The sequence below is a fragment of the Actinomadura formosensis NBRC 14204 genome, assembly GCF_001552155.1.
Lineage (GTDB): Bacteria > Actinomycetota > Actinomycetes > Streptosporangiales > Streptosporangiaceae > Spirillospora > Spirillospora formosensis.
Window position 1 is genome coordinate 1 of the sequence record NZ_BCQQ01000038.1, and the last position, 53,132, is coordinate 53,132.

Annotated in this window: 61 protein-coding genes, 1 tRNA gene and 2 riboswitches; of the genes, 35 read left to right on the plus strand and 27 right to left on the minus strand. The window is 70.3% G+C overall.

All coding sequences use genetic code 11. The features are described from left to right. The coding region (locus AF1_RS12675; protein ID WP_255218799.1) for an ATP-binding cassette domain-containing protein at positions 1–711 on the minus strand (711 nt) is incomplete at its 3' end. A gap of 415 nt (positions 712–1,126) precedes the next feature. Between AF1_RS12675 and AF1_RS12680 the strand changes: the two genes are divergently transcribed. Beyond that, a complete protein-coding gene (locus tag AF1_RS12680; RefSeq protein ID WP_165488410.1) occupies positions 1,127–2,077 on the plus strand; it encodes a tetratricopeptide repeat protein in 951 nt (316 codons plus the stop codon). A 384-nt stretch (positions 2,078–2,461) separates the two neighbouring features. After that, positions 2,462–3,865 (plus strand): NAD-dependent malic enzyme, encoded by a 1,404-nt coding sequence (locus tag AF1_RS12685; protein WP_067797113.1) that lies wholly within the window; start codon positions 2,462–2,464, stop codon positions 3,863–3,865. Positions 3,866–3,931: 66 nt separating this feature from the next. Here AF1_RS12685 and AF1_RS12690 read toward each other — a convergent pair whose 3' ends face one another. After that, entirely contained in the window at positions 3,932–4,564 is a 633-nt protein-coding gene (locus AF1_RS12690) for a hypothetical protein (RefSeq protein ID WP_067797116.1), read from the minus strand. 160 nt (positions 4,565–4,724) lie between these two features. Between AF1_RS12690 and AF1_RS12695 the strand changes: the two genes are divergently transcribed. The 3 genes from AF1_RS12695 to AF1_RS12705 all read left to right on the plus strand — a co-directional run bounded on the left by AF1_RS12695 (position 4,725) and on the right by AF1_RS12705 (position 7,577). Next, complete coding sequence (locus AF1_RS12695) at positions 4,725–5,300, plus strand: YqgE/AlgH family protein (RefSeq protein WP_067797243.1); 576 nt, start codon at positions 4,725–4,727, stop codon at positions 5,298–5,300. Between the two features lie 10 nt (positions 5,301–5,310). Beyond that, positions 5,311–5,571, plus strand: coding sequence for a DUF3039 domain-containing protein (locus AF1_RS12700; RefSeq protein ID WP_174548848.1), 261 nt, complete (start codon positions 5,311–5,313; stop codon positions 5,569–5,571). A gap of 263 nt (positions 5,572–5,834) precedes the next feature. Beyond that, the gene (locus AF1_RS12705) at positions 5,835–7,577 is read left to right on the plus strand and encodes a DEAD/DEAH box helicase (RefSeq protein ID WP_067797245.1); all 1,743 of its coding nucleotides are present in this window, start codon (positions 5,835–5,837) and stop codon (positions 7,575–7,577) included. Here AF1_RS12705 and AF1_RS12710 read toward each other — a convergent pair. Beyond that, complete coding sequence (locus AF1_RS12710) at positions 7,574–7,834, minus strand: hypothetical protein (protein ID WP_067797123.1); 261 nt, start codon at positions 7,832–7,834, stop codon at positions 7,574–7,576. The genes AF1_RS12705 and AF1_RS12710 overlap by 4 nt on opposite strands. A 288-nt stretch (positions 7,835–8,122) precedes the next feature. Then, positions 8,123–8,566, minus strand: coding sequence for an ATP-binding protein (locus AF1_RS12715; protein WP_131732760.1), 444 nt, complete (start codon positions 8,564–8,566; stop codon positions 8,123–8,125). 278 nt (positions 8,567–8,844) lie between these two features. On the opposite strand from AF1_RS12715, the gene AF1_RS12720 reads away from it, so the two are divergent. From AF1_RS12720 to AF1_RS12740, 6 genes are all read left to right on the plus strand, one after another. Next, the gene (locus tag AF1_RS12720; protein ID WP_067797130.1) at positions 8,845–9,717 is read left to right on the plus strand and encodes a helix-turn-helix domain-containing protein; all 873 of its coding nucleotides are present in this window, start codon (positions 8,845–8,847) and stop codon (positions 9,715–9,717) included. A 22-nt stretch (positions 9,718–9,739) separates the two neighbouring features. Continuing rightward, positions 9,740–9,949: a DUF397 domain-containing protein gene (locus AF1_RS12725; protein ID WP_067797133.1), complete on the plus strand. Its 210-nt coding sequence runs from the start codon at positions 9,740–9,742 to the stop codon at positions 9,947–9,949. A 188-nt stretch (positions 9,950–10,137) separates the two neighbouring features. After that, a complete protein-coding gene (locus AF1_RS12730) occupies positions 10,138–10,311 on the plus strand; it encodes an albusnodin family lasso peptide (RefSeq protein ID WP_131732759.1) in 174 nt (57 codons plus the stop codon). Positions 10,312–10,385: 74 nt separating this feature from the next. Beyond that, positions 10,386–12,212, plus strand: a complete 1,827-nt coding sequence (locus tag AF1_RS12735; protein WP_067797138.1) for an albusnodin/ikarugamycin family macrolactam cyclase — start codon at positions 10,386–10,388, stop codon at positions 12,210–12,212. Then, positions 12,209–12,979: a lasso peptide biosynthesis B2 protein gene (locus AF1_RS36805; RefSeq protein ID WP_207394107.1), complete on the plus strand. Its 771-nt coding sequence runs from the start codon at positions 12,209–12,211 to the stop codon at positions 12,977–12,979. The genes AF1_RS12735 and AF1_RS36805 overlap by 4 nt, the downstream gene beginning before the upstream one ends. Then, positions 12,927–13,547 (plus strand): GNAT family N-acetyltransferase, encoded by a 621-nt coding sequence (locus tag AF1_RS12740; protein WP_207394108.1) that lies wholly within the window; start codon positions 12,927–12,929, stop codon positions 13,545–13,547. Before AF1_RS36805 ends, AF1_RS12740 begins: the two co-directional genes overlap by 53 nt. Positions 13,548–13,833: 286 nt before the next feature. On the opposite strand, the gene AF1_RS12745 is transcribed toward AF1_RS12740, so the two are convergent. The 4 genes from AF1_RS12745 to AF1_RS12760 form a co-directional block, all read right to left on the minus strand. Then, positions 13,834–14,373, minus strand: coding sequence for a DUF6879 family protein (locus AF1_RS12745; protein ID WP_067797141.1), 540 nt, complete (start codon positions 14,371–14,373; stop codon positions 13,834–13,836). 2 nt (positions 14,374–14,375) lie between these two features. After that, positions 14,376–14,933 carry a gluconokinase gene (locus AF1_RS12750; RefSeq protein ID WP_207394106.1) on the minus strand — a complete coding sequence of 186 codons (558 nt, stop codon included), beginning with the start codon at positions 14,931–14,933 and terminating at the stop codon, positions 14,376–14,378. A gap of 2 nt (positions 14,934–14,935) precedes the next feature. Then, positions 14,936–15,517, minus strand: a complete 582-nt coding sequence (locus AF1_RS12755) for an isochorismatase family protein (protein ID WP_067797147.1) — start codon at positions 15,515–15,517, stop codon at positions 14,936–14,938. A 71-nt stretch (positions 15,518–15,588) separates the two neighbouring features. Beyond that, entirely contained in the window at positions 15,589–16,941 is a 1,353-nt protein-coding gene (locus AF1_RS12760) for a nicotinate phosphoribosyltransferase (protein ID WP_067797151.1), read from the minus strand. Between the two features lie 106 nt (positions 16,942–17,047). Here AF1_RS12760 and clpS point away from each other — a divergent pair, with 106 nt between their 5' ends. From clpS to rdgB, 11 genes are all read left to right on the plus strand, one after another. Continuing rightward, positions 17,048–17,344: an ATP-dependent Clp protease adapter ClpS gene (gene clpS / locus AF1_RS12765; RefSeq protein WP_067797156.1), complete on the plus strand. Its 297-nt coding sequence runs from the start codon at positions 17,048–17,050 to the stop codon at positions 17,342–17,344. A 3-nt stretch (positions 17,345–17,347) separates the two neighbouring features. After that, positions 17,348–17,875 (plus strand): DUF2017 domain-containing protein, encoded by a 528-nt coding sequence (locus AF1_RS12770; protein ID WP_067797164.1) that lies wholly within the window; start codon positions 17,348–17,350, stop codon positions 17,873–17,875. A gap of 20 nt (positions 17,876–17,895) precedes the next feature. Next, the gene (locus tag AF1_RS12775; protein ID WP_067797169.1) at positions 17,896–18,315 is read left to right on the plus strand and encodes a M67 family metallopeptidase; all 420 of its coding nucleotides are present in this window, start codon (positions 17,896–17,898) and stop codon (positions 18,313–18,315) included. Between the two features lie 16 nt (positions 18,316–18,331). Further along, positions 18,332–18,481: a hypothetical protein gene (locus tag AF1_RS34290; RefSeq protein WP_157419178.1), complete on the plus strand. Its 150-nt coding sequence runs from the start codon at positions 18,332–18,334 to the stop codon at positions 18,479–18,481. Between the two features lie 95 nt (positions 18,482–18,576). Beyond that, complete coding sequence (locus AF1_RS12780) at positions 18,577–18,849, plus strand: MoaD/ThiS family protein (RefSeq protein WP_067797170.1); 273 nt, start codon at positions 18,577–18,579, stop codon at positions 18,847–18,849. A gap of 21 nt (positions 18,850–18,870) precedes the next feature. Continuing rightward, on the plus strand, positions 18,871–19,818 hold the full coding sequence (locus AF1_RS12785; protein ID WP_067797171.1) for a PLP-dependent cysteine synthase family protein: 948 nt from the start codon (positions 18,871–18,873) through the stop codon (positions 19,816–19,818). 130 nt (positions 19,819–19,948) lie between these two features. Then, positions 19,949–20,743, plus strand: a complete 795-nt coding sequence (locus AF1_RS12790) for a thioesterase family protein (RefSeq protein WP_067797172.1) — start codon at positions 19,949–19,951, stop codon at positions 20,741–20,743. Between the two features lie 196 nt (positions 20,744–20,939). Further along, complete coding sequence (murI, locus tag AF1_RS12795) at positions 20,940–21,779, plus strand: glutamate racemase (RefSeq protein WP_067797249.1); 840 nt, start codon at positions 20,940–20,942, stop codon at positions 21,777–21,779. A 46-nt stretch (positions 21,780–21,825) separates the two neighbouring features. After that, positions 21,826–22,575, plus strand: a complete 750-nt coding sequence (locus AF1_RS12800; protein ID WP_067797251.1) for an MBL fold metallo-hydrolase — start codon at positions 21,826–21,828, stop codon at positions 22,573–22,575. A gap of 52 nt (positions 22,576–22,627) precedes the next feature. Further along, entirely contained in the window at positions 22,628–23,347 is a 720-nt protein-coding gene (rph, locus tag AF1_RS12805) for a ribonuclease PH (RefSeq protein ID WP_067797178.1), read from the plus strand. Further along, positions 23,344–23,946 carry an RdgB/HAM1 family non-canonical purine NTP pyrophosphatase gene (gene rdgB, locus AF1_RS12810; protein WP_067797180.1) on the plus strand — a complete coding sequence of 201 codons (603 nt, stop codon included), beginning with the start codon at positions 23,344–23,346 and terminating at the stop codon, positions 23,944–23,946. The genes rph and rdgB overlap by 4 nt, the downstream gene beginning before the upstream one ends. A gap of 48 nt (positions 23,947–23,994) precedes the next feature. Here rdgB and AF1_RS12815 read toward each other — a convergent pair whose 3' ends face one another. From AF1_RS12815 to AF1_RS12825, 3 genes are all read right to left on the minus strand, one after another. Beyond that, the gene (locus AF1_RS12815) at positions 23,995–24,891 is read right to left on the minus strand and encodes an MEDS domain-containing protein (RefSeq protein ID WP_067797183.1); all 897 of its coding nucleotides are present in this window, start codon (positions 24,889–24,891) and stop codon (positions 23,995–23,997) included. Between the two features lie 31 nt (positions 24,892–24,922). Beyond that, positions 24,923–25,954 (minus strand): sensor histidine kinase, encoded by a 1,032-nt coding sequence (locus tag AF1_RS12820; protein WP_084262836.1) that lies wholly within the window; start codon positions 25,952–25,954, stop codon positions 24,923–24,925. A 160-nt stretch (positions 25,955–26,114) separates the two neighbouring features. Beyond that, positions 26,115–26,732: a TetR/AcrR family transcriptional regulator gene (locus AF1_RS12825; RefSeq protein ID WP_067797186.1), complete on the minus strand. Its 618-nt coding sequence runs from the start codon at positions 26,730–26,732 to the stop codon at positions 26,115–26,117. A 41-nt stretch (positions 26,733–26,773) separates the two neighbouring features. On the opposite strand from AF1_RS12825, the gene AF1_RS12830 reads away from it, so the two are divergent. Both AF1_RS12830 and AF1_RS12835 read left to right on the plus strand, forming a co-directional pair. Then, the gene (locus tag AF1_RS12830) at positions 26,774–28,366 is read left to right on the plus strand and encodes an MFS transporter (RefSeq protein ID WP_084262837.1); all 1,593 of its coding nucleotides are present in this window, start codon (positions 26,774–26,776) and stop codon (positions 28,364–28,366) included. After that, positions 28,329–28,413: transfer RNA gene (locus AF1_RS12835), tRNA-Leu, on the plus strand. Before AF1_RS12830 ends, AF1_RS12835 begins: the two co-directional genes overlap by 38 nt. 34 nt (positions 28,414–28,447) lie before the next feature. Here the strand turns inward: AF1_RS12835 and bcp are convergent. Further along, positions 28,448–28,915, minus strand: a complete 468-nt coding sequence (gene bcp, locus AF1_RS12840) for a thioredoxin-dependent thiol peroxidase (RefSeq protein ID WP_067797189.1) — start codon at positions 28,913–28,915, stop codon at positions 28,448–28,450. Positions 28,916–29,066: 151 nt separating this feature from the next. Here bcp and AF1_RS12845 point away from each other — a divergent pair, with 151 nt between their 5' ends. Beyond that, the gene (locus AF1_RS12845; protein WP_067797197.1) at positions 29,067–29,378 is read left to right on the plus strand and encodes a DUF3618 domain-containing protein; all 312 of its coding nucleotides are present in this window, start codon (positions 29,067–29,069) and stop codon (positions 29,376–29,378) included. Here the strand turns inward: AF1_RS12845 and AF1_RS34295 are convergent. From AF1_RS34295 to AF1_RS12865, 5 genes are read right to left on the minus strand one after another with little or no spacing between them, the layout of a single operon-like run. Continuing rightward, a complete protein-coding gene (locus AF1_RS34295) occupies positions 29,329–29,616 on the minus strand; it encodes an anti-sigma factor family protein (protein ID WP_131732758.1) in 288 nt (95 codons plus the stop codon). The genes AF1_RS12845 and AF1_RS34295 overlap by 50 nt on opposite strands. Before the next feature lie 44 nt (positions 29,617–29,660). Next, on the minus strand, positions 29,661–30,935 hold the full coding sequence (locus tag AF1_RS12850; RefSeq protein WP_067797201.1) for a family 4 glycosyl hydrolase: 1,275 nt from the start codon (positions 30,933–30,935) through the stop codon (positions 29,661–29,663). After that, positions 30,932–31,603 carry an SIMPL domain-containing protein gene (locus AF1_RS12855; RefSeq protein WP_067797204.1) on the minus strand — a complete coding sequence of 224 codons (672 nt, stop codon included), beginning with the start codon at positions 31,601–31,603 and terminating at the stop codon, positions 30,932–30,934. Before AF1_RS12855 ends, AF1_RS12850 begins: the two co-directional genes overlap by 4 nt. A 16-nt stretch (positions 31,604–31,619) precedes the next feature. Then, on the minus strand, positions 31,620–32,804 hold the full coding sequence (locus AF1_RS12860) for an amino acid deaminase/aldolase (protein ID WP_067797254.1): 1,185 nt from the start codon (positions 32,802–32,804) through the stop codon (positions 31,620–31,622). Positions 32,805–32,845: 41 nt separating this feature from the next. Further along, complete coding sequence (locus AF1_RS12865) at positions 32,846–33,769, minus strand: CE1 family esterase (RefSeq protein ID WP_067797207.1); 924 nt, start codon at positions 33,767–33,769, stop codon at positions 32,846–32,848. 171 nt (positions 33,770–33,940) lie between these two features. Between AF1_RS12865 and purU the strand changes: the two genes are divergently transcribed. Next, entirely contained in the window at positions 33,941–34,789 is an 849-nt protein-coding gene (gene purU / locus AF1_RS12870; protein ID WP_067797208.1) for a formyltetrahydrofolate deformylase, read from the plus strand. Between the two features lie 48 nt (positions 34,790–34,837). Here the strand turns inward: purU and AF1_RS12875 are convergent, their stop codons facing one another. Further along, the gene (locus AF1_RS12875) at positions 34,838–36,211 is read right to left on the minus strand and encodes a cation:dicarboxylate symporter family transporter (RefSeq protein WP_084262838.1); all 1,374 of its coding nucleotides are present in this window, start codon (positions 36,209–36,211) and stop codon (positions 34,838–34,840) included. Between the two features lie 296 nt (positions 36,212–36,507). Between AF1_RS12875 and AF1_RS12880 the strand changes: the two genes are divergently transcribed. From AF1_RS12880 to AF1_RS12890, 4 genes are all read left to right on the plus strand, one after another. Next, entirely contained in the window at positions 36,508–38,109 is a 1,602-nt protein-coding gene (locus tag AF1_RS12880) for a sensor histidine kinase (protein WP_067797210.1), read from the plus strand. Then, positions 38,106–38,777 carry a response regulator gene (locus AF1_RS12885; RefSeq protein WP_067797214.1) on the plus strand — a complete coding sequence of 224 codons (672 nt, stop codon included), beginning with the start codon at positions 38,106–38,108 and terminating at the stop codon, positions 38,775–38,777. Before AF1_RS12880 ends, AF1_RS12885 begins: the two co-directional genes overlap by 4 nt. 46 nt (positions 38,778–38,823) lie before the next feature. Continuing rightward, positions 38,824–38,982, plus strand: coding sequence for a hypothetical protein (locus AF1_RS34300; RefSeq protein ID WP_157419180.1), 159 nt, complete (start codon positions 38,824–38,826; stop codon positions 38,980–38,982). 152 nt (positions 38,983–39,134) lie between these two features. Then, entirely contained in the window at positions 39,135–40,298 is a 1,164-nt protein-coding gene (locus AF1_RS12890) for a thiolase family protein (RefSeq protein ID WP_067797219.1), read from the plus strand. Between the two features lie 11 nt (positions 40,299–40,309). Here the strand turns inward: AF1_RS12890 and AF1_RS12895 are convergent, their stop codons facing one another. After that, complete coding sequence (locus AF1_RS12895; RefSeq protein ID WP_067797221.1) at positions 40,310–40,879, minus strand: TetR/AcrR family transcriptional regulator; 570 nt, start codon at positions 40,877–40,879, stop codon at positions 40,310–40,312. 88 nt (positions 40,880–40,967) lie between these two features. Here AF1_RS12895 and AF1_RS12900 point away from each other — a divergent pair, with 88 nt between their 5' ends. Both AF1_RS12900 and AF1_RS35650 read left to right on the plus strand, forming a co-directional pair. Further along, positions 40,968–41,429 (plus strand): nuclear transport factor 2 family protein, encoded by a 462-nt coding sequence (locus AF1_RS12900; protein ID WP_067797224.1) that lies wholly within the window; start codon positions 40,968–40,970, stop codon positions 41,427–41,429. 471 nt (positions 41,430–41,900) lie between these two features. Beyond that, positions 41,901–43,274: an XRE family transcriptional regulator gene (locus AF1_RS35650; protein WP_174548849.1), complete on the plus strand. Its 1,374-nt coding sequence runs from the start codon at positions 41,901–41,903 to the stop codon at positions 43,272–43,274. A gap of 13 nt (positions 43,275–43,287) precedes the next feature. On the opposite strand, the gene AF1_RS37020 is transcribed toward AF1_RS35650, so the two are convergent. From AF1_RS37020 to AF1_RS12910, 3 genes are read right to left on the minus strand one after another with little or no spacing between them, the layout of a single operon-like run. Continuing rightward, a complete protein-coding gene (locus AF1_RS37020; protein ID WP_084262839.1) occupies positions 43,288–43,593 on the minus strand; it encodes a helix-turn-helix domain-containing protein in 306 nt (101 codons plus the stop codon). Positions 43,594–43,598: 5 nt separating this feature from the next. Beyond that, the gene (locus AF1_RS12905) at positions 43,599–44,117 is read right to left on the minus strand and encodes a DUF6879 family protein (RefSeq protein ID WP_067797228.1); all 519 of its coding nucleotides are present in this window, start codon (positions 44,115–44,117) and stop codon (positions 43,599–43,601) included. Continuing rightward, positions 44,118–44,354, minus strand: a complete 237-nt coding sequence (locus AF1_RS12910; RefSeq protein WP_242608896.1) for a hypothetical protein — start codon at positions 44,352–44,354, stop codon at positions 44,118–44,120. It abuts the gene before it with no gap. Between the two features lie 346 nt (positions 44,355–44,700). Between AF1_RS12910 and AF1_RS12915 the strand changes: the two genes are divergently transcribed. After that, on the plus strand, positions 44,701–45,072 hold the full coding sequence (locus AF1_RS12915) for a VOC family protein (RefSeq protein WP_067797263.1): 372 nt from the start codon (positions 44,701–44,703) through the stop codon (positions 45,070–45,072). A gap of 110 nt (positions 45,073–45,182) precedes the next feature. Here the strand turns inward: AF1_RS12915 and AF1_RS12920 are convergent, their stop codons facing one another. The 4 genes from AF1_RS12920 to gcvT are packed head-to-tail and all read right to left on the minus strand — an operon-like array spanning position 45,183 to position 49,373. Next, positions 45,183–46,553 (minus strand): L-serine ammonia-lyase, encoded by a 1,371-nt coding sequence (locus AF1_RS12920; protein WP_067797230.1) that lies wholly within the window; start codon positions 46,551–46,553, stop codon positions 45,183–45,185. A gap of 58 nt (positions 46,554–46,611) precedes the next feature. After that, positions 46,612–47,868 (minus strand): serine hydroxymethyltransferase, encoded by a 1,257-nt coding sequence (locus AF1_RS12925; protein ID WP_067797232.1) that lies wholly within the window; start codon positions 47,866–47,868, stop codon positions 46,612–46,614. Beyond that, the gene (gene gcvH / locus AF1_RS12930; RefSeq protein WP_067797234.1) at positions 47,865–48,254 is read right to left on the minus strand and encodes a glycine cleavage system protein GcvH; all 390 of its coding nucleotides are present in this window, start codon (positions 48,252–48,254) and stop codon (positions 47,865–47,867) included. Before gcvH ends, AF1_RS12925 begins: the two co-directional genes overlap by 4 nt. 15 nt (positions 48,255–48,269) lie before the next feature. Beyond that, positions 48,270–49,373, minus strand: a complete 1,104-nt coding sequence (gcvT, locus tag AF1_RS12935) for a glycine cleavage system aminomethyltransferase GcvT (protein ID WP_067797236.1) — start codon at positions 49,371–49,373, stop codon at positions 48,270–48,272. Between the two features lie 73 nt (positions 49,374–49,446). After that, positions 49,447–49,536: riboswitch (glycine riboswitch) on the minus strand. 4 nt (positions 49,537–49,540) lie between these two features. Continuing rightward, positions 49,541–49,636: riboswitch (glycine riboswitch) on the minus strand. Between the two features lie 175 nt (positions 49,637–49,811). Between gcvT and AF1_RS12940 the strand changes: the two genes are divergently transcribed. Next, positions 49,812–51,110: a M50 family metallopeptidase gene (locus AF1_RS12940; protein ID WP_067797238.1), complete on the plus strand. Its 1,299-nt coding sequence runs from the start codon at positions 49,812–49,814 to the stop codon at positions 51,108–51,110. Here the strand turns inward: AF1_RS12940 and cds1 are convergent. Next, positions 51,100–52,197 carry an L-cysteine desulfhydrase Cds1 gene (gene cds1 / locus AF1_RS12945; protein ID WP_067797241.1) on the minus strand — a complete coding sequence of 366 codons (1,098 nt, stop codon included), beginning with the start codon at positions 52,195–52,197 and terminating at the stop codon, positions 51,100–51,102. The genes AF1_RS12940 and cds1 overlap by 11 nt on opposite strands. A gap of 87 nt (positions 52,198–52,284) precedes the next feature. On the opposite strand from cds1, the gene AF1_RS12950 reads away from it, so the two are divergent. Then, a partial coding sequence (locus AF1_RS12950) for a hypothetical protein (protein ID WP_242608895.1) occupies positions 52,285–53,132 on the plus strand: 848 nt, incomplete at its 3' end.

Consider the following 53,132-nt stretch of genomic DNA (forward strand, 5'->3'; position numbering starts at 1 on the left):
GCCGCGCCGGTCGGCGGCGGACCGGCCGCGCCGCGCGCCGGCCGAGTGCGTGGGCTGCTCGCTCAGCCTGCCGCGGGCCAGCGTGAACAGGCGGTCGCACCAGCCGGTGAGCGTGTCGGTGGCGTCGGCGGTGACGACCACCGCCGGCGCCAGCGAGCGCAGCACCGGGATCAGCTCCGCCATGGCGGCCGTGAGCGCGCCCCGGCCGGGACCGGCGGCGCCGGTGGGCCACGGCTCGGCGGCGGCGCACAGCTCGCCGAACGGGTCGTCCAGGAGCAGCAGGTCGGGCTCGTGGACGCACGCGGCGGCGAGCCCGGCGCGCAGCCGGACGTCCGGCGGCAGCAGCGCCAGCTCCGTCCCGGCGGCGTCGGCGAGGTCGAGCCGCTTCACCATGGAGCGGGCGGCGGACGCGCTCGTCCGCTTGTAGTACGCCGCGTACGCGACGAACTCGCCGGCCGTCATGTTCTCCGTCCGGGAGAACCGGGCGGGCAGGTAGCCGATCCCGGCCCGCGCGGCGCGCAGCCCGGCGGCGTTCGATATGTCATGTCCGAGAATGTGCAGCAGGCCGGTATTCGGTCTGCGCAAGGTCGCGAACGTGGCCAGCAGAGTGGATTTACCGGCACCAGGTGGACCGGCCAGGCCGACCACGCCTTCGGATACGCCGAAGGTCACCGGGCGCAGGAGCCACCGCCCCCCGCGGCGGACACCCATTCCTCGGGCCACGATCACGGAATGCTCCGCGATCACAAGTGTTCCCCCCGTTGCTCGTCATGCGGCCGCGGCGCCGGCCTGGACGTTCCGGTGGCTCCGGGTCCCCCAACCCGCCACACGGTGACTGCGCGCCGGGCCGCCGTTCGGCGGGCACCGGCCGCTTTTGCCGAGCCGCGATGCATCGACATCATGACTATAACCGGGCTTGGTGATGGCTGTCAGCAATCTTATTGCCTTTACGGCAGGACGCCTGGATTCTTTGCCTACCGCGTTGAAGGTGAGAATTCGTAAAAGGCGGACAGTTGCCGATTTATAGCCATGGAGCGGGGTGGGGCGGACGGCCGGCCCCGGCGGCGCGCTCCGCTGGGAGCGTACGGGCGTACGGCCGGGTGCGGTCATGGGGCAGGATGGACCTATGCCTTCTCGGGACTTTTCGTTGCACGGGGCCATCGACCTGGGGGCGCGCCAGGCGGCCACAAGGAAGCAGCAGGAACGCCGGGCCCAGGGCGGCGGTGCGCCGTCGGGGGCGGGCGGGGCCACGGGCCAGTACGTCGTGGACGTCACCGACCAGACTTTCAACACCGAGGTCGTGGAGCGGTCGCAGTCCGTTCCCATCCTCGTGGACTTCTGGGCCGACTGGTGTGGACCGTGCAAACAGCTCGGCCCCATCCTGGAGAAGCTCGCCGCCGAGGCCGCCGGCAAGTGGATCCTGGCGAAGGTCGACATCGACGCCAACCCGCAGCTCGCGGCGTACATGCAGCAGATGGGCGTGCGCGGCATCCCGTTCGTGGCGGCGGTCGTCGCCGGGCAGCTGCTGCCGTTCCTGAACGGCGCGGCGCCCGAGCCGCAGGTGCGCCAGGCCATCGACCAGCTCTTCGAGGCGCTGCACAAGGAGGGCATCCTGCCGGACGTCCCGCCGGGCGAGGAGCCCGCCGCCGGGGCCGCGCCCGCCGTCGACCCCGTGTACGCCGAGGCCGAGGACGCCCTGCAGCGCGGCGACCTGCCCGCCGCCAAGGCGTCCTTCGAGCGCATCCTCGCCGGCGACCCGAGGGACGCCCAGGCCAAGCAGGGCCTCGTGCTCGTCGAGCTGAGCCTGCGCGTCGGCTCGCTGGACCCCGAGCGCGCCCTCCAGGAGGCGAACGAGAAGCCCGGCGACGTCCAGGCGCAGATCAGCGCGGCCGACGTGGAGATGGTGTCCGGCCGCATCGACGCGGCGTTCGACCGGCTGCTGGCCGCGGTGCGCGGCAGCGCGGGCGACGACCGCGACGCGGCCCGCAAGCACCTGCTGTCGCTGTTCGAGCTGCTGCCGCCGGACGACCCGCGCGTCGGCAAGGCCCGCCGCGCCCTGCAGTCCGCCCTGTTCTGAGCCGTCCGCCCTGGTCGGGAGCGTCCCGGCCCCGCGCGGCCGGGGATGAGACGGAAGTGGCGCGCGGTGACTCCGGCAAGCGGAGCAAGCCTGGGCAATCGGGGCACCCGGCCGCGATGTTGCGCGTATGCTCAATGCAATGACCGTGCCCGGACGGCCTACGTGCAGCATTTCCACGGGGTCGCCCCCGCCGATCCGCGGCTCTGCCGCCTCGTGACCGACACCACGAGGTCACCCGGGCCCGCGACCGTCGAACCGACCGTCGTCGCGGCGTGGGCTCACCGGGCCGCGGCACGCGTCCGGGCCGCGGCCCCCGGACGCGCAGTCCCCCCGGGAACGGCGCGCGCGGGACGGAAACAACGCGGAACATAGGGAGCAGTCGTCGTGGCGAGCGTGCCGAGCGTGTCGTACTCCATCACCGTCCGGCTGGAGGTCCCGGCCGGCGGCAAGGCCGTCAGCCAGATCACCCATGTGGTCGAGAACGCCGGCGGCATCGTCACGGCCCTCGACGTCAACACCGCGGGCCACGAGACGCTGCGCATCGACGTCACGATCGCGACCCGCGACACCCAGCACGCCCAGGCGATCGCGGGCGCGCTGGAGCGGATCGAGGCCGTCAAGATCCACAAGGTCAGCGACCGGACCTTCCTGATGCACCTCGGCGGCAAGATCGAGATGCAGTCGAAGGTGCCGCTGCGCAACCGCGACGAGCTGTCCATGGCCTACACGCCCGGCGTCGCCCGGGTGTCGCTCGCGATCGCCCGCAACCCCGAGGACGTCCGGCGGCTGACGATCAAACGCAACAGCGTCGCCGTCGTCACCGACGGGTCGGCGGTGCTCGGCCTGGGCAACATCGGCCCGGAGGCCGCGCTGCCCGTCATGGAGGGCAAGGCCGCGCTGTTCAAGCGGTTCGCCGGGATCGACGCGTGGCCGATCTGCCTCGACACGCAGGACACCGACAAGATCGTCGAGACCGTCCAGATCATCGCGCCCGCGTTCGGCGGCATCAACCTGGAGGACATCTCCGCGCCGCGCTGCTTCGAGGTCGAGGCCAGGCTGCGCAAGCTGCTCGACATCCCCGTGTTCCACGACGACCAGCACGGCACGGCGATCTGCGTGCTGGCCGCGCTGACCAACGCGCTGCGCGTCGTCGGCAAGGAGATCGGGTCCGTCCGCATCACGATGGCGGGCGCGGGCGCCGCCGGCACCGCGATCCTGAAGCTGCTGATGCACGCGGGCGCCCGCGACCTCGTCGTGTGCGACTACCGGGGCGCCGTCCACAAGGGCCGCGACGACCTGGACGACTCGCTCCGCTGGATCGCCGACCACACCAACGCGGCCGGCTACGCGGGCGATCTGCGCGGCGCCGTCAAGGACGCCGACGTGTTCATCGGCGTGTCCGCGCCCGGCATCCTGACCGGTGACGACATCGCCACGATGAACGACGGCGCGATCGTGTTCGCGCTCGCCAACCCCGAGCCCGAGGTGTCCCCGGACGAGGCCCGCGAGCACGCCGCCGTCGTCGCCACCGGCCGCAGCGACTACCCCAACCAGATCAACAACGTGCTGGCGTTCCCCGGTGTCTTCCGCGGCCTGCTGGACGCCCAGGCCGACGGTGTCACCCTCGACATGCTCGCCGCCGCCGCCACGGCCTTGGCCGAGGTCGTCACGCCGGGCGAGCTGGGGCCGAACTACATCGTCCCGAGCGTCTTCCACCCGGAGGTGGCGACCCGCGTCGCCGGTGCCGTCCGCGAAGCCGCCGGTGGCCGCCCCCGCACCGAAGCCTGAGTCACCGCGGGGGCACCCCCGGATAGGGCGCGGTTCGTGTGGGGGACGACCCCCGAAAGGCGGGGGTCAGTCCTTCTTGTCCGCGAACATCCGCTCGCGGCGGCGAGGCCAGATCCCGCCGTACCAGAAGATGATCGCGCCGGTGAGGACGATTGCGGCGCCGGTCGCGGCCCGCGCCCACAGGACGGTGTCCGGGCCGGTGTGCGGCAGCTTGGCCGGCGGCGTCTCGGACGGCGCCGCGCCCGCCTTCTTGCAGTTCGCCTTCACCGCCTGCGACTCGATGCGCTTGTTGGCCCAGGTGACGGTGAGGGCGGTGCGGCGGTCCTCGCGCAGCCTGACCGGGACCGTCCGGGTGTTGTTCGGACGGATCTGGCCGGGGATCGCGGCGCCGCCGTCGTCCCGCTCGATCGAGAAGTCCTCGGTCTGCGTCCCGGTGTTGCGGATCTTGACGTTCACGGTGCGCTCGGGGCAGGAGACCGCGCCGATGCTCGCGGTCACCGGCTGCTCGGGCGTCCCCGGCCGGGTCGGCTTGGTCGAGGTCGGCGCCGGCGACGTCCCGGACGCGCTGGGACTCGCCGAGGCCGAGGCCGAGGCGGAGGCCGGCGCCGCGTTCCCGTTCGACTTGAACAGCGCCTGGATCCCGAACAACGCTGCGATCACGACGAACACGGCGGCGATGACGACCCTGGGCAACTGCATCGCTGTCCTCCCGGCGCGCACCAAACGGGTGCCCGATGTTCCTAGATCATTCTTAACCTAGGTTCTTGTGGTGCCGATATCCCCATCGATAGGAATGCGTAACAGGCTAACGAGCCGGGAGACGTGCCGCCGGAGGTCCGCGCAACGCATGATGGAACCCATGGAAGACGGCATCAGAGTGGGGCTCCTGCTGGTGGCGACCCCCCAACTGGAGGATCCGAATTTCCGCCGGAGCGTCGTCCTGCTGGTCGAGCACGAGACCGGCGGAGGCACGCTGGGGGTTGTCCTCAACCGGCCGACCGACGTTCCCGTGGACCGCGTCCTGCCGCCGTGGGCCGAACTCGTCACCGGGCCGGCGGTCGTCTTCCAGGGCGGTCCGGTGGCGCTGGAGCAGGCGCTGGCCCTGGCCCGCCTCCCCGGCGAGGAGGAGCCGCTCGGCTGGCGCGCCCTGGACGGCGGCACCGAGGTCGCCCGGGTGGGAGTGGTCGACCTGGAGGCCCCGCCCGGCCTGCTGGCCGCCGAACTGCTGCAGTTGCGGGTGTTCGCCGGATACGCCGGATGGTCGGCGGGACAACTGCGCGGGGAGATCGAGGAGGGCTCGTGGTACCTGGTGCCGGCCGAGGCCGGGGACGTGTTCGCCGCCGCCCCGGATCGGCTGTGGCGGGACGTTCTGCGCAGGCAGGGGGGCGATCTGGCGTTCGTTTCCACTTTTCCCGACGATCCCACGCTGAACTAAGGTGGACGACGTGAGTACGAAGATCCTTCCTGACAGCGACACCCAGAGCGATGTCCGGCCAGACCTCTCGCACGGTGACGGCGACCACGAGCGGTTCGCCCACTACGTGAAGAAGGCCAAGATCACCGAGAGCGCGGTGACCGGCACGCCGGTGATCGCGCTGTGCGGCAAGGTGTGGGTGCCGAACCGGGACCCGAAGAAGTACCCGGTCTGCCCGGAGTGCAAGGAGATCTACGAATCCATGAAGCCGGGCCGCGAGGGCGACGAGTGACCCGCCGCTGAGACGCGGCGTTCCGGCGCGCCGCCGTGCCCGGCCGCGCGCCTCCAGGTCCCGCGGTGGCGGATACCGCGGGGCCGCGGCCCCGTGACACACGGGTGCGCAACATCATGAACTACACCTGTCCGCGCGCCTTTTCCGCAGGTCAGGGCCGTCTCATCCGGTCGTGCCCGTCCCGCGGAGGCGGTGCCGCGGTGCGATCTGTCGGCGGGGCTCGGTAGCCTTCGATGACCGTGAGCACCTTCGCCGCATCGAGCATGCCCCCCGCATTCCCCGAGCGGGCCGCCTGGGGGACCGCGTCGTCCCTGCGTGCCTGGCAGCAGCAGGCGCTGGAGGCTTACTTCGGCACGGACGGCTCCGAGCCGGGCCCGCGCGACTTCCTCACCGTCGCGACCCCGGGCGCCGGCAAGACGACGTTCGCGCTGCGCCTCGCCCGCGAGCTGATGGAGCGCCGCGCCGTGCAGGCGATCACGATCGTGTGCCCGACCGAGCACCTCAAGCGGCAGTGGGCCGAATCCGCGGCCCGTGTCGGCATCAGGATCGACCCCGAGTACCAGAACGGGCAGGGGCCCGTCGGCAAGGACTTCCACGGCGTCGCCGTCACCTACGCGACCGTCGCCGCGCGCCCGGCCCTGCACCGCAACCGCACGGAGGCGCGCAAGTCGCTGGTCGTCTTCGACGAGGTGCACCACGCGGGCGACGGCCTGTCCTGGGGCGACGCGGTCCGGGAGGCGTTCGAGCCCGCGACGCGGCGCCTCGCCCTCTCCGGCACGCCGTTCCGCACCGACATCAACCCGATCCCGTTCGTCCGGTACGAGGAGGGGCCGGACGGCATCCGCCGCAGCAGCGCCGACTACACCTACGGCTACGGCCCCGCCCTCGCCGACGGCGTCGTCCGCCCGGTGATCTTCCTGGCGTACGCGGGGGAGATGCGCTGGCGCACCCGGGCCGGCGACGAGATCACCGCCACCCTGGGCGAGCCGCTCACCCAGGACCAGACCGCCCAGGCGTGGCGCGCCGCGCTCGACCCGAAGGGCGACTGGATCAAGCAGGTCATCACCGCCGCCGACCGGCGGCTCACCGAACTGCGCCGCGTCATCCCCGACGCCGGCGGCCTGGTCATCGCCACCGACCACGAGACCGCCCGCGCCTATGCCGGGATGCTGCGCGCGGTCACCGGGCAGAGCGCCACGATCGTGCTGTCGGACGACCCGTCCGCGTCCAAGAAGATCAAGCAGTTCGGCGGCACCGACGACCGCTGGATGGTCGCGGTCCGCATGGTGTCCGAGGGCGTCGACATCCCGCGGCTCTGCGTCGGCGTCTACGCGACGTCCACGAGCACGCCGCTGTTCTTCGCGCAGGCCATCGGCCGTTTCGTCCGCGCCCGCAAGCGCGGTGAGACGGCGTCGGTCTTCCTGCCGTCGGTCCCCACCCTGATGGGCCACGCCGCCGAACTGGAAGAGGAACGCGACCACGTCCTCGACCGTCCCGTCCGCGAGGACGGCCTGGACGACGAACTCCTCGCCGAGGCCAACCGCAAGCAGGACACCCCCGACGTGGGCGAGGAACTGCCGTTCGAGACCGTCGAGGCGTCCGCGACGTTCGACCGCGTCCTGTACGACGGCGGCGAGTTCGGCATGCACGCCGAGCCCGGCTCCGCCGAGGAGGAGGAGTTCCTCGGCATCCCCGGCCTGCTGGAACCCGACCAGGTGTCGGCCCTGCTCCGCAAAAGACAGGCCGACCAGCTCGCCAACGAACGCAGGCGCAAGACCGGCGACCCCCGCGCCGACCGCACCGCCGCCGAGGACCTGGCGTCCCTGCGCCGCGAGCTGAACGGCCTCGTCAACGCCTGGAACCACCGCACCGGCCAGCCGCAGGGCGTCATCCACAACGAACTGCGCCGCTCCTGCGGCGGCCCGCCCGTCCCCCAGGCCACCGCCACCGAAATCCGCGAACGCATCGCCAAGATCCGAGAATGGGCCGCCAAACGCCGCCACTAACGCCTCCCGGCGAAGCCGCGGCACCCCCAGCCATCCCGCAGGACGTCGTCAAGGACGGCCGCCACCCGCTGCACGGCATCGCACGGGTACAGCATCGACCGCGAAACCCGGTAGAACCAGCGCCCGCCGAGCCTCTCCGCACTGACGCTCAATGCGCGGTCTTCGGCGTCCTCGGAAAGGACCCACAGCACCGGCGGCGACTCGATGTAGACCTTGACGTGCGACCAGCCATGGGCACGCACCGCATCTGCGAGCACATCGAGATGCCTTTCGGCTGTGGTGTGCCCATACCGAACGCGCCACCACCACAAGACGAACCGTCCACGTGCGACCTTCACCCGCCGAGCCGCGCCCACGTCACCTTCCCGCACTTGAACGGGCCGCCCTTCGGTTCCGGAGACGGCGGACGGCACGGATGCTGAGCTGTATCCGGGCACGCACTAACGGCCAGGACAGGACCGCGAGTGCATACCCGAATGCCACCGAGCACGCCACAGCGAAGAAGATCGTCCACGCCAGTGCGGCCAGCACATGCGAGGGCATACTCACCGAGCGACCTCCGTCGCGATCATCGCGCAGACCCATTTTCCCCTGGGCGGGGTCGCTTCCACCCAACACCGGACGGCCAGAGCAACCACCAGCCGCAGGCCCCATCCGCCGTTCGCGTCGTGGTTTTCCTCCGACAGGTCCAAGGTGTCGAGGTCGAGTTCGACATGCCTGGTCATCGGATGTCCCTTGCCGCCGTCCCACACTGCGAGGACGACGTGGCCGTCCTCGCACCGGGCGTGGACTTTGACTGTTTCCGCCGTGCTGGAGACCGCAACCGCGTTCGCCATCAACTCGCCGATGATGAGTACCGCGTCCGCTTCCACGACCGGCATGCCCCAGCGCTTCAACGCGTTGCCGACCAGGTCACGTGCCAGCCCCGCGGATGCCGCGGACGCCAGCAAGCGCCACGTGATGGATGGCTGCTCGGCGGTCAACGTCATCAACCCCACTTCCTTCCTGATGTCACCTCGGTGCGCAGGACTGTTTCCGGCGCTTGCCAGTTGTCCGGGACGGAGCTCGTTCTGCCTGTCCGCCGAAACACAGGGGGTACCGGCGAGACGGCACGGGCCGGGTCACGAAAGCCCTGAACACAGGCCATGTCGCTCCGATAACGTCAGAGTGTGCTCCTCGGACCACTCTTTGTAAACAGTCTGAGTTGCACTAGTGCAGATTGGGTTCAATAGAAATTCCGACAAAGAGTGTCAGAGAGGTACACAGGGTGGCGAATCGAACGAGCCCTACCGTCCGCCGCCGCCGGCTGGCGGCCGAACTGGCCAAGCTTCGCAAGGAGTCCGGCAAGAGCCGCGAAGCGGTGGCCGAGTATGTCGGCGTCGCACCTTCGACGATCACTCGCTTCGAGAATGCGAGTGCCGCGCCGCCGGCGATGACCGTCGCGGGGATGCTCGACTTCTACGGCGTCGCCGGCGAGGAGAAGGAGATGTGGGTGACCGTCGCCAAGCAGGCGCGGCGGCGAGGCTGGTGGTCGAAGTACGGCGGCACGATCCCGGACTACTTCAAGTTCTACGTCGGCTTGGAGGAAGAGGCGTCCGAGGTTCGCTCATACCAGCCAGAAGCGATCTTCGGGCTGCTTCAGACAGAGGGCTACATGCGGGGCCTCATGGCCAATGAACTCGAGTCCTTCACGAAGGAGGAACTCGACCAGCGGGTGAAGGTCCGCCTCATGCGTCAGGCTCGCCTGCGCGGCCCCGGAGCGCCCAGGCTCTGGATCGTCCTCAATGAGGCAGCGGTACGGCGGCAGGTCGGTGGGCCTGACGTCATGGCCGAGCAACTCCGCTATCTCGCAGAGGCATCGTCGTCGACCGGACCCGTCGTCATCCAGATCCTCACATTCGCCGCCGGGTCGCATCCGGCAATGGATGGGGCCTTCGAGATCATCGGCTTCCCTGAGCCCCGTGATCCGGACGTCGTGTACGTCCAGTCCCGCAGAGGTGGCCTCTACCTGGAGGAACAGGTAGATCTCCGGGAGTATGGTGAAATCTTCACACACCTGGTGGCCAGGGCGCTCGGTCCCGAGGAATCCCGTGCGATGCTGGTAGACATAGCGGACGAGATAACCCGAACGACCGCGTGACACTAGAAAGGTGCGTGGAGTCATGCCTGACGACACCCACCACCTCGGCTGGCGCAAGAGTACCCGCAGTACCCAGAACGGCTCCTGTGTCGAGTTGGCCGCTGCCATGCCCGGCGTGGCCGTCCGTGACAGCAAGGACCCGAACGGGCCGCACCTGCACTTCGCTTCCGACGTGTGGCGTAAGTTCGCTGCGCATGCGAAGGCCGGGGAGTGGGACCTGACCACCTCCTGACTCGCCTGCTGACGTTGAAGGCCCCCGCCACAGCGGGGGCCTTCAACGTTCTCCACGGCATAGCCGTACTGCAAGTTCCTCTGAAGACGCAAAAGCCTTCCTGGCCCATGCTGGCCAGACAGTGTGATCAGCACTAGTGCATATTGCATCCTGTGGTGGGTCGGAGGCTTCAAGGGAAGGCGGTGCTCATGGCCGTGACCGGCACGCTGAAGAACTGCTGGACGAACGTGACTGCGGAACCGAGCGATCAGGACCAAGAGTCCGATGCGCCGATCCTGCTCGTGCACCTGGGCGAGACGTCGGCGTTGACGCTTGGTCAGGGGAAGGGCAGTTCGGAGGACAAGCGGCGGGCCTACAACTAGTGCGTGATCACTGGTGCCCGGCTCACGCGGGTCGGGTACCAGCCACCGCGTGACCATTCGCGGAGGGTGGGAACATGCGTTGGTTTGGAGGATTCAGCGGCCCCGCGGCCATATCACGGGCTCCTGCAGGTGGTCGTGCCGTGTGGCCCGAACTGCCGGTTTGCTGGACGGTCGGGGACTGGGCCGAGCATGAGGTGCGTGCGACGAGGAAGGGGCATCGTTCCATAGTCGTGTTCGGCTCGTCTGATATCACATGGGCTGACCTGTCGTGTCTGGCCCTGCATGGTGTTCCGGACGATGTGGCGTGGCGGTGGCCGGGAGGTTACACCGTGGTGGAGGTCACCGATGATGCCACGACGATATGGACCGATCTTGGTGGCGCGTGGCCGATCTACGTCACGGCAGCAGATGGAGGGGTGTACTGGTCGTCCAGTTCCCGTGCGTTGGCCGGGCTGACCATGACCGGACCGGACGTAGAGCAACTGGCTGCCAGGCTGCTAGCTCCGTCGGTGCCCATCTTGTTGGACTCCCGGTCGGCGTTCACGGATATTCAGCGCATTCCCGCCGGACACCGGGGGACCCTGCCCGCTGGCGGTCCGGCGAGGCCGTGGCGTCCAGTGTGGACGCCACGGCCTCGTTCGGGGAGTCCCGCCGCCCGATTGCGAGACGAACTGGCGGCGGCCGTGGCCTTGCGGTTGGGCACGGCCTCCACGTTGACCGTGGACCTGTCGGGCGGCTACGACTCCACGGCACTTACGCTGCTGGCGGCCAACATGAGCCGTCTCGGCAGGGAGGTGACCGGAGTCACGGTATATCCGGTCGGCCGTCCGAGCGGCGGTGACCTTGACTATGCGCGGATGGCAGCAGAGCGGTCGGGAATTTTGCATCGGTTAATGCCACTTGATGTCGAGCACGCACCGTATTCCCGCCTCGGTGCCGTGCCGGTTACCGACGAACCGGCCCCATCCACGATCGCGCATGCCCGGGTTTCCGGTCAGCTCGAATGGATGCGGGAAACACTTGGGACGGATTGCCACATGACTGGGGACGGTGGGGACAGCCTGCTGTGCTCTCCGCCGATCATGCTTGCTGATCTGGTGGCGGCAGGGCAGTACCGGCGCGCATGGGCGGAAACTCTCAAATGGGCGCGGTTGCGCCGACTACCCCCATGGCCGTTGTTGAGTTCCGCGTACCGCACGGCACGCACCAGCCGTACAGACGCACTCCGGGATCTGGCGATCATGCTGCGCAATGGGCGGTCCCAGAGCCGTACGGACGGCGATATTCGGTGGTATGCCACCGATCCGGTACCGCCGTGGGCCACGATGGAGGCATGCGAACAGGCCGCGACCGTGGCGGAACGTGTCGCTGAGCGCACGGCTCCGGCCCCGGCCACGCTGTTCGCCGCGATCACGGCAGCGGACAGCATGGCCGAAGTCGGCCGGACGGCGCGAGCCGACGTACAGCTTGCCGAGTTTACCGGGGTGTCGCTGCACAACCCGTTCACCGACTCCCGCGTGATCGACGCATACCTGTCTATTCCGTTGGCCGAGCGGCCCGGTCCTGCTGACTACAAACCGATCTTGCGGGACGCGCTGTGCGACCTATTCCCGGCCGCACTGGCCGCTCGTATCACCAAGGGTGATTTCAACCCCGACCATTACGGTGGTATGCGGGCGAACTTGGCCGAACTTCACTCCCTGGCGGACGGTCGGCTGGCGGCGCTCGGATTGGTCGATCCGGCCGCCTTCCGGCGCACCTTGAGCATGACGGCGGCAGGGTTGCCTGTCCCGTTTTCCACGGTAGAACCGGCCGTAGCCGCTGAAGTCTGGCTACGGGCAGTGGACATGGCCCAGCCCGTAGCCTGGTCAGCTGCTCAACATGGTAGGGGGGCCGTATGAGCAGCCCGCCGTATGTGACCGCGCCCGATTACGTCTCGGCGGCCGATCTGGGCTCGGTAACGGTGATCGTGAACTACCGGACAGGGAATGCGGAAACCCTGATCGGCCCGGCCGCGCGCTGGTGGGCCGAGCTGGCGGCCACGGGTGATCCTGACACGCCGACCGCGTTGGACGCAGCGTCCGCCCGAACCTTGCTCAGTCAGCTTCATGCGGCAGGGCTGATCGTGCCAACGTGGCGTATCCGGCCGTGGCCTGCTCCGGTGGCCGGGCCACCATGGGTGCCGAGTTGGGGTACACAGGAGTTGGTGGCTGGTTACGCTGAGCCACCTCGCGTGCCGCTCGGCGCAACCGTGCGTGCGGGCCTGGCACTGGTTGTCGTGCTCGGGGTGCTCGCCGTTGGCCGTAAACGTGTGCGTATGGCCAGGCTTATCCGGCTACTGATGTGGGCTGCTCGGTGCACGACGCGTTCGGCGACGGCCGAGTACGCGCGCCAGGTCGTTCACGCGGTTCGCCGGGCTGGACGGTTGGTGCCCGGCCGAGTGGCCTGTCTTGAGGAGTCGGCCGTCGTCATGCTCGTGTTGGCCGCATCCAGCCGCCGGGTGATCTGGTGTCATGGAGTGGCAGCCGACCCCATACGGCTTCATGCGTGGGTGGAGACTGTTGACCGACAGCCGGTGGCCGAACCGCCGTCCACCCTGCGATGTGCGGTGCTCCGTGTCATCCCGGCACGCGCTCAAGGAGGAGAGAGCAATCAGCGGACAAGATGAACCCGTCATATGGCTACAGGGTGAGCGGGTCGGGCTCGGCCCGTTCTCCGGGGACCTGGTTGACCTGTACTGGAGGTGGGAGCAAGAACCGGCGGTTCTGGTCGGATATGGCCGTCAGACCCCGGACTCACTGGACAACCGGCGTGAGGGCTACCAGCACCAGGCGCGGGGCACCGACGACCAGTTGCGGTTCACCATCTACGATGTGAACACCACTTCGCCGACTCCTGTTGGTACGACGGCGGTCCTGATTGACCATCGCGTCCGGACCGGCGAGTTCATCATCCAGCTTGGTGACAGCGCCAGCCGGGGCAAGGGAATCGGTACCGAGGCGGCCCGGCTCACGTTGGATTACGCCTTTCACATCACCAACCTGAAGTGCGTATATCTGTCCGTGCTGGCACCCAACACGCGTGCTATCGCCAGTTACGAGCGGGCCGGATTCCGTAAGACCGGGGAGCGCCGAAACTCCGGGTACTGGCTCGGTCGGCGAGTGAATGAGGTACTCATGGATGCGATACCGGAGGACTTCCCAGGACCATCCGTCGTTCAGCAGAACGTCGAGTGAGACCGGCAGCCGATATCGACGACCAAGAACGGTATGCCGCCGGTCCTTCGTCAGAACCAGAGGCTGCCGTACTTGACGAGGTTGTAGCCGGTGACGGTGGTCATGAGCCGGTGGCGCCCAGCAGGAAGTGCAACTCGGCGGGCGTGTCAGCGTCGAACATTGCACGGTTCACTCGGGACAGGTTCTCGCGGACGAGGGAGGGATGCGCCGCCCATCAGGGGCCTGGCCGGTGCGGACGACCGAGAAGTGGGGACTCCTGCCGGAGCCGCTCCTCGATGAACGGCGGTCACAGGCTCCGCAGGAACTCGGCCCGGGTGGCGGACGCCTTCCATGCGATGTCCCGCCACGCCTGGTGCTGCTCGACGATGGCCGGGGCGTCGAGCAACTCGGCGCCGAGCAGCCGGTCTTCGTCGTCGAAGCGCAGGACGGCGACCCTCTCGTCATCGAGCAGCCATGCGTCATGCGGCGGCCGGACCGGCAGGCCGAGCGTGTCGGCCCGGTCCCGGTCGAGGTAGCGGATCTCCTCTCCGGCTCCGAGGTTGCCCTGCGCGGACCACAGGGCGTAGCGGGAGTAGTCGCCGAGCGGCAGAGTCACCACGCGGACGCGCCGGAACGGGCGGCCCTCGGCCGCGGCCGCCCGCGTCATCGCCCCCCACTCGTGCGCCCCCAGAAGGTAGTCCTCGTCGGGGTCACCGGCCAGGAACCGCCGTATCCGCTCCTGCTCGGACGGCACGTTGTAGCGGTCTCGCGTCTCCAGCCGGAACGCCGAGCGGCGGGCGGCGTGGAAGAGCGCGCCGAACCGGTCGCCGGTCAGCAGGTCGGCCACGGTCACTCCTTCGCGTGAATCAGCGTGGTCGGTTGGCCCGGGTGAGGGTGGGGAGCCAGGTTCAGGGAGTTGAGGATGTGGGTGGCCGTTTCGCCGGGGGTACCGGTGATGGGGGCCGTGATGACGTTCTCGTCCGGGGCCGGGGGTTCGAGGTCGGCGAATTGGGTGTCGAGGAGGGCGGCGCCGAAGAAGTGGCCGGTGCGGGCCTTCATGCGGGCGGCGATGGTGTCGCGGTCGCCGTCCAGCAGGACCGTCGCGACCCCGGGGCGGCTGCCGGTCAGCATGTCGCGGTGCTTGCGTTTGAGGGCAGAGCAGGTGACGACGCCGGGGCGGCCGGTGGCCAGGCGGTCGTCGATCCACGCGGCGATCGCCTGGAGCCATGGGAGTCGGTCGGCGTCGGTGAGCGGGCGGCCGGAGCGCATCTTCGCGATGTTGTTCTCGGAGTGGAACACGTCGGCCTCGGCGTAGTCCCAGCCGAGGTGTTCGGCGAGGAGGGTGCCGATGGTGGTCTTGCCGCTGCCGGACACACCGGCGACCAGGATGACCTCCGGGGGTGCCACGCTCAGGTGTTCACCACCGGGGTGCCGGACAGGGTGACGCCTTCCGCGCGTAGTTCCTCTAGGGCCTGGTCGACGGTGGCCTTGTTGACGCCGGCGGTGAGGTCGAGCAGGACGGTGGTGCGCAGGCCCGCGCGGGCGGCGTCCACGGCGGTGGCCCGGACGCAGTGGTCGGTGGCGATGCCGACGATGTCCACGGCGTCCACGTCGCGGGCGGCGAGCCAGTCGGCGAGGGGCGTCTCGTCGTCGGAGTCGCTCTCGAAGCCGCTGTAGGCGGCGGTCTCGCGCCCTTTACTGAACACGGCCTCGATGGGGGCGAGGGTCAGGTTCGGGTGGAAGTCGGCGCCGGGCGTGCCGATCACGCAGTGCGGCGGCCACGAGTCGGCGAAATCGGGTTCGTCGGAGAAGTGGTCGCCGGGGTCGAGGTGGAAGTCGCGGGTCGCGATGATGTGCGCGTACTCGGGCCGGTGCTCGGCGACGTGCTCGGAGATGGCGGCGGCCACGTCCGCGCCGCCGGCGACGGCGAGCGAGCCGCCCTCGCAGAAGTCGTTCTGCACGTCCACGATGATCAGAGCCTTCTTGCCCATGACCGCTCCCTGTCCCACTTGCCCCGCCGGATCACCCTTGACCGTACCCCCAGAGCTGCGGGGATACCGCTTCACGGGCGCGGGCCTCCGTCGATGAACTCGGTGGGGATCGCGGGCTCGCCCCTGGAGAGCTGGATCGCGGTCGTCGGCAGCTCCGCGACCGACCTCGCGTGGCGTTCCCTGGCCTCCCGGAGGGCCTCGCGTCCGACGACCTTGCCGTCCCGCACCAGCGGCACCTGGAGGAGGCGGTCGCGCGGGCCGGGGACGAGCTGGCCGGTGGACACGGTCTCGGCGTAGGCGACGCCGTGCCCGTCGACGCGGCGCACGGCCGTCTTGCGCCCGCCGCGGCTCGGCTTGCCCGTCGAGCGTTTCGCGACCGGACGCATGGGCGCGCCCGGCTCGGGGCCGTCGGAGCGGGCGACGAGCTTGTAGACGAGGGACGCGGTGGGGGCGCCGGAGCCGGTGACGAGCGAGGTGCCGACGCCGTACCCGTCGACGGGGGTGGCGGCCAGCGCGGCGATGCCGAACTCGTCCAGGTCGCCGGTGACCACGATGCGCGTGTCGCGTGCGCCCAGGGCGTCGAGCTGGTCGCGGACGCGGCGGGCCACCACGCCGAGGTCGCCGCTGTCGATCCGGACGGCCCCCAGCGACGGCCCGGCCAGTTCCACGGCCGTCCGCACGGCCCGCTCCACGTCGTAGGTGTCGACCAGCAGCGTCGTGCCGTGGCCGAGCGAGGCGAGCTGCGCCTCGAACGCGTGCCGCTCGCCGTCGTGCAGGAGCGTGAACGAATGCGCGCTCGTCCCGGCGGTCGGCACGCCGTGGCGCCGGCCCGCCTCCAGGTTGGACGTGGTGGTGAACCCGGCGATGTAGGCGGCGCGGGCGGCGGCCACGGCGGCGCGCTCGTGGGTGCGCCGCGATCCCATCTCGATGAGCGGGCGCCCCTGCGCGGCCTGCACCATCCGGGACGCGGCGGACGCGATCGCGCAGTCGTGGTTCAGGATCGACAGCGCCAGCGTCTCCAGCAGGACGGCCTCGCCGAACGTCCCCTCGACCACCAGGATCGGTGAATCCGGGAAGTAGCAGTCGCCTTCGGCGTAGCCCCAGACGTTCCCGCTGAACCGGTACTTCTCCAGCCAGTGCGCGGTGGGTTCGTCCACGATGCCGTTGGAAGTGAGGAACTCCAGTTCGGCGGCGTCGAACCGGAACGCCTCGATCGCGTCCAGCAGCCGCCCGGTGCCCGCGACGACCCCGTACCGGCGCCCGGCCGGCAGGTGCCGCGCGAACACCTCGAAGATCGCGCGGCGGTCGGCGGTCCCGCTGCGCAGGGCGGCCTGCAGCATGGTCAGCTCGTACCGGTCGGTCAGCAGGGCGGTGCCGTCACCAAGGTCCACAAGTGGAACCTTAAGGGCGACTATGGGCACCATGGGTGTGCGGGCCCGCGCACCCGGGCGGGGATCGGCGCATAGCATCGGGTGCGGTGGGCGGACCGCCATCACCGAAAGAAAGGGGGCGAACCGGGCAATGAGCGCCATGAGCACGGCGCCCGCACCGGTCGAGCTGGAACGGCCGGACGCCGCGGAGGACGTGAGCGCCGACCGGCCCTGGCTCGCGATCGTCTGGAACGACCCGATCAACCTGATGTCGTACGTCACGTACGTGTTCCAGGCCGTTTTCGGCTACCCCAAGACGAAGGCCGAGAAGCTGATGCTCGACGTCCATCACAAGGGCCGCGCGGTCGTGGCGAACGGCACCCGCGAGGAGATGGAGCGGGACGTGGAGATCCTGCACTCCTACGGGCTGTGGGCGACGGTGAAGCGGGACGACTGAGCGATGAGCCACGTGAAGAAGACCCGCGAGGGCATCAGGATCCGGCTGGAGCCGGAGGAGGCCGCGCTGCTGCGGGCCCTGATGGAGCAGTTGCTCGCGCTGCTGGGCGAGGCGCCGGGCGGGGACGACGAGCTGGCCTCGCTGGGCATCGCGGAGAACGCCGCGACGCCGGACGACCCGGTGCTGGCGCGGCTGTTCCCGGACGCGTACCGCGACGACGGCGAGGCGGCCGGGGAGTTCCGCCGCTACACCGAGATGGGCCTGCGGGACGGCAAGCGCGAGGCCGCCGGGATGGTGCTGGACGCGCTGGGCGCCGAGGGCGGGAAGATCGTCCTGGACGACAAGCAGGCGCAGGGCTGGCTGCGCGCGCTGAACGACGTCCGGCTGGCGCTGGGCACCCGGCTCGACATCACCGAGGACTGGTACGAGGAGGCGGAGCACATGGACCCGCGTGACTCTCGCACCCCCATGTTCGCCGCCTACGACTGGCTGACGATGCTCCAGGAGAGCCTGGTTCGCGTCCTCTGGTGACCGTTCCATAAGCTCGGACCATGCTGACGATCGAGCGCGCCCTCGTGGAGAAGATCATCGCGCACGCGCGCGCCGACCACCCGGACGAGGCGTGCGGAATCATCGCCGGCCCGGTCGGTTCGGACCGTCCCGTCCGGTACGTCGCCATGGTGAACGCCGAGCGCTCCCCGACCTTCTACCGGTTCGACTCCCAGGAGCAGTTGAAGGTGTGGCGGGAGATGGACGACCGGGACGAGGAGCCGGTGGTGATCTACCACTCGCACACGGCGACGGAGGCGTACCCGTCCCGGACCGACATCTCCTACGCGTCCGAGCCGGACGCGCACTACGTGCTCGTGTCGACCCGCGAGGAGGACGACACCGAGTTCCGGTCGTTCCGGATCGTGGACGGTGAGGTCTCCGAGGAAGAGGTCACCATCGTCGACGCCTTCGAGGCGTGAGGCGGCACGGATCGGCATGGTCGCGGCCGGTAAACTGGTCGACATGTGGACGAGCGGGCATGAGGCGGACGGCGTGCGACGCCGCGCCGGGTCCGCCGCCGTGCCACCCGTGCAGAGCTTCCTGTTCGGGCACTCGCGCGCCGAAGTCGTCTACGACTGTCGCTGACGCGCTGATCTCGCCTGGAATCATCCCGCCGCCCGTCCGGTTGTGACGCAGAGGGGCGGGAAGCCCCCGTACGAACGTAGAAGGAGATCACCGCGATGGCGATCGAGGTCCGGATCCCGACGATCCTCCGCAACCTGACCGACGGCGCGAAGGCCGTGGAGGGCAAGGGCGACACGCTGGACGAGCTGTTCACCGACCTGGACACCCGGCACCCCGGCCTGCGCGACCGGCTGGTGGACGACAAGGGCCTGCGCAAGTTCGTCAACGTCTACCTCAACGACGAGGACGTCCGTTTCCTCGGCGGGCTGGACACGCAGGTCGCCGACGGCGACAACGTCACCGTCCTGCCGGCCGTCGCCGGCGGCTGAGCCGCGCTGGACGGGCCGCTCATGCGCTTCGACTCACTGCTGGACTCGCTCGGCCGCACGCCGCTGGTCGGCCTGCCGCGGCTGTCGCCGGGCGGGGACGTGCGGATCTGGGCCAAACTGGAGGACCGCAACCCCACCGGCTCGGTGAAGGACCGTCCCGCCTTCTACATGATCGAGAAGGCGGAGAAGGACGGGCTGCTGACGCCCGGCTGCACGATCCTGGAGCCGACGTCCGGCAACACCGGCATCTCGCTGGCCATGGTCGCCAAGCTGCGCGGCTACCAGATGGTGTGCGTGATGCCGGAGAACACCTCGGCCGAGCGCCGGCAGCTGCTGGAGATGTGGGGCGCGCGGATCATCTCCTCCCCGGCGGCGGGCGGCTCGAACGAGGCGGTCCGGGTGGCGAAGGGCCTGGCGGAGGAGAATCCCGACTGGGTGATGCTCTACCAGTACGGCAACGAGGCCAACGCGCTCGCGCACTACGAGACGACCGGCCCGGAGATCCTGGCGGATCTGCCGACGGTGACGCACTTCGTCGCCGGGCTCGGCACCACGGGCACGCTGATGGGCGTCGGCCGGTTCCTGCGCGAGCGGGTGCCGGACGTGAAGATCGTCGCGGCGGAGCCCCGGTACGGCGACCTCGTGTACGGGCTGCGCAACATCGACGAGGGCTTCATCCCCGAGTTGTACGACGACTCGGTGCTGACCACCCGGTTCTCGGTGACCTCGAAGGACGCGCTGCGCCGCACCCGCGAGCTGCTGGAGCAGGAGGGCATCTTCGCGGGCATCTCGACCGGCGGCGCGCTGCACGCGGCGATCGGCATGGCGCGCAAGGCGGTGAAGGCCGGTGAGCGGGCCGACATCGTGTTCGTCGTCGCGGACGGGGGCTGGAAGTACCTGTCCACCGGAGCCTACGGCGGCACGCTTGAGGAGGCCGAGGCGCGTCTCGAAGGCCAGCTCTGGGCCTGACCCGGCCGGTTCTGGGCCCGCCCCGGCGGGTACGGCGTCCCGCCCGGCACGGTAGAGTGCGTTTTCGAACGTGATTCTAGTATCGGGCCGGCGGGACGGCCGCCGCCCCGGCCGGCGTGGGGGTGTGCGGATGAGCGGGTTCGGCGAGGCGACCGCCGTCGAGCGGGTCGGCGACGGCCGGTACGAGGCCGTCCTGGACGGCGACTTCGGGTTCGCCGAGGCGCTCAACGGCGGCTACCTGATGGCCCTGCTCGGCCGCGCCGCCGTGGACGCCTCCCCGCACGCGCACCCCGTCTCGACCGCGACCAACTTCCACCGCGTCGCCAAGCCCGGCCCCGCCCAGGTGATCGTCCAGCCCCGCAAGGAGGGCCGGACGGCGGCGTCGGCGTTCGTCACACTCGTCCAGGACGACCGTCCCGTCGTGGACGCGCTGATCACCACCGGCACCCTCGACGCCGGCGCCGAGCCCGGGTACGCCGGGCAGGCGCCCGCGCCGGTGCCGCCGCTGGAGGAGTGCACCGAGTTCCAGCCGCCCACCGGCAGCCGCGGCTTCGCCGACCAGATCGACATGCGCTTCGACCGGGCGACGATGGGCTGGCTCGACGGGCGGCCGAGCGGCAGCCCCGAGATCCGCGCCTGGTTCCGGCACCGGGACGGCTACGCGGTGGACGCGTTCTCCCTCGCCCTCGCCGTGGACGCGCTGCCGCCCGTCGCGCTGAACCTCGGCGCGCTGGGCTGGGCGCCGACCGTCGAGCTGACCTGGCACATGCGGGCCGTCCCCGCGCCCGGCTGGCTCACCGTCCACGGCACCGGCCGGCTCCTCGCCGACGGCTGGTTCGACGAGGAGGTCGAGGTGTGGGACCGCGCCGGCCGGCTCGTCGCGCAGAGCCGCCAGATCGCCCGCGTCCCCCGCACCCGCTCCTGACCCCGGAGGCTTGCGAAGCGTTTCTGCGTGGGGGGCGCCCCCGGGGGCTTGTGAACGGATTCACCGGCGTTTCGCCCGGGTAACCGACAGGATCGCGCGCGAGGTACGTGACCTGGACGGTTTTCCGGCGCATGGGGGTGTGATGTCCGACGCATGACGCACCCGGACGGGGCCCGGTCGCCTAGCCTTGGACACCATGTCAGATCCATCCCGGGGGGGCGGCCTCCCAGACGCTCCCATCGGGATCTTCGACAGCGGTTTCGGCGGGCTGACCGTGGCCCGCGCGATCCTCGACCAGCTGCCGAACGAGCCGATCATCTACCTGGGGGACTCGGCCCGCCAGCCCTACGGCCCGCGTCCCATCGCCGAGGTCCGCGCGTACGCCCTCGAAATGCTCGACCGGCTCGTCGAGGAGGGCGTGAAGATGCTGGTGATCGCCTGCAACAGCGCCAGCTCGGCGATGCTGCGGGACGCCCGCGAACGCTACGACGTCCCGGTCGTGGAGGTCATCAACCCCGCCACCCGGCGCGCGGCCCGCGCCACCTCCACCGGCCGGGTCGGGCTGATCGCCACGCAGGCCACCGTGACCAGCCGGGCCTACGACGACGCGTTCGCCGCCGCCCCGCACATCGAGCTGGTCAGCGCCGCCTGCCCCCGCTTCGTCGAGTTCGTCGAGGCGGGCGTGACGATGAGCGACGAACTGCTGGAGGCCGCCCGCGAGTACCTGGGGCCGATCGTGGACGCCGGCTGCGACACGCTCATCCTCGGCTGCACCCACTACCCGCTTTTGACCGGCGTCATCTCGTATGTCGTGGGGGACGGGGTCACACTGGTCTCAAGCGCCGACGAGACCGCCAAGGACGTGTACCGGGTACTGCACGACCGGGGACTGGCCCGCATCGAGGCGACGCCCCGGCCGCGGCACCGGTTCCGCGCCACCGGCGACCCCGCCGTGTTCGCCGAGCTAGGCCGCCGCTTCCTCGGGCCGGAGATCGGCTCGGTGGAGACGACGCTGAACGACGCCCTGACCACCTGACATCCCGGGGACACCGAAGGACAGGGACACCAGAGGAGGAGTGAGCGTGCGGGTCACTGTGATCGGTTGCTCCGGCAGTTTCCCCGGGCCGGACAGCCCCGCGTCCAGTTACCTGGTCGAGGCGGACGGGTTCTCCATGCTCCTCGACATCGGCAACGGCGCGATCGGGACCCTCCAGCGCTTCCACCACGTGCTGGACATCGACGCCATCTGCATCTCGCACCTGCATCCCGACCACTGCCTGGACCTCACCGTGTACTGGATCGCGCGGACCTACTGTCCGGACGGTCCCGCGCCCCGCATCCCGGTCTACGGCCCCCACGGCACCGCCGAGCACATGATCAAGGCGTACGAGCTGGCGCCGAACCCGGAGATGACCGGCACGTTCGACTTCCTGACGCTGGAGCCGGGGCCGATGCGCATCGGCCCGTTCACCGTGACCACCGCGCTGATGAACCATCCCGTCGAGGCGTACGGGCTGCGGATCGAGCACGGCGGCGGCGTGCTGACCTACTCGGGCGACACCGGGCACAGCGACGCCCTCGTCCGGCTCGCCCGCGGCTCCGACCTCTTCCTCTGCGAGGCGGCGTTCGCGCAGCGTCCCGACCTGCCGCCCAACATGCACCTGACCGGCCGGGAGGCGGGCGAGCACGCGGAACGCGCCGGTGTCGGCAGGCTCGTCCTCACCCACCTGCTGCCGTGGAACGACCCGGCCGAGACGCTCGCCGAGGCCAAGGACAGCGGCTTCGGCGGCCCCATCGAACTCGCCGAGGTCGGCGCGGTCTACGACCTGTGAGCGCCGCGGACCCGTCCCCCCGCCCGCCCGCCCGGCCGCTAGGGTGGGGCGCATGGCCCGCCCCGATGCTCGCGCTTCAGACCAGCTCCGTCCCGTCCGGATCCAGCGCGGATGGCTCGACCACGCGGAAGGGTCGGCGCTCATCGAGTTCGGCGCGACCCGGGTACTGTGCGCCGCGTCCGTGCAGGACTCGGTGCCCCGCTGGCGGCGTGACAGCGGCCTCGGCTGGGTCACCGCCGAGTACGCGATGCTGCCCCGCGCCACCAACACCCGCAACGACCGCGAGTCGGTCAAGGGGCGGATCGGCGGCCGCACCCACGAGATCTCCCGGCTGATCGGCCGTTCGGTCCGCGCGTGCCTCGACTTCAAGGCGCTCGGCGAGAACACCGTCCAGCTCGACTGCGATGTCCTGCAAGCGGACGGCGGCACCCGCACCGCCGCGATCACCGGTGCCTATGTGGCGCTGGCCGACGCGGTGACCTGGATGCGCGAGCGCAAACTCCTCAGGGGCGACCCGCTGATCACCTCGGTCTCCGCGGTCAGCGTCGGGGTCGTGGACGGAGAGTCCCGCCTCGACCTCTGCTACGAGGAGGACTCCGCCGCCGGCACCGACATGAACGTCGTCTGCACCGGTGACGGCCGGTTCGTCGAGGTGCAGGGCACCGCCGAGGGCGCCCCGTTCGACCGCGCCGAACTGGACGCGCTGCTCGATCTCGCCGCCGGCGGCTGCGCCGAGCTGACCCGGCTGCAGAAGGAGGCCCTCGGCCGATGAGCCGGATCGTCCTCGCCACCCGCAACAAGGGCAAGATCGCCGAGCTGAACCGCATCCTCGGCGGCCTCGACGTCGTCGGCCTCGACGAGTTCCCCGGCGCACCCGACGTGCCCGAGACTGAGCTGACGTTCGAGGGCAACGCCCTCCTCAAGGCCCGCGCGATCGCCGCGTTCACCGGCCTGCCCGCCGTCGCCGACGACTCCGGCCTGTGCGTGGACGCGCTGAACGGCATGCCCGGCGTCCTGTCCGCCCGCTGGTCCGGCCGCTTCGGCGCCGCCACCGGCGACCGGGACACCGCGAACCTGCAGCTCCTCCTCGACCAGCTCTCCGACGTCGCCGACGAGCACCGCGGCGCCGCCTTCGTCTGCGCCGCCGTCCTCGTCACCCCGGACGGCACCGAACGCTGCGTCGAGGGCCGCATGCACGGCACGATCATCCGCGAACCCCGGGGCGTGAACGGTTTCGGCTACGACCCCATCTTCGTCCCCGACGGCGGAACCCGCACCAACGCGGAGATGACCCCCGCGGAAAAGGACGCGATCAGCCACCGGGGCAAGGCATTCACCCTGCTGACCCAGGAGGGGTTCCCGCTGGGCTGACTCGCCCTCACCTGTGCGAGCGTTTCATCCTCGCCCCGTGCTCCGATGTCAGCGGGCGATGCCCTCCGTCTCCGGGAGGCCCCGCCCGGCACCGCGGACGAGGCCGGGCAGCCGGTGCCAGCCGACCGTCTCGATGACGCTCAGCACGGACGGCCGGAGATGGTCGAGGACGAGCGTCCCGCCGGCGGGCAGCCGGGCGGCGAGCCGCGCCAGCAGGTCGAGCCCGCCCAGGTCGATGAAGCCGAGCCGGGACAGGTCGAGATGGACGCCACCGTGCCGCGCCATCACCTGCGCCAGCCGCGCGGCGACCGCCCCGTGCCGGGTGGCGTCCAGTTCGCCTTCGAGCCGCAGCCCGGCCGGTGCGAACGTGCGCACCATCCTCAGGACTCCGTCATCGAACTCGGGGTCCACCTCCACGAGGACTTCGTGGAGGTCGCGGAGGGCGATGAGCTGATCCGGCGGGCACGCGCGCCGGTCGATCTGGCAGATGGCCATCGCCATCGTGCTCGGTGCGACGGCGCCGCCGAGCCGGTGTTCGCACCCCAGCATCCGGCCGGGCTCGTCCAGCAGCCAGGTGTAGTCGGTGGTGAGGCGTACCGCGCGGAAGCCCTGCCCGAACGCCTCGCCGATCTCCCGCTCGACGGTGTCCAGCATCCTGGCCGGTTCGAAGGCGCCGCTCCGGTCGAGGCAGGCGTCCTCCCGCGAGATGACCCGCAGCCGGCCCGCCCGCAGGTGGTCGTGCACGTCGATGCGGTGCCCGAGGCCGGGGAGCCGGCCGGCGGGGGTGTCGGTGACGTACACGACCTTCTCGCCGGTCAGCAGCCCCTCATGGACGAACGGCCCGATGACCCGGCCGCGTTCTTCCGGGCCGCTGTAGGCCAGCCAGCCGTGGTCTCCGGGCAGGATGGCGCCGACGGAACGTTCGGCGACCCAGGATGTGCCCATGGCGTGCCCGCCGGGTTCAAGACGGATCTGGTCAGCGTACGCCGCAGGGGAGGTGGTGGAAGCCCGGCGCATGGAAATCCTCACGCTCTGTGCAGGTGGATCGGTCCGTGCGGGGAAGGTCGTGCCGTAGCCGGACGGCCGTGCCGCCCTCGCCCGTCCGGATCTGGACGGCGGAGCACAGCAGCCGCACGGCCCACAGCCCGAACCGTCCGCCGGACGCCGTGCCGGCCGGTCGCGGCGGGAGCAGGCCGTGGCCCGCGCCGGGCGGCCACCGTCCCTCGTCGGTGACCTCGCAGACGAGAGCGGAGGCGCCGTCCGCGGCGTCCGTCCACATGCGCAGGGTGAGCGGCGGTTCGCCGTGCCGGAGCGCGTTCGTCACGACCTCGGTGACCGCGACCAGCAGCCGTTGCAGGTCCTCCTCCGGCAGCGGCGTCTGCCGCGCGCATTCGGTGACGTAGGCGCGCAGCCAGTACAGGTCGGGCCGCGCGTCGATCGGCAGCGTGTCGGCGTCGGGCGGCGGGGCGGGCAGCGGTTCGGCGTCGCAGCGGGCGCAGAACGTCCACGGGTCGACGAAACCGGGATTGGCGAGGGCGCGTGTGCCGCGCACGGTCTCCGGGTGGGTCCTGCGCCCGGACGCGATGACGGCGGCGGGCAGTGTGGCCGCGTACGGGCACATGACGGACGCGCCCGTATCGAGGAGCGCGATGTTCAGCAGCGCCTCGGTCCGCTGCCATTCGACGACCTCCAGCGGGGACCGCGACGCCCACACCGGCTCGCCGAGGAGGCGTAACCTGCGGCCCCGGCCGGCGGCCCGGCCGGCGGCGCCGAGGCAGTCGGCCAGCGTCCGGGACGGGTGGGCGTACCAGGTCGCCGCGTCGGTGAACTCCACGGCGGACGCGGCGGACCCGAGCGCATCGCGCAGCAGCGTCTCCCGGGCGGTCCCGCACACGGCGAGGACGCGGTCGCCCGCCTCGACGCCCGCGGACAGGAACGGCACGGTGCCGCCGAGGAACTCCTCCACCCCGTCGTAGGGCAGTACGCGATGCGTGAAGTGGTCGCTCACGGAGATCCCGACGCTTCTGTGATCATGATGTCACCGAATGTGCGTGCCGGATGGACCAGACCAGCATAGGCCCTCCGCCCCCGCCCTGCCGAGGCTCCTTTCCATATACCACGACATTTTGTCAAATCGCCTGTCCGGAATCCCTGCGGGGTCACGTCCCTTACCGGACGTGCGGCCGCGGAGCCCGCCGGTACAGGACGGCCCGGAGCCCGGGCGCGAGGTGCTCGATTAATTCATCGGCCGGCATCGACGCGACGGGTTCCACGGCGAGGATGTAGCGGGCGAAGATCACCCCGGCGAGCTGCGCGCCGAACGCGCCGGCCCGCGCCCCCGCACCGGGACCGCCGACGTGCTCGGCGATACGGGTGATCATCTCCTGTTCGAGGATGCCGCGCACCAGCCGGGCGAGTTCGGGCTCCTGCACCGCCGCCCGCACCATGAACAGCAGCGGCGCGGCCCGTTCCGGGTCGTCCCACGCGGTCAGCATCGCCCGCAGGACGCGTTCGGGCAGCGTGGCGGGGTCGCCGGGCAGCGCCCCGGCGAGCACCTCCGGCGGGTTGACGGCCAAGCCCAGCACGGCGCCGAACAGGCCCTTCTTCGAGCCGAAGAAATAGCTGATCAGCGCGGCGTCCACCCCGGCCTCGGCGGCGATGGACCGCAGGGTGACCGGCCCGTAGCCGTCGGCGAGGAAGCGGCGGCGCGCCACGCCGAGGATCGCCTCGCGGGTGTCGGGGCTGCCGCGGCGCCGGCCGCGCGGCGCCCCTCCGGATTTATTCATCACAGTTGAAATATAGGCCGGGCGGGAGCGACATTCGACCCATGACCACCATGACTCCGGAGGGGCCGGGCACCGTCCACCGCGCGGTGCTGCCGGCTGTGATGCTCTCCCTCGCGACCGTCGTCTCGGCCGTGGCGTCCCTCAACACCGCGGTGCCGTCCATCGCCCGCGACACCCGCGCCGGGCTGACCGAGCTGGCCTGGATCATCGACGCGTACGCGCTCGTCTTCGCCGCGCTGCTGCTGCTCGGCGGCGCGATCGGGGACCGGTACGGGCGCCGCCGCGCGCTCGCCGCCGGGCTCGTCGTGTTCGGCGCGGGCTCGGCCGCCGCCGCGCTGTCCAGCGACCCCGGCTGGCTGATCGCGATGCGCGGGGTCCTCGGCGTCGGCGCGGCACTGGTGATGCCCGCGACGCTGTCCACGATCACCTCGACGTTCCCGCCCGGCCAGCGCACCCGCGCGGTCGGCGCGTGGGCGGGCGTCGCCGGTGCGAGCGGCATCTTCGGGCTGCTGGCCTCCGGCAGCCTGCTGGAGGTGTGGTCGTGGCGGTCGGTGTTCTGGATGAACGTCGTCCTCGCGGTCATCGCGCTGGTCACGACGCTGGCGGTGGTCCCCGAATCCGCCGAGCCGGACGCCCCGAAACTCGACCTGACCGGCGCGGCCATCACCGTCGCCGGGCTCGGGATCGGCGTCTACTCGATCATCGAGGCGCCGACGCGGGGCTGGGGCAGCGCCCGGACGCTGCTCGGCCTCGCCGCCGCGCTCCTCGTGCTCGCCGGGTTCGTGCTGTGGGAGCTGAGGCGGCGCGACCCGCTGCTCGACCCGCGGCTGTTCCGCATCCGGGCGTTCTCGGCGGGCACCCTGACGATCACCCTCCAGTTCTTCGCCTTCTTCGGGTTCGTGTTCATCGTCCTGCAGTACCTGCAACTGGTGAAGGGCGACAGCGCGCTCGTCGGGGCGCTGAGCCTGCTGCCCATGGCGCTCACGATGATGCCGTTCGCCCGCGGCGCCGCGCCCCGGCTCGCCGCCCGGCTGGGCCCGCGCCGCGTCATCACGGCCGGCCTCCTGCTCGTCGGCGTCGCGATGCTGATCTTCTCCCTGCTGGACCGGGACAGCACCTACTGGCTGCTGCTCGCCGGGCTGATCCCGTTCGGTGCGGGGATGGGCCTCGCGATGACGCCCGCCACCGCCTCCATCACCGACGCGCTGCCCCCCGACAAGCAGGGCGTCGGCTCGGCGATGAACGACCTGGCGCGCGAACTCGGCGGCGCGCTCGGCATCGCCGTCCTCGGCAGCATCCTCCAGTCGTCCTACCGCGCGAACCTGGACCTGGACGGGGTGCCCGGCCCGGCCGCCGAACAGGCGAGGACGTCCCTCGCGACGGCGATGCGGCTCGGCCCGCAGGTCGCCGAGCAGGCGCGGACGGCGTTCAGCGACGGTGTGCAGGCCGCGTTCCTCACCGCGTCCGGCGCGCTCGTCGTCGCCGCCGTCATCGTCGCGGCCCTGTACCGGACGTCCCGCGCCGACGCCGCCGAATCCATTGCCGAGCCGGCGGATCAAGCCGATAAGCTGAACCCGCTTCCCGGCGGAAGCACCGGCGGGCGTGGCGAAATCAGGTATACGCGGCAGGTTTAGGTCCTGTTGGTGGCGACACCGTGGGGGTTCGAATCCCCCCGCCCGCACCGGGCCCGCGCGGCGCGCGGGCCCGTCCGGCGTCTAGACCGCCAGGTCGCGGCGGAGCCGCTCCACGTGCCCGGTCGCCTTCACGTTGTAGTACGCCTTCTCGATCCCCCCGTCGGCGTCGATGACGAAGGTCGAGCGGATGACGCCGACGACGACCTTCCCGTACAGCTTCTTCTCCCCGTACGCCCCGTACGCCCGCAGGACCTCCGCGTCCGGGTCGGACAGGAGCGGGAACGTCAGCCCCTCCTTCTCCCGGAACTTCGCGAGCTTCGCCGGCTTGTCGGGGGAGATGCCGACCACGGTGACGCCGCCCGCCTCCAACTCGGGCAGGCTGCTCTCGAAGTCGACGGACTCCTTGGTGCAGCCCGGAGTCATGGCCGCGGGGTAGAAGTAGAGGATCACGCGCTTGCCGCGCAACGAGGCCAGCGACACCGGTGACCCATCGGCGTCGGGAAGCTCGAAATCGGGGGCGACATCGCCCGGCTGCAGCCGCTCGGACACCCTGTCCCGCCTTTCGCTCGGATGGTGGATCCAACGCTACCGGCCGGGGTGTGACGGGCGCCCGCGGACAAGACCTGCAACACTGTTCGGATCATGCTTCCCTCGTGGTCTCGCTCCACCGCGAGTTCGCCCGACAAGATAAGGACACGGCATGGCTGACAGGAGCCGCGACCCGGAGGCGCTGGAACGCGAGATAGAGCAGGCCCGCCAGGAGTTGGCGCGCACCATCGACGAGCTCGCCGACCGGGTCAATCCGAAGAACGTCGCGCACCGGGGCATTGAGCGGCTGAAGGAGGAGGCGGACCACGTCGCCAAGGCCGTCGGCACCATGGTGCGGCCGTCCGGTACGGACGAGGAAGGTCAGGGCGGCGGGATCGACAGGCGGCTGCTGCTCGTGAGCGCCGGGGCCGCCGTCACCGTGACCGCCCTGATCCTCTGGCGCCGTAAGCGCAGGCGCCGCTGACGCCCCTGCCGAAGGCGCCGGTCCGCGGTCCGCGGCCGGCGCTTTCGTGTGCCGGGCCGCTGCTCCGCACGGAGTGGGCGAGGAGCTCGGCGACGGCCCGCAGCTCGGCGAGTTCGGCGCGGCAGGGCGGGCAGCCGCGCAGGTGTGCCGACAGCTCGGCGGCCTCGGCGCCCGCCAGCCGTCCGATCGCGTAGATGCCGAGGCCGAGCCGGTACGCCCCGCAGTCAGTTCCTCCCACGTCTCCTCCCACGTCATGGAGTACGGGGCCGGGGCGCGTGCCGTTCAGGCGAACTGGGGGAGATGGTCGCGGTGGGCGGCGAGGCCCTCGTCCAGGATCTTCTCGGCGGTGTGCTTGCCGCGGACGAACGGGTGCGCCATGAGGGCCTGCAGCGCGGTGCGGCGGTCACCGGTGACGGCCGCGTCGGACGCGAGCCGCTCGTAGGCGTGGATCGCCTGGGTGAGGCCGCGCACGGGGCCGGGCAGCGGCCCCATCGTCAGCGGGACGGGGCCGGAGCGCCCCACCAGGGCCGGGACCTCCACGACGGCGTCCTCGTCGAGCGACGAGATCGCCCCGTTGTTCCGTGTGTTGACGATCATCCGGCGGCCCTCGTCGCGGTGCAGGGCGCAGATGACGTCGACGGCGAACTCGCCGTGCTCACCGCCGCCGCGCTCGCGGGGCGGGTCGGGATCGGCCTTGCCGGCCTCGGCCGAGACCCGCTCGTAGTAGCCGGGCAGCATGGCGAGGATGTCCTGCGCCCGCGTCGTGCCCTTCCTCCGCAACTCCTCGACCACCTCATCGTGGAAGAAGTAGTACTTGGAGTACGAATTCGGCAGGAAGCCGAGCGCCTTGGCCAGTTCCGCCATCCGGGCCGGGTCGCGCCACGGTGTCGCGCCGCCGCCGCCGGGGACCTCCAGATCGTCCAGCAGCAGCGGGACGTCGAGTTCGTGGCCGTCGAGCCGGAGCCGCTGCGCCCAGGTGGCGTGGTTCAGCCCGATCCAGTCGGCCTCCAGCCCGTCGAACGGCAGCCCCAGCAGGTCGGCCCACATCTCGGTGTCGCCGATGAACTGGTCGCAGAGCCCGATGATGCGCGCATCGGTGTGCCGCGAGACGGCGTCGGTGACCACGTTCGTCGGGTTCGTGTAGTTGACGATCCACGCCCCCGGATCGGCGCGGGCCGCGATCTCCAGCAGGACGGGCACCGACCGCAGCGCCATCAGGAACCCGCCGGGACCCGCGGTCTCCTGCCCCACCACGCCGTGCTTCAGCGGGATCGACTCGTCCAGGTGCCGCGCCGCCTGCCCGCCCGGACGGAACGTGGTGAACACGTAGGACGCGCCGTCCAGCGCCGTCTCCAGGACGGTGTGCGACGACACGGCGAACGCGGCGCCCCGCGCGGCGAACATGTTCCGCGCGAGCCGCGTCATGACGTCCAGGTGCGCGGCGTCGATGTCGTGGCAGGCGAGTTCGGTGCCGGCGAGGTCGTCCGCGCGGTGCAGCAGCCCGCGGATGATCCCGGGCATGTACCCGCTGCCCGCCCCGACGATCGCGATCTTCACCGCGGCTCCAGGTCGGGCTGCGTCGCGGTGAAACGGGCCTCCACCGCGGCGCGGACGATCTGCGTCTCGGGCTCCAGGTCGATCGGCTCCGGCTCCTCCTCCACCCCGCCCCTGCTCGCCCCGTACGCGGCGGCGAGCGCGATGGGGGCCTCCGGGGTGCGGCCCACCCCCTCGTCGGACAGTTCCACCAGCCCGGTGAGCCGGGCCCCGAGCGCCTCGGCGTAGCCGCGCGCACGGGCGACGGCCTCGTGCGTCGCCTGCCGCGCGGCCCGCTCGTACACCTCGCTGCCCGGCCGCAGTTCCCACTCCGGGCCGTTGACGTACGTCCGCTCCAGCTCCCCGAGCCGGGCGACCAGCTCCCCGAGCACCGGGAAGTCGCGCACCGTGATCTTGATCCAGACGGTGCCCCGGTAGCCCCGGATATCGCCCTCACGCCGCTTGTACTTCAGCAGCGGCATGATCGACAGCCCGCCGGTCTCGACCTTCTCCACGGCCTCGCCGAACGACTCGACCAGGTCGAGGCACTGCCGGTTCCGCTCGGTGAGCCGGTCCAGCGCGGCGCGCCGATCGGACTCCTGCGACTGGACGTGCACCGAAAGCCGCGCGATCTCCGGCTCGGCCTCCACCACCGCCTCACCGCGAACACAGATCAGGGGAGCATCGCTCATCCCCCCAACCTACGCGCTACAGGAACGTCCGGCCCTCGCCTCGGTAGGTCGGGACGGCGCGGATGTGGCGGGCGTCTTCGATCAGGTGCAGGGCGTCGAAGCGTTCGCACAGTTCACCGGCCTTGGTGTGGCGGAACCAGACGCGGTCGCCGATGGCCAGCACGTCGGCGGCGTGGCCGAGCAGCGGTGTCTGCACCTCGCCGGCGCCCTCGTCGGTGTCGTAGGACAGGCCGGTCGGCAGGTACGGCTGGGGGAGGCGGGCGGCGTCGGCCGGTCCGGACGCCAGGTAGCCGCCGCCGAGGCACGTCGCGACGCCGGGGCCCGGACGCCGGACGACGGGCAGCGCGAACAGCGCGGCGGGACGTCCGGTGAAGTTGGAGTACTGGTCGAACAGGTGCGGCTGGTAGAGGCCGGAGCCCGCCGCGATCTCGGTGACGGCGCGTTCGGCGGCGGTCTTCTCGACGCTGCCGGTGCCGCCGCCGTTGACGAACTCCAGGTCGGTCAGTTCCCGGACGGCCCGGACGATCGCGGCGCGCCGCCGGGCCAGCTCGATCCGGGACCGCCGCTGCATGGCGCGGATGGCACGGGCCCGCGCGGGACGTCCGGGCGGGACGTCCCCGACGCCGGCGATCTGCGACTCGTAGGCCATCAGCCCGACGAGGTCGAACGCGGGCCGTTTGAGGATCCGCTCGGCGAACGCGCGCACCTCGGCGGGGGTGCGCAGCGGGGAGCGCAGCGCGCCGATCCGGATCCGTCCGCCCAGCGGACGGTAGGAGGCGTCGATGTCGATGCAGACCCGGATTTTCCGGTCGCCGGCGGCGGCCTCGATCAGGTCGAGGTGCTCGGGGCAGTCGACCATGAGCGTGATGACGCGGGCTGCTTCGGGGTCGGCGGCGAGGGCGGCGATGGCCGTCCGGTTCGCGGTCGGGTAGGCGACGAGGATGTCGTCGCTGACGCCCTCGGCCGCCAGCCAGAGCGCCTCGGGGAGCGTGAACGCCATGATCCCGGCGAAGCCGTCCATCGCGAGGGCCTCCTCCAGGAGGGCCCGGCAGCGCACCGACTTGCTCGCGATGCGGATCGGCTTGCCCGCGGCGCGGCGGACGAGGTCGGCGGCGTTGGCGCGGAAGGCCGCCAGGTCGACGACGGCGAACGGTGCCTCGATTCCGGCGGTCGCGGCGTCATAGCGGTCCCGGAGGTTCATGGTCGTCACACTGCCACACTAGCGGGAAATGTGAAAAGTCCTCACGTACTGCGGGGATGTGCGGCGAAGAAGTCCCACAGCATCGGGGTGGCCTCGTCCGGCCACTCGTGCGTCCCGCCGTTGATCTTGCAGAAGGTCACCGCGACGCCCTGCCCGCCCTTCCCCGTGCTCGCGCACTCGGTGCGGGCGTCCGGCGCCCTCACCTTCTGGCGGGGTTCCGGTAGACCGGCGAGCCTACGCCAGAACTCGACCGCCTCGGACACCGGCGGGAACGGGCGCCTGTCGTTGAGATCGCGGTTCCCGCCGCCGTGATACGGGACGTTCCGGTCGGCCGTCCCGTGGAAGATCATCGCCGAGACCGGCCGGCCGGGATCGCACTCGGTCACCAGGGCGCCCTCGACGACCCCGATCGCCGCCACCCTGTCCGGTTTCTCGCAGGCCATCCGGTACGCCATGCCCGCGCCGTTGGAGAACCCGGTGACGTAGACGCGCCTGGAGTCGGCCAGCCCGGCATCGGTGATCGTGTCGATCAGCTTGGTCAGGAACCCCACGTCGTCGATGTCGCCGATCTTCGCGGGGCCGCAGCAGGCGCCCGCGTTCCAGGTGGTCATGAACCCGTCGGGATAGGCGACGAGGAAGCCGTGCTCGTCCGACAGTTCATCGAAGCCGGTCAGGTCCTCCATCTTGCTCATGTTGGCGAGCCCGCCGTGCAGGGCGATGACGAGCGCGGGCGGATCGGCCGGCCTGCCGTCCTTCCACTCGCCGTCCGCCACCTTCGGCGGGACGTGCAGCAGGAACTCCCGGTGCCCGACCGTCCCCACGTCCAGCTTCTGCTTGTGCGTGCCCGCGGAGGTGGGGATGCCGTCCACCTTCGCCGGACGCTTGCCGCCCTCGTCTCCGGTCTCTTGGGTGCAGCCGGCGACGACGAGGACGGTCGTCAGGGCCACGAGCAGGATCCGCCGCATGCCGGCAAACGTAACCCCAATGAACCCCCGCAAACTACTCACCAGTAGACAGGTCCTCGCACGTGAGCCGGCACGCCGTCTCACGTGTCGCCACGCGAAGGACGGGGACGGGACGCGTAAGCTCGATGGGACCCATTCTGAGCTGCCGCGTTGCGATGAAGAGTGAGACCCGTGAACGAATTCGTCCTGACCCTGTCATGCCCCGACCGGCCCGGCATCGTCGCCGCCGTCTCGGGGTTGCTGGCCGAGCGCGGGTGCAACATCGTGGAGAGCCAGCAGTTCGGGGACGGCGAGTCCGGCACGTTCTTCATGCGGGTGCAGTTCGCGGTGCCCGGCGGCGCCGACCCGGACGAGCTGCGCGGCGCGTTCGCGGCGCTGGCGCCGGAGCTGGGGCTGCAGTGGCGGCTGCACGCGCTGGCCGACCGGCCGCGCGTACTGATCATGGTGTCGAAGGGCGGGCACTGCCTGAACGACCTGCTCTACCGGACGCGGTCGGGCCTGCTCGACATCGACATCGTCGCCGTCGCGTCCAACCATCCCGACCTGCGGCCCCTCACCCAGTCGTACGGGATCGACTACCACCACCTGCCGGTCGGGCCGGGCGGCAGGCCGGCGCAGGAGGCGGAGGTCCTCACGCTGGTCGAGCACTACCGCGCCGACCTCGTCGTCCTCGCCCGGTACATGCAGATCCTCTCGGACGACTTCTGCGCCAAGCTGCCCGGCGCGATCATCAACATCCACCACTCGTTCCTGCCGAGCTTCAAGGGTGCCCGCCCCTACCACCAGGCGCACGCGCGCGGCGTGAAGCTGATCGGCGCGACCGCGCACTACGTCACCGCCGACCTGGACGAGGGGCCGATCATCGAGCAGGAGGTCGCACGCGTCGACCACACCCACAGCCCGGAGGAACTGGTGGCCGTCGGACGCGATGTCGAGTGCCTCGCGCTCGCCCGCGCCGTGCGCTGGCACGCCGAACACCGCGTCCTGCTCAACGGCGACCGGACGGTCGTCTTCCGCTGACGGCCGTCCGGTGCCAGGAGGGGCGGCCCGGCACCGGACGGCTGGTCCTCACGCCGTCGCCGGCGCGGGTTCCGCGGTGGCCGGCTTCGGGACGGGGGCGTGGTCGTCCAGCAGCGTGTCCTCATTGAACGGGTCCTCACCGGCGAGGACGGTGCGGGCCCTGTCCGCGTCGAACTCCTTCGTCCACGACCCGATCACCACCGTGGCGACGGCGTTGCCCGCGAAGTTCGTCAGCGCGCGGGCCTCCGACATGAACCGGTCGATGCCGACGATGAAGCCGACCCCGTCCACCAGTTCGGGCTTGTGCGACTGGAGGCCGCCCGCGAGCGTGGCGAGCCCGGCGCCGGTGACGCCCGCCGCGCCCTTGGACGCGACGATCATGAACAGCAGCAGCGGGAGCTGCGCGCCGAACGACAGCGGCTGGTCCTGCGCGGACGCGATGAACAGCGTCGCCATCGTCAGGTAGATCGCCGTGCCGTCCAGGTTGAACGAGTAGCCGGTCGGGACGGTGATGCCGACGACCGGCCGGCTCACCCCGAAATGCTCCATCTTCGCGATGAGCCGCGGCAGCGCCGACTCCGACGACGACGTCGACAGGATCAGCAGGAACTCGCGGGCCAGGTAGCGCAGCAGCGACAGGATGCCGATCCGGCTGACCGCCCACAGCACCGCGCCGAGCACCACGAACACGAACACCACGCAGGTCGCGTAGAAGCCCAGCATGATCACCGCGAGGCTCTTCAGCGCCGCCCAGCCGCTCGACCCGACCACCGCCGCGATCGCGCCGAACGCGCCGACCGGTGCCGCCCACATGATCATCCAGAGAACGCGGAAGACGAGCCGCTGCAGATGCTCGACGCCGCGCAGGACCGGCTCGCCCGCCGGCCCGAGGCCCTGCAGCGTGAATCCGACCAGCAGCGCGACCAGCAGCGCCTGCAACACCTGGCCCTCGGTCAGCGACGACACCAGCGTGGCCGGGATGATCCCGAGCAGGAACTCGGTGGTGCCCTCGCCGCCCGCCGCCTGCTCCTTCGCCGCCGCGACCGACGACGGATCCAGGTGCAGGCCCTCGCCCGGATGCAGGACGTTCCCGACCGCGAGCCCGATGGCCAGCGCGAACGTCGACATCACCATGAAGTAGCCGATCGTGACGAGGCCGACCTTGCCCACCTTGGCCGCCTTGGTGACCGAGCCGATGCCGAGCACGATCGTGCAGAAGATGATCGGTGAGATCATCATCTTGATCAGGTTCACGAACCCCGAGCCGATCGGCTTCAGTTCCTTCGCGAAGTCGGGGGCGATCAGCCCGACGACCGCGCCCGCGACCACGGCCCCGAGGACGGCGAGATACAGGTAATGGATGCGGTCGCGCTCAGAGCGTTCCGGTCTTTGCGGCGAATCGGGTTTGGTCGGGTCGGCCATGGTGAACTCCTCGGCTCTGATCACCGGGAACGAACACGCGGGGCGCGGCGGGAGGAGCGGCGCCCGTCCCGGGAGGATCCGGGACGGGCGCCCGCTGCCCGGCGGTCGCCCCTGCGCCGGGACGGGCGGCGCAGGCACACGGTGGGCGCCCGCTGTGGGGGGAAGCCGCAGGTCGGGAGCGTGGTCGGGCGGGGGTGGAATGCTTGCAACCGTCACTATGCGGGGTTCTGTGACGACGGTCACGCTTGTGTACATTTCGTTCACGACGTGACCGGAGGAAGAGGTACGAAAGACCGATGCGGCGTCCCCGCTGGGCGATGCCCGGCAACTGGAGCGTGGCGCGGCAACTGCTGGTGCTGCAGGCCGCGGTCGTCGGGCTGCTCGTCGTGGCCGGCGCCGTCCTCGCCTACCTGGACTCCGGGCGGGTCGCCAACGAGAGCGCGGCGCAGACCGTGACGGCGGTCGCGGCGAGCATCGCCGACGCGCGGGACGTCCGGGCGGCGCTCGCGACCCCCGACCCGAGCCGGCTGCTGCAGCCGTACGCCGAACGCGTCCGGCGCGACACCGGCGTCGACTTCATCACGATCATGACACCGGACGGGATCCGGTACACCCATCCCAACCCGGCCCGGATCGGCGGGCATTTCGTCGGGAACACCGCGCCCGCCGTCGCCGGCCGGACGTTCACCGAGACCTACACCGGGACGCTCGGCCCGTCCGTCCGGACCGTCGCGCCGGTGTTCGACGACCGGCACCGCGTGGTGGCGCTGGTCGCGGCCGGCATCACGGTCCGGGTGATCTCCGCCGAGCTGCGGCAGCGGCTGCTCTTCCTCGCCGCCGTGGCGGGCGTCGTGCTCGCCGCCGGGATGACCGGCAGCTACCTGGTCTCCGCCCGGCTGCGCCGCCAGACGCGCGGGGTCGCGCCCGGCGAGCTGCGCGAGATGTTCGAGTACTACGAGGCGATCCTGCATTCCGTCCGCGAGGGCCTGCTCATCCTCGACCGGGCGGGACGCGTCGTCCTCTGCAACGACGCCGCCCTCGACCTGCTCGACCTGCGCGAGCAGCCGCGCGGACGGCCGGTCACCGCGCTGGACCTGCCGGACGAGCTGGTCGCGACCCTTGTGTCCCGCAAACCGCGTCCGGACGAGATCCACGTCGGCGACACCCGCGTCCTCGTGGTGAACACCTCGCCCGTCCGCTCCCGCGACCGCGCGATGGGGAACGTCGTCACGTTCCGCGACCACACCGAGTTGCAGGGGCTGACCGGCGAGCTGGACACGGTGCGCGGCTTCGCCGAGTCGCTGCGCTCCCAGGCCCACGAGGCCGCGAACCGCCTGCACACGGTCGTTTCGCTGGTCGAGCTGGGCCGTCCCGAGCAGGCCGTCGAGTTCGCCACCGCCGAGCTTGCCACCGCGCAGCGGCTCACCGACCGGGTCGTCGACGCCGTCACCGAACCCGTCCTGGCGGCGCTGCTGCTCGGCAAGTCCGCGGAGGCCGCCGAGCGCGGCGTCGAACTCGTCATCACCGAGGACACCGCGATCGAGGGCGCCGTCGAGGCCCGCGACCTCGTGACGATCCTCGGCAACCTCATCGACAACGCGGTGGACGCCGCGATCGAGAACGCCGGCGCCCGGCCGCCCCGCGTCGTCGTCACCGCCCGCGTGGAGGACGGGACGCTGCTGCTGCGGGTGTCCGACAGCGGACCGGGCATCGACCCGGCCGCCGTGCCCGACATGTTCCGGCGCGGGTGGACGACCAAGACCTCCGGCGGCCTGGTCGGGCACGGCCTCGGCCTCGCGCTGGTCGGCCAGGCCGTCCGGCGCCATCGCGGCGACGTCCGCGTGGGGCACGACTCCGGCGCCGTGTTCACCGTCCGACTCCCCCTGGACCGGCCATGATCAGAGTGCTCGTCGTCGAGGACGACCCGGTCGCCGCCGAGGCGCACCGCGTCTATGTCGAACGCGTCGCCGGATTCACCGTCGCCGGCGTCGTCCACTCCGGGGCGGACGCCCTCCGCTTCTGCGAACGCACCCTCGTCGATGTCGTCCTCCTCGACTTCTACCTGCCCGACACCCACGGCCTCACCGTCTGCCGCGCGCTCCGCGCCGGGGGCCGTGACGTGGACGTCATCGCCGTCACCTCCGCCCGGGACCTCGCGGTGATCCGCTCCGCCGTGTCGGTCGGCGTCGTCCAGTACCTGCTGAAACCGTTCACCTTCGCCTCCCTGCGGGACAAGCTCGTCAGCTACGCGCGCTTCCGCGAGCAGACGGTGGGCACCGGTGAGGTCAGCGGCCAGGCCGACGTGGACGGGATGCTCGCCACCCTCCGCACTCCCGACCGCCGCGTGCTGCCGAAGGGGATGAGCGAGGAGACGCTCCAGGCCGTCACCGATGTGCTGGCCCGTGCGTCCGACGGGCTGTCCGCCGCCGCTGCCGCCGACCTCACCGGCGTCTCCCGCGTCACCGCGCGCCGCTACCTGGAGTACCTGGCGAAGAGCGGCCTGGCGCGCCGCAAACCCCACTACGGCCAGGTAGGCCGCCCGGAAGTGCGCTTCTACCCGCGGTAGACGGGGTACCTAGGGGACGACAGTGAAGCGACATCGGGGAGTTGTCGTGAGCGACAAGCCTGGCAAGCCCAAGGACAGGCCGGACACCGAACCGGAGCGCGAGGAGCGCCCGCCCCGCACCGAGAACGCGAAGGGCGCGCCCCAGAAGAAGAAACCGGGCGACGCCGCCCGCAAGATGCGCGAGATGTTCAAGGGCGGCGGCTAGCGGCCCGTCCCATCCCGGACGCCCGGACACGAGTCCGGGCGTTTCCAGCGCCACGGATGTGAGGGGGCGCACGTCCGGGGTCGGTTGTGCTTTCCAACTTGAGGTGCGGATACTGGCACTGTTAGTTGGAAAAGCCAACCGAGGAGGACGCCATGCGGGACGCGGTGATCGTGGAGGCGGTGCGGACGCCGCTGGGCAGGGGGAGGGCGAACGGGGCCCTGCACGGCGACCATCCGGCCGACCTGCTGGCCCGGACGCTGAAGGCGCTGGTCGAGCGGGCCGGGATCGACCCGGGGGAGGTGGACGACGTCATCGGCGGAGTCGTCACCCAGGCCGGCGACCAGGCGCTCAACATCACCCGCACGGCCGTGCTCGGCGCCGGGTTCCCCGAGAGCGTCCCGGCCATGACGGTCGACCGGCAGTGCGGCTCGTCCCAGCAGGCGCTGCACATCGCGGCGCAGGGCGTGCAGAGCGGCGCCTACGACATCGCGATCGCGTGCGGGGTCGAGTCGATGTCGCGGGTGCCGATGGGGTCGAGCGTCCTGCCCGGGAGCGACCCGTTCGGGACGATGCTCGGCGAGCGGTACCCGGGCGGGCTGGTGGGGCAGGGCATCAGCGCCGAGCTGATCGCGGCCCGCTGGGGCTTCGCACGCGAGGAACTCGACGCCTACGCCCATGAGTCGCACCGGCGCGCCGCCGAGGCGTGGAAGAACGGCGAATTCGACCGGGAGGTCGCCTGGGCGGGGCAGCGGGACGAGACCGTCCGCCCCGGGACGTCGCCGGAGGTCCTCGCCGGCCTCAGGCCCGCCTACTACGACGAGCGGACGGCCGAGCGGTTCCCCGAGATCGGGTGGAAGATCACCGCCGGCAACGCCTCCCCGGTCAACGACGGTGCCGCCGCCGTCCTGGTGATGGGCGCGGACGTCGCCGAGCGGCTGGGGCTGCGGGCGCGCGCCCGGTTCCACGCGTTCGCCGTGACCGGGGACGACCCGCTGCTGATGCTCACCGCGATCATCCCGGCGACCGGGAAGGTGCTGCGGCGCGGCGGCCTCACCCTGGACGACATCGACCTGTTCGAGGTGAACGAGGCGTTCGCCCCGGTCGTCCTCGCCTGGCAGCGGGAGACCGGCGCCGACCTCGCGCGGGTCAACGTGCGCGGCGGCGCGATCGCGATCGGCCACCCGCTCGGCGCCAGCGGTGCCCGCCTCATGACGACGCTCCTGCACGCCCTCGAAGACCGCGGTGGACGGTTCGGGCTGCAGACCATGTGCGAGGCGGGCGGGATGGCCAACGCCACCATCGTCGAACGGCTCTGACCGGCGGGCCGCTAGGGGGCCGCGTCCAGCAGGGCCTGGGCGCCGGTCCGGGCGCGGACGGCCGCGGTGGGGTCGCCATGGATGCCGGCCACCACGATCGCTCCCTCGGCGAGCAGGTAGATCGGTTCGGCGGCGGATGCGTCGACGGCGGCGACCAGCGCGGCGACCTGGTCGTGGAAGGCGTGCTTGTGCGCTTGCGCCGCGGCGGCGATCGCCGGGGACGACGAGCCGAGTTCGCCGTGCGCGTTGCCCCAGGCGCAGCCGCGGAAGCCGGGCTCGGCGAACCACTCGCCGAGCCAGTCGAACAGGGCGAGGACCCGCTCCCGGGGGTCGGGCACCTTGTCCAGATGGGCCGCCAGGTTCCCGCGCCAACGCCGGTCGCGGCGCTCCAGCATCGCGACGACGAGGGCCTCCTTCGTCGGGAAGAGCCGGTAGATGCGCTTGAGGGGCAGGCCCGAGGCGGCCCGCAACTCGTCCATGCCGACCGCTTGGACGCCCTGCCCGTAGAAGAGTCTCTCTGCGACGTCCAGCAGCGCCCGGCGGTCCAGGGCCTGCTGCTCCTCGGTGATCGCGGCCGGCATGGGGCTCCCGCTTGACGTTGAGAACGGTCGTTCCCTACGTTAGTGGACGTTGGTAGAGAACGTACGTTCTCAACATGAGGAGGCCGTCATGGCGCAAGCCCGTCCGCCCTACCCGCCGTTCACCCTGGAGACCGCCCTGCAGAAGGTCCAGGCGGCCGAGGACGCCTGGAACACCCGCGACCCGCAGCGGGTGGCGCTGGCCTACACGCCCGACTCGGTCTGGCGGAACCGGGACCGGTTCGTCACCGGCCGCGAGGAGATCATCGCCTTCCTGACCGAGAAGTGGGAGCGGGAGCTCGACTACGCGCTGCGCAAGAGCCTGTGGGGATTCCGCGAGAACCGGATCGCCGTCCGGTTCCAGTACGAGTGCCGCGACCTCGACGGGCAGTGGTGGCGCAGCTACGGCAACGAGCTGTGGGAGTTCGACGAGCACGGCCTGATGCGGCGCCGCGAGGCGAGCATCAACGATCTGCCGATCGGCGAAGCCGACCGGCGCATCCACGGCCCGCGCCCCGCGGCCGAGCACGGGATCGACATCCCGCTCCACTAGCATCCCGCGACACCACCCGCGGAACTCAACCGCCCGGGTGCCCGGTCGCCTTGCGCAGGGCGACCGCGAGACGGTTGCGTGCCTCGGTCTGGGCGGCGATGCGCTCGTCCAGGACCTTGAGCCGGGCGAGCGCGATCTGGACGCCCTAGCCGGACAGGGACACAAGGATTGCCGTCAAGGAGTTTGACGGAGACTCCCGTCTGCCCTCTGACCTGGGGATGCGCCGAGTGCGTGTCGTGTTGGGTCGGCGGTGGTCCGGCCTGGTCCGGGGGCGTTGGCTCCCTCTCCGGCTCCCCATTGCCGGGTAGGAGCCTCCCGGCAACGGGTGGGCAAAGGTGTTCGTGTCTTTGTTGTCGGATGCCCGTGCTTGATCTGCTCTAACAGGTCGGCATGGGAGCCATGTTGAGGTTACTGTGAAAAGGATTGGCCTGGGGCTGCTGACAACGGGATAGCGGAAGGTGCGTGTCCCTCATGACGACCGACGATGCTCGGCGCGCACAAGCGGTGCGCTTGAAGACCGAACGCGAACGGCGCGGTTGGGGCGTGCGTAGAATGGCCCGGTTCCTGCGCGATGCCGTGGATGACCATCAAAAGCCGGAATTACCGTCGTTCGTGACGTACGTCAAGCGGTGGGAGTCCGGAGCCGTCGAGATCACCGACGCGCGTTACCGAGCCGCGTATGCCCGCGTGCTGGGCATCCCCGAATCGGATCTACTCGGCCCGACCCCGGCCGCCGCTCTGAGTGCTGACGGCGAGCTTGCCGGGCTCGTCCCCGATCGGAAGCAGGGGGGAGATCGAAACACGTCCCTCGCGGGTACGCTGGTTGGGAGTCCTGCTCCCAACCAGGAGGACGACGTGAGACGCCGCGCAGCACTACAGGTGATCGCCGCGCTCAGCGCAGGGGTCGCGATTCCACCGGGAACCATTGAAACGGCACTCTCCGGGGTTGAGGAGGCGTTTGGTAACCCCCTGGACGTTGCCGAGTGGGAACGCCTGGTATCTGATTATGATTATCGGCTCCACATTTCGCCGGCGGGCGCGATGGTAGGTGACTTGACTTCCGACCTTGTGGCCATGGGCGAATTGTTCAAGCGTCGCCTTCCGCCTTTGCAGCAAGCGGGATTACTGCGAGTGTGTGCAGCGCTTTCCGGCCTATTGGCTATTGAGTTCGTGGACGCCAATGACCAGCGTTCGGCGCGCATCGTATGGGCTACCGCCATTCGTGCAGCGGACGCGTCCGGTGATCGGGAAATGCAGATCTGGACGCGAGGACGAGCCGCTCAAGACGCATTCTTCGCTGGACGCTCTCCCTCGGTTGTCGCAAAATTGGTGGATGAAGCCGTACAAATAGCGGGCGGGGCACCCTCTTTTGGGCTGGCGCGTGCTTATGTTGCACGTACTTGCCTTGCGGTTCACCAAAACGACAATGAGGGTGTTCGCGTCTCGTTGGCGGATTTGAACCGTACTTGTGAAAGCATGTCCAATTCTTCTATCGGGCAGTCGGTTTTTGAGTACCGAGAGGCTCAACGACTCTGGGCCGAATCTTACGCCTATGTGCATATTGGGGATAAACGTGCCGAATCATCTCTGACTCAAGCCCGTGCACTCTATCCGGTGACTGCTTTTGCTCCACAAGCAAATCTTGCACTTATGCAAGCGGTGTCGCTGGTAAAAGAGTGCGAGATTGCGAACGGTCTTCAATTGGCTTTGGATACGCTTCAAGTGCAGACACGTGGTAGTGCCGGGGGGCGTTTGCTGGCTAGATCTATCGTTGGTCTCTTGCCTGGGCAAGCTCGCGCTCTGCCGGAAGTGCGCGAAATCCATGCTCTGTCGGACGCCGTTTAGCTAGTCCATTCGCCTACGTGGCTCTGCCGTGTTCTTCGGTGTGGGGTTCGCCCACTCCGGTACTCTGTAGTTTCCCTGTTCGGGTGCTACGAAGAGACGTCGTTTCTTCGGGAATCTGATCCTCGGCACCGCAGGCCCGACACCAAAGCCGGATGTCATCCTCGGATGGATTCTGTCTCGCATGTTCGATGCGGGACACTTTGGTGAAGTGAAGTCCCGTAGCGGTGGCCAGGGCACGTCCCGTCAGGTTCGCATCCTTGCGAAGGTCACGGAGACGTGCCCCGAACGCTTCCTTGGCCTTGTGGACCTGACTCGACATCTGGCCTAGACGGGCTCGTACTCGCTATGCGGGGTGCCCAGTTGCCACACGGCCGCGAAGGCGGAGCGGCAGAGGTCGATATGGGCCGGGTTTGTTGACGTCTCTATTCCGGTTGAGGCGCCTTCGCCTGAATAGTGCATCCAGACCACAAGAGAGCCGTCAATGATGTAGCAGTCATTTCCGGGGAGCGGTATGGACGAGATGCGACGCCGGGGAATCCAGCGAATATCTTCCCCTGCGTCCACGAGTGGTTGTGTAGTGGAGTGCGCCCAGTGTTGATACTCGCTCAGGGGTTCCGAGACCACCAATGCGCGCCGGAAGGTCTTCCCGGCTGCGGTTCCGCGTCGCAGCGTGTCACACCAGCCTTGCAGCCATACGAAGTCGTCGGGCTCTCCGGCCTTCCATTTTGCCATTTGCGGGATCTCTGTCTCGGTTCCGTAGGCGTCCCTCATCTCCAGATGGAGGACCTCGCTGCTGAACCCTTCGAAGAGGGCGTCGAATGCTTCGCGGCCGAGTGCCGCCATTTACCTGCCCTCTTCCTCGGTTCCGTCATGGTCCGCCTGGTTCTGGAAGAAGGGGATCATCCTGTCCGGGATCTCAACGGCGGATTCTCCCTCGGGGATGTTCATCTCCGCGAGCACGTCGGGGTCGGTGACGTCCCAGCCCTGAACGAGCCATGAGCCTCTGTCCGTCCGGTAGAGCGTCGGTGAGCCGTTGGGGCGAGAGTCGGGGTCTTGAGCGATCTTGCGGATACGCATCATCGGCGCCTCCCAGGCCGGTATTTCACGGTGTTGCATCACCCGAGGCTCATGGGATATCGGTGGGTGAGTCAATGATGTTTCAGGAAGTTTCACGGCTACACCCTTCGGTGGCCGCTGATTTGCCGACCTCGTGTTGGTATGTGCTGCCGTGTTGCCTCGGAACCGCTCCCAAGCCTGCTCCCGCCACAGTGCTTGTGCGCTCTGTGGAGGTGCTCGGCGCCGGCACTGGGTGGCTGCGTGCCCGGGGTCGAATCCCTGGGGGCGTCGTTGTCCCAGTGATCCCCGTACTCGCTGAGCGTGACTGCGATCGCGGAGTGGTTGAGAGCGGGATGTGGTAGAGAAGATCATGGCCTGTCGTATCACCGAGCTCGTGGTGGATTGTCGGGATCCGGACTACCTTGCCCGCTTCTGGTGTGAGGTGCTGGGCTTTGTCGTGCTGGGGAAAGAGGGGGACGACGTCGAGATCGGCTCCCCGGACAGGGAGGACGATCGCCGGCTCACTCTGGTGTTCAGCCGGACCGAGGAGCCCAAGAACGGCAAGTTGCGCCTGCATTTCGATGTCAACAGCACCGACCGTGACCAGGACGCCGAGCTGGAACGCCTTCTTGCCGCGGGTGCGCAGCGCGCCGACGTCGGTCAGAGCGGCCAGGAGTCCTGGTACGTGCTCGCCGACCCGGAAGGCAACGAGTTCTGCCTCCTGCGAGCCCGCGTCTCTTGAGGAGCCGCATCCGCTTCCGGGGAAGCCATGGGAAACGGGAAGGCGTAAGACGAGTTCGGCGGGGTTAGGCGTGCTGTCCTGGCCAGGGCTTGAAGGCCCTGGCCAGGTGATCAGCACTCGATGACGTTGACGGCGAGGCCGCCGCGCGAGGTCTCCTTGTACTTGTCGAGCATGTCGCGGCCGGTGTCGCGCATGGTCTTGATGGCCTTGTCGAGGGAGACGAAGTGGCGGCCGTCGCCGCGCAGGGAGATGCGGGCGGCGCTGATGGCCTTGATGGCGCCCACCGCGTTGCGTTCGATGCAGGGGACCTGGACGAGGCCGCCGACGGGGTCGCAGGTGAGGCCCAGGTTGTGTTCGATGCCGATCTCGGCGGCGTTCTCGACCTGTTCGGGGGTGCCGCCCAGGACCTCGGTGAGCCCGGCGGCGGCCATGGAGCAGGCGGAGCCGACCTCGCCCTGGCAGCCGACCTCGGCGCCGGAGATGGAGGCGTTCTGCTTGAACAGGACGCCGATCGCGCCGGCGGTCAGCAGGAAGCGGACGATGCCGTCGTCGTCGCTGGGCAGGAAACGGTCGTAGTAGTGCAGGACGGCCGGGATGATGCCGGCGGCGCCGTTGGTGGGGGCGGTGACGATGCGGCCGCCTGCGGCGTTCTCCTCGTTGACGGCCAGGGCGAAGAGGGTGACCCAGTCCATCGCGTGGAGGGGGTCGGAGGCCTTCTCCGCCGAAAGCTGGCGATGGAGCTGGGGGGCGCGGCGGCGTACTTTCAGGCCGCCGGGCAGCAGGCCCTCGCGGGCGCAGCCCCGGGCCACGCAGGCGCGCATCACCTGCCAGAGGTCCAGGAGCCCGGCGCGGACCTCCGTGGCGGTGCGGCCGAACGCCTCCTCGTTCTCCAGCATCAGGGCGGAGACCGACAGGCCCGTCTCGTGGCAGCGGTCGAGGAGTTCGGCGGCCGTGTCGAACGGGTGGGGCAGGACGGTGTCGTCCGGCTTGATGCGGTCGGCGCCGGTGGCGTTCTCGTCCAGGATGAACCCGCCGCCGACCGAGTAGTAGACCTTGGAGCGCAGCTCGTCGCCGGAGGCGTCGAACGCGGCGAAGCGCATGCCGTTGGGGTGGCCGGGGAGCGACTTCTTGCGCTCGAAGTGCAGGTGCTCGTTGACCACGAAGGGGATGTCGTGGTCGCCGAAGAGGCGGAGGGCTCCGCGTTCGCGGATGGCGGCCAGGCGCTCGTCCACCCGGTCCACGTCGACCAGTTCGGGTTTGTCGCCTTCGAGGCCGAGGATGACGGCCTTGTCGCTGCCGTGGCCCTTCCCGGTGAGGCCGAGCGAGCCGTAGAGGACGACCTGGACCGTCGCCGTTTTCTCCAGGAGCCCGTCGCGTTCCAGGCCGCGGGCGAAGCGGTGCGCCGCCGCCATGGGGCCGCCGGTGTGGGAGGAGGACGGGCCGATGCCGATTTTGAACAGGTCGAAAACGCTGATGGCCATTGCTACCTCGTTGTAGCTGCGCCCCCTCCCCCGGGAAAGGGGAGGGGGCGCGTCGATGTCACAGGTTCGGATACAAGGGGTGCTTGTCCGCCAGCGCCTTCACGCGGGCCGCGAGGGCGTCGCGGTCGAAGGACGGCTGCAGGGCCAGCGCGATGATGTCGGCGACCTCGGTGAAGTCCTCGGCGGTGAAGCCGCGGGTGGCGAGGGCCGGGGTGCCGATCCGCAGGCCGGAGGTGACCATCGGCGGACGCGGGTCGTTCGGCACCGCGTTGCGGTTGACCGTGATGCCGATGTCGTGCAGCCGGTCCTCGGCGTCGCGTCCGGTGAGCTCGGAGTCCACCAGGTCGACCAGGACGAGGTGGACGTCCGTCCCGCCGGTGAGGACCTTCACGCCGGCCTTGGCCGAGTCCTCGGCGAGGAGGCGCTCGGCGAGCAGCCGCGCGCCCTCGATGGTGACCGCCTGCCGGGCCTTGAACTCCTCCGACGCGGCGATCTTGAGGGTGACGGCCTTGGCGGCGATCACGTGCTCCAGCGGGCCGCCCTGCATGCCGGGGAACACCGCGGAGTTGATCTTCTTGCCGTACTCCTCGCGGGCGAGGATCAGCCCGCCGCGCGGGCCGCCGAGCGTCTTGTGCGTGGTCGTGGTGACGATGTCGGCGTGCGGGACGGGCGAGGGGTGCAGCCCGGCCGCCACGAGCCCGGCGAAGTGCGCCATGTCGACCATGAGCAGCGCCCCGACCGAGTCGGCGATCTCCCGGAACGCCGCGAAGTCGAGCTGGCGCGGGTACGCCGACCAGCCCGCCACGATCATCTTCGGGCGGTGCTCCGCCGCGAGCGCGGCGACCTCGTCCATGTCGACCCGGCCGTCCTCGGCGCGGACGTGGTAGGGCACCACGTTCAGCACCTTGCCGGAGTAGTTCAGCCGCATCCCGTGGGTGAGGTGACCGCCGTGCGCGAGGTCGAGCCCGAGGATCGTGTCGCCCTGCTGCAGCAGCGCGAAGTACACCGCCGTGTTGGCCTGCGCGCCGCTGTGCGGCTGGACGTTCGCGTGCTCGGCGCCGAACAGCGACTTGGCCCGGTCGATGGCGAGCTGCTCGGTGATGTCGACGTACTCGCAGCCGCCGTAGTAGCGCTTGCCCGGGTAGCCCTCGGCGTACTTGTTGGTCAGGACGGAGCCCTGCGCCTCCAGCACGGCGACCGGCGCGAAGTTCTCCGACGCGATCATCTCAAGGGTGGACTGCTGGCGCCGCAGCTCGGCGGCGACCGCCTCGGCGACCTCCGGGTCCGCCGCGGCGAGCGAATCGTAGAGGCTCATGACTCCTCGATCAGCTTGTCGTAGGCGACGGAGTCGAGCAGATCGCCCGGCTCCTCGGAGATCCGGACCTTGAAGATCCAGCCCTCCCCGTAGGGGTCGTCGTTGATGACCTTCGGCTCGTCCACCACGGCGCTGTTGATCGCGGTGATCTCGCCGCTGACGGGGGAGTACAGGTCGCTGACCGACTTGGTCGACTCGACCTCGCCGCAGGGCTCGCCCGCCTCGACGGTGTCGCCCTCGGACGGCTGCAGCTCGATGTAGACGATCTCCCCGAGGGCGTCGGCGGCGTGCGCCGTGATGCCGACGGTGACGATGCCGTCCTCGCCGCCGAGGCCGGACACCCACTCGTGCTCTTCGCTGTAGCGGAGCTGCTCCGGAACGCTCACGATCTCTTCTCTCTTTCAGGAACGCTTGTAGAACGGCAGGTCGACCACGTCCACCGGCTCGGGGCGGCCGCGTACGTCCACGGCCAGGTCCGTCCCCTCCACACCGCTGTCGAGGTACGCCATGGCGATCGGCTTGCCCAGTGTGGGCGAAGGGGCGCCGCTCGTCACGACCCCGCACGGCGTGCCGCCGGACGTGACGACCTGGTACCCCTTGCGGGGCGCGCGACGCCCCCGCGCGACCAGTCCCACGAGCCTACGGCCCGGTGGGGTCTTCGCCTGCTCCGCCAGAGCGGCCTTGCCCACGAAATCGACCGCCTTGTCCAGTTTCACGACCCGGCCGAGGCCCGCCTCGAACGGCGACGTCTCGGCGGTCAGCTCGTTGCCGTACAGCGGCATACCCGCTTCGAGGCGCAGCGAGTCGCGCGCCGCGAGCCCCGCCGGGACGACCCCTTCCACCCCGGCGAGCGCCCGCCACAGCGCGACGGCGTCGGAGGCGGCCACGAACACTTCGAAGCCGTCCTCGCCCGTGTAGCCGGTGCGGGCGATCAGCGCGTCCAGGCCGGCGACCCGCCCGGCGAGGATCGCGTAGTACTTGAGGCCGGCCACCGGCGCGTCGGTGAATCCCTCGAGGATCTGCTGCGCACGCGGGCCCTGCAGGGCGATCAGCGCGTACGCGTCGGAACGGTCCTCGACCTCGGCCTCGAAGCCCGCGACCCGGTCGGTCAGCGCGTCCCGGACGACGGCCGCGTTCGCGGCGTTCGCGACGACCATCCACGTCTCGTTTTCGAGCCGGTAGACGATCAGGTCGTCGAGGACGCCGCCGTCCGGCGCGCAGATCATCGTGTAGCGGGCCTTGCCGACCGGCATCGGCGACAGGTTGCCGACCAGCGCGAAGTCGAGCGCGGCGCCCGCACCCGGCCCGGAGAGGAAGATCTCCCCCATGTGCGACAGGTCGAACAGCCCGGCGCCGGTGCGGACGGCCTCGTGCTCGGCGGTCTCGCTCTTGTAGCGCAGCGGCATCAGGTAGCCGGCGAAGTCGACGAGGTTCGCGCCGAGGTCCTGGTGGACGTCGTGCAGCGGCGTCTGCTTCGCGTTTTTCGCGGTCGGATCGGCGGACATGGGTTCGGCTCCTTCGTCACGGGCACGCGTGGTCCATCGTCCCACTCGCGCACCGGGCGTGTCGGTGCCTCCCCCTCTGTCATCGGCGCCTGAGAGCTTCACCCGCCGCCGGGCGGCGGGCTTTCACCTTCGGCGGGGGAACGGGGTCCCCGCTTTCCAGAGGTCGCCTGGTCCGTGCGGTCCGTGGGCCTGAGAGGTTCCGGGGAGGGTTTGCTCCTTCGGCGTCCCTCGCCGGCTACGAGGGACTCTCCCGCACGGGATCGTCGGCTGGACGTCAATCTAGCAGCGGCCATGCCGTGCGACCACCCGTGGTCGGCCCGGGTTCGAGGGGCGGTGATGCCGATCTTGGGCAACCGGAGCGGGGCAGATCACGTACCCTGAGTTGGTTGCTGGAGATCACCCGCTGTGAGCGGGAGCACGAGCTGAGGGGCAAGCCGCATGGTCTATCTGGCAGGAATGCTGATCCTGTTCTTCGGCCTGCTGGTGTCCATCGCCCTGCACGAGCTCGGGCACTTCTCGTTCGCCAAGCTCTTCAAGGTGCGGACGACCCAGTTCATGGTCGGGTTCGGGCCGACGATGTGGTCCAAGCGCAAGGGCGAGACCGAGTACGGGGTCAAGTGGATCCCGCTCGGCGGCTACATCCGCATGATCGGGATGCTGCCGCCGCGCAAGGGCGACGCCCCGGGCCAGGTCCGGCGGGTCAGCACGGGCCCGTGGCAGGGGCTCATCGAGTCGGCGCGCGGCGCCGCGCTGGAGGAGGTCCGGCCCGGCGACGAGGACCGCGTGTTCTACGCCAAGAAGTGGTGGCAGAAGCTGCTCATCATGTTCGGCGGGCCCGCGATGAACCTGCTGCTCTCGGTGATGTTCTTCGCGATCCTGCTGATGGGGATCGGCACGAAGCAGCCGCAGCCGGTGATCCACGAGGTCCTCGCCTGCATGGTGCCCGCGAGCCAGTCGCAGGTGAAGGACTGCCCGGCGAACGCCACGCCGACGCCCGCCGCGAAGGCGGGGCTGAAGGCGGGCGACCGGATCGTCTCGTTCGACGGCAAGAAGATCGACGACTACGCGCAGTTGCAGGAGCTGATCCGCAGGGACGGCGGCAAGACCGTCCCGATGACCGTCCGGCGCGACGGGCGGGACGTGCGGCTGACCGTCCCGATCACCCGCAACCAGATGTACGACCTCAAGGACGAGAAGAAGATCGTCAACGTCGGGTTCCTCGGCATCACCCCCGCCAGCGCGATCGAGCGGCAGGGGCCCGGCGCGGTCGCGAGCACGATGGGCGATATGACCGCGCGCACCGCGGGTGCGCTGCTGCGGATGCCGCAGAAGATGGTCGGCGTCTGGAACGCGGCGTTCAGCGACGAGGAGCGCGACCCGAACGGGCCCATCGGCGTCGTGGGCGTGTCCCGCATCGGCGGCGACGTGGCCGCGTCCGAGAAGCTCAGCGGCACCGAGAAGGTCTCGTTCTTCGTGATGCTGCTCGGCTCGCTGAACCTCGCGGTCGGGCTGTTCAACCTCGTGCCGCTGCTGCCGCTGGACGGCGGCCACATCGCCGGCGCGCTGCTGGAGGCGGTCAAGAAGGCGTTCGCCAGGATCTTCCGCCGGCCCGACCCCGGTTATGTGGACGTCGCCAAGGCGCTGCCGGTGACGTACGTGATGGCCATCGTGCTGATCGTGATGGGCGGCCTGCTGATCTACGCCGACCTCGTCAACCCGGTGAAGTTCACTGGATAGCGGGCATCTCGCCGGTCTTCAGGAAGCCGTCCAGCGCGGCCAGGCAGGGCGCGATGTCGAGGCCCTGCTCCGCGAGCCAGGCGTCCGACCCGTAGGTGCCCGCGTAGCGTTCGGCGCCGTCGCAGATCAGCGTGACGACGCTGCCGCGCTCGCCGCGCGCCCGCATCTGCGCGATCAGCTCGGCCGCGCCCCACATGTTGGTGCCGGTCGAGCCGCCGACGGCGCGGCCGCTGACCCCGGTCGTCCAGCGCATCGCCGCGATGGACGCCGCGTCCGGCACCCGGATCATCCGGTCGATCACCGTCGGCAGGAACGACGGTTCGACGCGGGGCCGTCCGATGCCCTCGATCCGCGAGCCCGCCGCCGTCCGCCCGGGGTCGCCGTCGGCGAACGAGCCGTGGAACGCCGACCCCTCCGGATCGACGACCGCGAGCCGCGTCTGGAACCTCCGGTACCGCACGTACCGGCCGATCGTCGCGGACGTCCCGCCGGTGCCCGCGCCGACCACGATCCAGGACGGCTCGGGGAACCGCTCCAGCCGCATCTGCTCGAAGATCGACTCGGCGATGTTGTTGTTGCCGCGCCAGTCCGTGGCCCGCTCGGCGTAGGTGAACTGGTCCATGAAGTGGCCGCCGCACCCGGCCGCGAGCCGCCGCGACTCGTCGTAGATCGCGGACGGGTCGTCCACCAGATGGCAGCGGCCCCCGTGGAACTCGATCAGCTGGATCTTCTCCGGGCTGGTCGACGCCGGCATCACCGCGATGAACGGCAGGCCGAGCAGCCGCGCGAAGTACGCTTCGGACACCGCCGTCGACCCGCTGGACGCCTCGATGATCGTGGTGTCCCGGTGGATCCAGCCGTTCGCCAGCCCGTACAGGAACAGCGAGCGGGCGAGCCGGTGTTTCAAAGAACCCGTCGGGTGGACGGACTCGTCCTTCAGGTAGAGGTCGATGCCCCATTCCGGCGGCAGCGGGAACACATGCAGGTGTGTGTCCGCGCTGCGGTTGGCGTCGGCGTCGACCAGGCGGATCGCCTCGGCGATCCATGCGCGGTATCCAGGGTCGCAGCGGTCCACGGTGCGGCTCACGGCAGTGTTCTCCTCGATCGTCGTTGATCGGCCGGGTCCACGATATCCGCGCACTTCACGGTGCATTATGGAGGATGCGGGGGGCAGATGATCGAGATGTTCGACGAGCGGATCCTGGCGACCGGGCGGCTGCCGCTGTTCGGGTTCTTCGTGGCGTTCATCATCACGTTCGTGCTGACGCGGGTGAACGTCCGGCTGATCCGCGCGGACGTCCGCTGGTGGTTCCGCAATGTGACCGTGGGCGACCTCCACATCCACCATGTCGTGTTCGGTGTCGTGCTGATGCTGCTCGGCGGGGTGGGGAGTTTCGCCGTCCCGGACGCCTATGTCGGCCTTGAGGTGGGTGCGGCCGTCGTGTTCGGCATGGGCTCCGCCCTCGTCCTGGACGAGTTCGCGCTGATCCTGCACCTCAGCGACGTGTACTGGACGGAGAAGGGCCGCGCGTCCGTCGACGCCGTGTTCGTCGCGATCGCGGTGACCGGGCTGCTGCTGCTCGGCATCCGCCCGCTGGGCTACGAGGGCATCGCGCCCGATCCGGGCACCGGCATCCTCACCCGCGTCTACGCCGTGTCGCTCGTCGTCAACCTCGTCTTCGCGGTGATCACGCTGATGAAGGGCAAGATCTGGACGGGCCTCATCGGGCTGTTCGTGCCCGCGTTGCTGATCGTGGGTGCGATCCGGGTGGCGCGGCCCGGCTCGCCGTGGTCGCGGTGGCGCTACGGCCCGGACTCGCGCAAGTACCGGCGGGCCGTCCGGCGGGAGAAGCAGTTCCGCCGGCCGCTGATCCGCGGCAAGATCTGGGTGCAGGAGTTCATCGCGGGGCGGCACGACCTCATCCCGCCCGAGCTCCTGCAACGCCGCGCCGAGGCCGCCGAGCGGACCCGCCGCCGGCTGCGCGGCGCGCGGATGGCGGCCCGCGCCGAACGCGGCACCGC

Excerpts from the sequence above, each read along its gene's own strand:
- AF1_RS12785 (WP_067797171.1), top strand. The coding sequence starts at position 18,871 with ATGCGCTTCGACTCACTGCTGGACTCGCTCGGCCGCACGCCGCTGGTC.
- AF1_RS12910 (WP_242608896.1), bottom strand. The coding sequence starts at position 44,354 with ATGATGCGTATCCGCAAGATCGCTCAAGACCCCGACTCTCGCCCCAAC.
- AF1_RS12845 (WP_067797197.1), top strand. The coding sequence starts at position 29,067 with ATGGCTGACAGGAGCCGCGACCCGGAGGCGCTGGAACGCGAGATAGAG.
- AF1_RS12940 (WP_067797238.1), top strand. The coding sequence starts at position 49,812 with ATGGTCTATCTGGCAGGAATGCTGATCCTGTTCTTCGGCCTGCTGGTG.
- AF1_RS12735 (WP_067797138.1), top strand. The coding sequence starts at position 10,386 with ATGCGTTGGTTTGGAGGATTCAGCGGCCCCGCGGCCATATCACGGGCT.
- AF1_RS12760 (WP_067797151.1), bottom strand. The coding sequence starts at position 16,941 with ATGGTGCCCATAGTCGCCCTTAAGGTTCCACTTGTGGACCTTGGTGAC.
- AF1_RS12755 (WP_067797147.1), bottom strand. The coding sequence starts at position 15,517 with ATGGGCAAGAAGGCTCTGATCATCGTGGACGTGCAGAACGACTTCTGC.
- AF1_RS12895 (WP_067797221.1), bottom strand. The coding sequence starts at position 40,879 with ATGCCGGCCGCGATCACCGAGGAGCAGCAGGCCCTGGACCGCCGGGCG.
- AF1_RS12690 (WP_067797116.1), bottom strand. The coding sequence starts at position 4,564 with ATGCAGTTGCCCAGGGTCGTCATCGCCGCCGTGTTCGTCGTGATCGCA.
- AF1_RS35650 (WP_174548849.1), top strand. The coding sequence starts at position 41,901 with ATGACGACCGACGATGCTCGGCGCGCACAAGCGGTGCGCTTGAAGACC.
- AF1_RS12880 (WP_067797210.1), top strand. The coding sequence starts at position 36,508 with ATGCGGCGTCCCCGCTGGGCGATGCCCGGCAACTGGAGCGTGGCGCGG.
- rph (WP_067797178.1), top strand. The coding sequence starts at position 22,628 with ATGGCCCGCCCCGATGCTCGCGCTTCAGACCAGCTCCGTCCCGTCCGG.
- AF1_RS34290 (WP_157419178.1), top strand. The coding sequence starts at position 18,332 with ATGGTCGCGGCCGGTAAACTGGTCGACATGTGGACGAGCGGGCATGAG.
- AF1_RS12770 (WP_067797164.1), top strand. The coding sequence starts at position 17,348 with ATGAGCCACGTGAAGAAGACCCGCGAGGGCATCAGGATCCGGCTGGAG.
- murI (WP_067797249.1), top strand. The coding sequence starts at position 20,940 with ATGTCAGATCCATCCCGGGGGGGCGGCCTCCCAGACGCTCCCATCGGG.
- AF1_RS12725 (WP_067797133.1), top strand. The coding sequence starts at position 9,740 with ATGCCTGACGACACCCACCACCTCGGCTGGCGCAAGAGTACCCGCAGT.
- AF1_RS12885 (WP_067797214.1), top strand. The coding sequence starts at position 38,106 with ATGATCAGAGTGCTCGTCGTCGAGGACGACCCGGTCGCCGCCGAGGCG.
- gcvT (WP_067797236.1), bottom strand. The coding sequence starts at position 49,373 with ATGTCCGCCGATCCGACCGCGAAAAACGCGAAGCAGACGCCGCTGCAC.
- AF1_RS12775 (WP_067797169.1), top strand. The coding sequence starts at position 17,896 with ATGCTGACGATCGAGCGCGCCCTCGTGGAGAAGATCATCGCGCACGCG.
- AF1_RS12730 (WP_131732759.1), top strand. The coding sequence starts at position 10,138 with ATGGCCGTGACCGGCACGCTGAAGAACTGCTGGACGAACGTGACTGCG.
- rdgB (WP_067797180.1), top strand. The coding sequence starts at position 23,344 with ATGAGCCGGATCGTCCTCGCCACCCGCAACAAGGGCAAGATCGCCGAG.
- AF1_RS12695 (WP_067797243.1), top strand. The coding sequence starts at position 4,725 with ATGGAAGACGGCATCAGAGTGGGGCTCCTGCTGGTGGCGACCCCCCAA.
- AF1_RS12830 (WP_084262837.1), top strand. The coding sequence starts at position 26,774 with ATGACCACCATGACTCCGGAGGGGCCGGGCACCGTCCACCGCGCGGTG.
- AF1_RS12860 (WP_067797254.1), bottom strand. The coding sequence starts at position 32,804 with ATGAACCTCCGGGACCGCTATGACGCCGCGACCGCCGGAATCGAGGCA.
- AF1_RS12715 (WP_131732760.1), bottom strand. The coding sequence starts at position 8,566 with ATGACGTTGACCGCCGAGCAGCCATCCATCACGTGGCGCTTGCTGGCG.
- AF1_RS12780 (WP_067797170.1), top strand. The coding sequence starts at position 18,577 with ATGGCGATCGAGGTCCGGATCCCGACGATCCTCCGCAACCTGACCGAC.
- AF1_RS12920 (WP_067797230.1), bottom strand. The coding sequence starts at position 46,553 with ATGGCCATCAGCGTTTTCGACCTGTTCAAAATCGGCATCGGCCCGTCC.
- AF1_RS12825 (WP_067797186.1), bottom strand. The coding sequence starts at position 26,732 with ATGAATAAATCCGGAGGGGCGCCGCGCGGCCGGCGCCGCGGCAGCCCC.
- AF1_RS36805 (WP_207394107.1), top strand. The coding sequence starts at position 12,209 with ATGAGCAGCCCGCCGTATGTGACCGCGCCCGATTACGTCTCGGCGGCC.
- AF1_RS12680 (WP_165488410.1), top strand. The coding sequence starts at position 1,127 with ATGCCTTCTCGGGACTTTTCGTTGCACGGGGCCATCGACCTGGGGGCG.
- AF1_RS12925 (WP_067797232.1), bottom strand. The coding sequence starts at position 47,868 with ATGAGCCTCTACGATTCGCTCGCCGCGGCGGACCCGGAGGTCGCCGAG.
- clpS (WP_067797156.1), top strand. The coding sequence starts at position 17,048 with ATGAGCACGGCGCCCGCACCGGTCGAGCTGGAACGGCCGGACGCCGCG.
- AF1_RS12865 (WP_067797207.1), bottom strand. The coding sequence starts at position 33,769 with ATGCGGCGGATCCTGCTCGTGGCCCTGACGACCGTCCTCGTCGTCGCC.
- AF1_RS12915 (WP_067797263.1), top strand. The coding sequence starts at position 44,701 with ATGGCCTGTCGTATCACCGAGCTCGTGGTGGATTGTCGGGATCCGGAC.
- AF1_RS12705 (WP_067797245.1), top strand. The coding sequence starts at position 5,835 with ATGCCCCCCGCATTCCCCGAGCGGGCCGCCTGGGGGACCGCGTCGTCC.
- AF1_RS12875 (WP_084262838.1), bottom strand. The coding sequence starts at position 36,211 with ATGGCCGACCCGACCAAACCCGATTCGCCGCAAAGACCGGAACGCTCT.
- AF1_RS12855 (WP_067797204.1), bottom strand. The coding sequence starts at position 31,603 with ATGAGCGATGCTCCCCTGATCTGTGTTCGCGGTGAGGCGGTGGTGGAG.
- AF1_RS12900 (WP_067797224.1), top strand. The coding sequence starts at position 40,968 with ATGGCGCAAGCCCGTCCGCCCTACCCGCCGTTCACCCTGGAGACCGCC.
- AF1_RS37020 (WP_084262839.1), bottom strand. The coding sequence starts at position 43,593 with ATGTCGAGTCAGGTCCACAAGGCCAAGGAAGCGTTCGGGGCACGTCTC.
- AF1_RS12815 (WP_067797183.1), bottom strand. The coding sequence starts at position 24,891 with ATGGGCACATCCTGGGTCGCCGAACGTTCCGTCGGCGCCATCCTGCCC.
- AF1_RS12890 (WP_067797219.1), top strand. The coding sequence starts at position 39,135 with ATGCGGGACGCGGTGATCGTGGAGGCGGTGCGGACGCCGCTGGGCAGG.
- AF1_RS12905 (WP_067797228.1), bottom strand. The coding sequence starts at position 44,117 with ATGGCGGCACTCGGCCGCGAAGCATTCGACGCCCTCTTCGAAGGGTTC.
- AF1_RS12790 (WP_067797172.1), top strand. The coding sequence starts at position 19,949 with ATGAGCGGGTTCGGCGAGGCGACCGCCGTCGAGCGGGTCGGCGACGGC.